We start from the raw sequence: 54,002 nt of genomic DNA, 5'->3' as shown, positions 1-54,002 counted from the left end.
CCCGCGGCATCGCCATCCCCGGCCGGTTGGCGATTTTCGGCTATAACGGCCTGGACGTCGCACGCGCGGCGCCACAACCGCTTTCCACCATCCGGACGCCACGCGTCGCGGTCGGAGAGACCGGTGCTCGGCTGGTCTGCTCCGACGGGCCGCCGACGAAGATCGATCTCGGGTTCGAACTGATCGAGGGAGCCACAACATGAGCGAGGCAAAACTTCGCGAAGACATATGCCGCTTTGGCCGTTCCCTATTCGAGCGCGGGCTGACACCGGGATCATCGGGCAATATCAGTCTGCGGCTCGATGACGGCGGCTGGCTTGTGACGCCGACAAACGCATCGCTGGGCTTTCTCGATCCGGCTCGCCTTGCCAGGCTCGACGCGCAAGGGCAACTCGTCGCGGGCGATGCGCCGACAAAGGAAATCCCCCTGCATACCGCCCTCTACGAGACGCGGGCAGCAGCGGGTGCGATTGTGCACCTGCACTCCACCCATGCGGTGGCCGTCACCATGCTTCCCGAGATCGATCCCAAGTCGGTGCTGCCGCCAATGACGCCGTACTATCTCATGCGCGCCGGACAGACGGCTTTGGTGCCATATTTCCGTCCCGGAGACCCTGCGGTAGCCGATGCAATAAAAGGCCTCGCCGGACGCTACTCTTCGGTGCTGCTCGCCAACCATGGTCCCGTTGTCGCGGGCGAGACGCTTGAGGCGGCGGTATTCGCTACCGAAGAGCTGGAGGAAACGGCAAAGCTCTATCTGCTTCTGCGCGGCCTCAACCCCCGCTATCTGTCACCGGAGCAGGTCAGCGACCTGGTGCGGACTTTTGGGCTTTCGCTGCAGGAGCATGGTGCGCACGACCACTGAGACCCGATTTCGACCTTCGTGAGGCGCTCCTGGATTGCATAGGTTGGGGGTATTACCTGAGCATGTTGCTAAGTTTCAAAAGCTGCAGCTCAGCAGAATTCCTGCCGTCGAGATAGAAATCGGCAGCGTTCCCAAATGGGTCACCACGACGATGCCCAAGCCAGCCTGAATGCCCGCTCGTGAGCATTCGCAGCCCGAAGGTCTCCCAGCTTCCGAAGTCCAAAGCATTCCTTACCAGTGCGACGGCGCCTCGCCGTGTCTGCGGCCACGCCAGTTCAACCCAAGCGCGCTTGAATGCTTAGCCGGACTGCGCGATTGTTGCCCCAGGAAAAGGGGGGATGCGCAATGGAAAAGGCATCGCCTTGTGTGCCAGCCGAAATCCATGTCCACACGGTTGCCGATGAGGGGGGCAATCTTGGCATCCTTTCGATCCGCACGACGGAAGGCATCCTGGATATTGCCTTGGACTGCCACGCCGCCGATGCCATCGTAAGCGCAATCAGCTCCATACGACCGAAGCTGGATGCAAGCGAAAAATAAAGCCTGGCGGGAACCGGGCCAGGAGGCCTTCTGGGGGACGATCGGATCAACGTGTTCGGTTGTCCTAACGTGAAGCATGAGCATGACGGCTCGATGAAGCCACGGCAGATCATGTCTGCCATGCGCTGAGCATCAGCAGTAGCGTTGGCCAATAGCGCGTCAGCTCTGTTGAAGATCGCTATTGGTCCAGTCGCATCCGTTCACCCTCATTGCGCTGCGACAGCAACCACGCTTCATGCAATGCGGGCCGTTCGACCGCGCCGCGCCAGGAGATTGGCGATCACCAGAAGCACGATTGACAGCGCCATCATCAGCGTCGCTGCGGCGGTGATCGCCGGGCTCAATTTTTCTCGCAAGCCGATGAACATTTCGAGCGGCATAGTGCGCTGGCTGGCGCTGGCCAGGAACTGCACGACGACAACTTCGTCGAAAGAAGTGACGAAGGCGAAGGCCGCACCCGAAAGCACCCCGGGCAGGATCAGCGGCAGCATGACGCGGAAGAACGATGTCAGGGGTTTTGCGCCGGAGATCGCCGCGGCCCGCATCAGATTGCGGTCGAAACCGGTGAGGCTGGCGCCCACCGTCACCACCACGAAGGGGCTGGCCAGAGCGGTGTGCGCCAGGATGATGCCGGCATAGGTGCTGGCCAGACCGACGCGCGCGTAAAACAGGTATGAGCCGACGGCAGTGATCACAACCGGCACGATCAGCGGCGACAGCAGCAGCGGCATGATAATGCGCCGGCCGGGGAACTTCTCGTCGGACAGCGCAATCGCCGTCAGCGTGCCGAGCGTCGTCGCGATCACTGTCGTGCCCAAGGCGACGATCAGGCTGTTGCCGATTGCCGCCTGCCAGCGCTGCGTGCCAAGCACCACCTCGTACCAGCGCGTCGAAAGGCCTTCGAGCGGGAAGATGAAGAAGGAGCCGCTGTTGAAGGAAAGCGGCACCGGGATCAGGATCGGCACCAGCAGGAAAAGGATTACAAGCCCGCACCACAGCCAGAGCAGGACGATGCGGATGCGTTCGCCGGTCGTGGGGTAGGGGGACAAAAGCATGGTTACACCAGCTTAAGGCGGTCGAGGCCGAGGATACGGGCAAAGATGCCGAACAGCGCCAGCGTGAAGACGAGAAGGATGAAGGACAGCGCCGCCGCCATCTCCCAGTTCAGTTCGACATTGACGTAGTTGGCTATGAAATTGCTGATCAGCTGATCGCTCGCCCCGCCGATCAGCGCCGGAGTTATGTAATAGCCGAGGCACAGGATGAAGGTGAGCATGCATCCGGCCATCACGCCCGGGAACACCTGCGGAATGTAGATGCGGCGGAAGGCGGTGAACGGCCTGGCGCCCAGCGAATAGGCGGCCTTCATCTGCGACGGCGGGATGGTGCGCATGACGCTGTAGATCGGCAGCAACGTGAACGGCAGCTGGATATGAGTCATGGCGATGATCAGGCCGATGCGGCTGTACATCAGGTCGAGCCGGTCGCTGGTGACGCCGATAAAAAGCAGGAAATCATTGACGAGCCCGAATTTCTGCAACAGCACCGTCCAGGCTGCGGTGCGCACCAGGATCGAGGTCCAGAAAGGCAGAAGCACGGCGACGATCAGGATGGCCGCCAATCCCTTCGGCACGTTGGCGATGAGATAGGCGAGCGGAAAGCCGAGGATCAGCGTTGCCAGCGTCACTGACGCCGCGACGAAGAAGGTGCGCAGGAACACCTGGATGAAGATCGCCTGCTCCGGCGGCACCCGTTCGATGCCGCCAGCGGCGTTCCAGCGCAGGTCGAGCGCGCTGAGCAGATAGAACGAAGTGAGGCTGTTTGTGCCGCTCCGGATCGTCGGCCATGTCGACGGCGCCGACCAGAACGGCACCGATTTCATGGCCTCGAGCGCGGCTTGGCCGTCGGCGCTTTCGAGCTTGCGCACCGTCTTCAGCACCTGGCTGCGCGCGCCGGGCAAGCGGGCGTTCAGGCTCTTGGCAAGTTCATAGGCCGTGCCCTTGGCCTGGTTGTCCTTGAGGTCCGCCGCGAGCGCCGCGAACGCATCGTCGCCCGGAAGGCCCTGGCCGCTCCAGCCGGCCAGGGCCACGGTCGTCTTGGGCAAGGCATCCGCGATGGTGGGATCATAGACGGCGCGTGACAGCAGCAGCACGATCGGGATGCCGAAGCTCAGCGCCAGCAGCACGAGCAGCGGCGCCGCCAGCAGCAGCGAACGCATCCGATCGCCGAATTCGGCGCGCCGGAGCGCCGCCGACACTGATTTGAGATCCGCGTCGGCGGCTGACCGGTCGCGGGCCAGCGTCGGCCGGTCGAGTTCGCTGGGCTGGAGCGCCGACATCTCGCCTTCCTACTGGGCCAGCCAGGCGTTGAAGCGCTTGACGAGGTCCTCGCCATAGTCGCCCCAGAACTCGGTGTCGGCGACCAGATAGGCGCCTGCTAGATGGTCGGGAGCGTTGGGCAGTTTGGGCAAGGCGTCAGCCGCTACGAAGGACGCCGCGTCGGTGCGCACCGGCCCGTAGGTGATGTAGCTGGCGAGCTTGGCGTTGTTCTCGGGCTGGCTGATATAGGCGAGGTATTTGTAGGCCAACTCCGGATTGCGCGCGCCCTTCGGAATGGCGATCATGTCATATTCGAGGATCTGGTTGTTCCAGACGATCTTGAATGGCTTCTTGTCGGTGTCGATGGCGTTCTGGATGCGGCCGTTCCAGGCGGTGGTCATCACCACTTCCTTGGAGGCGAGAAGCTGCGCCGGCTGCGCGCCGGCATCCCACCAGACGATGTCCTTCTTGATCGTGTCGAGCTTCTTGAAGGCCCGGTCGACGCCTTCCGGCGTTGCCAGCACCTTGTAGACGTCCGCCGGCGCCACGCCGTCGGCCATCAGCGCCCATTCGAGGTTCTGCGCCGGGAACTTGCGCATGGCGCGCTTGCCCGGGAATTTCTTCGTGTCAAAGAGGTCGAGAACCGAGGTCGGCGCTTCCTTGAGCACGGTCGGATCATAGGCGAGGATGTCGCCGTAAGCGTCGAGACCGACACCGCAATCCAGCGCCGAGCCCTCGATGAACTTGTCGCGCGGCCCGATCTTGGCATAGTCGAGCCGTTCGAGGATGCCTGCGTCGCAACCCTGCAGCACGGTCGCCGTTTCCACTGTCACCAGGTCGATCGGCACGTTGCCCGTCTCGACCATGGCTTTGACCTTGCCGAGATCGCCGAGATATTCCTGCTCGAGGATCTTGGCGCCGGTTTCCTTGGCGAAGGGCTCAAACCAGGCCTTGCGCTGAGCGTCCTGCCAGGCGCCGCCGCTCGCCATAATCGAGAGCTCCTCGGCGAAGGCGGCGCCGGCGATGGTCATGCACGCCGTGGCGGCCGCGAGGGCGATCAGACGTGTTCTCAGATGTTTCATGTCGTTTTCCCCTGTTTTGGAATGGTACCACCCGTTCCGGCATCGGCCGGAAAGGCGCGGCAATCGTTGGGCGCGCAGGAGACCGTCACGGTCTCACCATTCGCCATCGTTGCTTCGGGGCCGAGCTTGACGGTCAGCACCTGGTCGTTGGCGAGCCTGGCCAGAAGCCGCAGGTGGTCGCCGAGATAGATGCGCCCATCGACAGTTGCCGCCAGTGCGTTGCCGCCATCGGCGGCGGCCGACAGGCTGAGCCGCTCGGGCCTGATGGCGACGTGGCAGGGACTGCCTTGCGTCACGCCGACCGCCAGCGCGGCGATCTCGCCGCCGCCGTTCAACTGGACGCGGCATTGCTCCCCCCAAACGCGGTCGACCACGCCTTCCAGCGTGTTGTTCTCGCCAATGAAGCTCGCCACAAATGAGCTTTGCGGGGTGTTGTAGAGATCGTCAGGCGAGCCGACCTGGGCGATGCCGCCCTGATTGAAGACCGCGACGCGATCGGACATCGTCAGCGCCTCGCTCTGGTCATGCGTAACATAGACGATGGTGACACCGAGCATCGTATGGATCTGCTTGATCTCGAGCTGCATGTGCTCGCGCAACTTCTTGTCGAGCGCGCCGAGCGGCTCGTCCATCAGCACCAAGCTCGGCTGGAACACCAGCGCCCGGGCCAGCGCCACGCGCTGCTGCTGGCCGCCGGAAAGCTGCGCCGGGCGGCGGTCGCCGAATTGCTTCAGCCGCACCATGTCGAGCACGCGGCCGACGCGGGCCGCGATGTCCGCCTTGCTCACCTGGCGGACGGACAGCGGAAAGCCGACATTCTCCTCGACCGTCATATGCGGGAACAATGCATAGTTCTGGAACACCATGCCGATGTTGCGCTGATAGGGCGGCAATCGGTCCACCGGCTGGCCCTCCAGCGTGATCGTGCCATGCGTCGGCCGCTCGAAGCCGGCGAGCATGTTGAGCGTAGTCGTCTTGCCGGAACCGGACGGCCCGAGCAGCGTCAAGAACTCGCCGCGCGCGACGCTGAGGTTCATCCGCGTCACCGCGAAGGTCCGCCCGTCATAGGATTTCTCGACCTCGGCGAATTCGACGAAGCCTGGCCCGGCGCTCGCCAGCACGGGACGCGCGGTGGCAACTCCGTGGGCCGGCGCAACGGCTTGGCTGGCGCTCATCGCCTTCAACCCCGGCTGCCAGCGGGCGATTGATTAAATGGCTTGCGGTCCATGCCTCGTCCTCCCGGTACCGGCCCGCCGAACTACGCGCGCCGTCCGACTTGTATGGTCACACAATTAGGCTGGAACTGACCATAGATGCGGACAAGTTTGCCCGTCAAGCCGTAAAATGCTGCATTGTGTGATAATTTTCCGAAGTTGAGTGTAGGACAACTTCTATTGTCGGGATCGTTGTCTTATGCTAAATGCCCGACAACTCAGTATCAGCCGCAGTTCGAAATCCGCATGCTCGAAAATCTTCGCCTCACCGAGGATGAAAGCCCTGTCTATCGCCGCCTTGCCGACGCGATCGCCGAACGCATCGCAACCGGCACGCTTGCCGTCGGCGACCGGCTGCCGCCGCAACGCGAGATCGCGCGCGCCCTGGGCATCAATGTCACGACCGTGACACGGGCGTTGTCCACCCTGCAGGAGCAAGGCCTTCTTGAGGCGCGTCCCGGACGCGGCACAACGGTTGCCGCCCGCGACATCGCCGAGCGGCCGGGCTTCGTGTCAGCGCCGAGCGACCAGAGCGGCGTCATCGACCTCTCGGTCAACCGGCCGCCTACGTCAGCCTATCTCGACGCCGTTGCGGCGCTGATGCCGCGTCTTTCCAAGGATCGCCACTACGCCTCGTTGCAGGATTATCATCCGCCGGAGGGACCGCTTTGGGGCCGTGTCGCGGTCGCCGATTGGTTCAAAACCGTCGCCGGTGAAGGGGACCCGGGCCGCGTCGTGCTCGCCGCCGGCGCCCAGCATGGCCTGGACTGCGTTCTTGGCGCCGTCACCCGGCAGGGCGAGGTGGTGCTGGCCGACGAGGTGACCTACCAGGGCATCAATGCGCTCTGCCGCGTGCACGGGCTTGATCTCAGGGGCGTTGCCATGGATCGCGGTGGGATGCGGCCGGACGCCTTCGAGGCAGCTTGCGCGCAGCTTCGCCCGCGCGCGGTATTCCTCGTGCCGACGCTGCACAATCCGACGACAATCACGTTGAGCCAGGAGCGTCGGCGCGAACTCGCCGCGGTCGCCCGGAGCCACAACGTGCTGATCATCGAGGACGACGTCTACCGGCCGCTGGCCGACGATCCGCCGCCGTCCTTCGCCAGCCTCGAGCCGGAGCTGACGATCCATCTCGGCGCGCTGTCAAAATGCGTCGCGCCCGGCCTGCGCCTCGGCTTCGTCATCGCCCCGCGCCCGATCGCCGGCCAGGTCGCCGCGGCGCTGCGCATCAACTGCTGGAGCATCAGCCCTTTAACCGCGCTGATCGGCGCCAGGCTGCTCGAGGAAGGCGCAGCCGCCCGCATCATCGACATCCAAAAACAGGAACTGCGCCAGCGTCAGGCTATCCTGAGCGACATCCTAGGCCGCTTCGACATCCAGAGCCACCCGACCTCGACCCATGCCTGGCTGCGCCTGCCCGAGCCGTGGCGCGGCGCGGGCTTTGCCCGCACCTGCCTGGAGCGCGGTGTCGCCGTCCTGCCAGGCGATGCCTTCGCCGTCGGCCGCGAGCCGGTCCAGCACGGCGTGCGTATCAATGTCGGCGCGGCGCGATCGCAAGAGGATCTGCGCTCGGCGCTCACCACCATGGCCGAGCTGCTCGCCGCCGGCCATCTGCAACTGCCTGGCTTTGTCTAAGACCATGGCCTCCGCGCCGAAATCAGTCGACATCGCCATCATCGGCGCCGGCGTCGTCGGCCTGGCGACCGCTTTGCGCCTTGCCGGCGAGGGTCGCGAGGTCCTGCTCATCGACCCGCACGAGCCCGGCTCGGGCGCTTCGTTCGGCAATGCCGGCACGATCGCCGAATATGCCTGCATGCCGGTCGGCAATCCCGGCGTGCTGCGCGCGTTGCCGAAGCTGCTGCTCGATCCCGAAAGCCCGTTCTCGCTGCGCTGGGCAGCGCTTTTCCAGCTCGCGCCATGGCTCATCCGCTTTGTCCGCCAGTCGCTGCCGGCGGCAACCCGCGCCAATGCACTGGCGCTTGCCGGCTTGCTCGCCGAAGCGCTGCCGGCCTGGGGCGAAATGGTGCAGGAGGCCGGACTTCAGGATCTTATGCGCCGCAATGGCTGCCTCTATGTTTATCGCCGCGACAGCGATTTTGCCGCCTCCGAGAGTGGACGGGCTTTGCGCGCCGAGCTCGGCGTTCATCAGCAGGTTCTGACCGCCGATCAGGTGGGCGCGCTGGAGCCGCGGCTGGCGGCGTTCGAGACCCAGGGGCTCTATTTCCCGGATTCGATCAATGTCAGCGATCCCAAGGCGGTGATGGCGCGGCTGGCGGCAGCCGCTACCGCCAGGGGTGCTCAACTCATGCGCGCGAGCGTCACCGGCCTCGCAACGGGGGCAGGCGGCGTGCGGCTGAGCGGCCCGGGCCTCGCCGTCACGGCGCAAAAAGTAGTGATTGCGGCGGGCGCGCGGTCACGGCCGCTCGCTGCCCAGGCCGGCGACCGGATCCCGTTGGAGACCGAGCGCGGCTATCATCTCGAGTTTCCGACCACGACACCTTTGCTCAACCGGCCGGTCTGCCCGGTCGATCTCGGTTTCTACATGACGCCGATGGACGGCAGGCTGAGAGTTGCCGGCACCGTCGAGCTGGGTGGGCTCGAAGCACCGGCCAATCCGCGCCGGCTGGCGCTGCTCGATCGCGGCGTGCGGCAGTTCTTCCCCGATCTCGGCCAGCCATCGTCGCAATGGCTAGGCTTCCGGCCGTCCCTGCCGGACTCGCGCCCTGTGATCGGACCCTCGAGGAAATCGCCGGACGTGATCTACGCCTTCGGCCACGGTCACCTCGGACTCACCCTCGCACCAATTACTGCCCGATTAGTCGCCGGCGTGATTGACGGAAAGGACAGCACATTGCTGTCCGCCTTCAGCTCGGCCCGGTTCTAAACAGGCGAATCCCACGTTTGACCGCGAGGCGGTGATGCCCCGCATCTCGGCGGTTAAGATCAACGTTGCCGGCACCTGAAAGCAAGCGTTGCGACAACAGAACCTCGCGCTGACGCATGGCCGTACCGCGTTGCCAGAGTGCGCTTGTTGAAGATGTCCTGACCGCCGGCAGCCTTACGAGATACAGGGCTGGCCGCTATTGACTTGCGGTCGAGATTGCTTCTCTCTCGCGCCGTTCGGCATTAGAGGTTCCGGCGGCGGGCGGAAACTCGCCCCGGACCGTCGCCGTCTATCGGTCGCGTTGCGGTCAGGCCGGCTTCGATGGATCTGAGAAGCTCAAGCGCGGCATTGAGCTTGCGTGTGTCGCCGCCGGCGGCCTCGGATACGGCAGTTGCCCACTCCTTGCGCACCAAGGCGTAATTGTGGGCGCCCCGCCGGGTGCGGTGGACGCTGACGCCCCGGCGATCTTGCGGGTCGACATGGCGCTCGATCAGCCCCTTGCCTTCCAGGTCGCGCAGCACGGTGGAAACATTGGTGCGCTGCAGCCCGGTCGCCGTCGCGATCTGGCTGGGCGTTGCGGAAGCGTGCGCAACCAGGTGGCGCATCACCATGCCCTCCGATTGCGACAGCGACAGCGCTTTCTCGTCCCTGTAACCGCGAAACTGAATCTCACGGGCAATGATGAGGATGAGGTCGGCCAGGTCCGCCCAGCGAACAGCCGGGGGAGCTTTGCGTGCGGACGATTCCGGGTCGGTTTCCATAGGGCGCAGTTTACAGACTTCGAACGGCTATGTATACGAGCATAATCATTATGACAACATAACTATGATTTCATACACATCTGGAGGTTCGGATGACCAACTCGACAATCGCCGCCGGGCAAGCTTGGCACACACCTCGTTCCATGGCCCGCGCCGGCGGGCTGCACGGGATTGGCGTGTACGTTCTGCTCGCCGGCGCCTTCCTGCCGATCGCCGACTTTTTCATCGTCAACGTGGCGCTGCCGACCATCGCCACCTCGCTGCAGGCTACGCCGGCCGCACTTGAGCTGGTGGTTTCAGTCTATGGTGTGGCTTACGCCGCCATGCTCGTTCTCGGCGGCAGGCTGGGCGATCGTTTTGGACGCCATAGCCTGTTCTTGGTCGGGCTCTCCGGGTTTATCCTCGCCTCTCTCGCCTGCGGTCTGGCACCCACCATCGATCTCCTTATCGCCGCCCGCCTGGTCCAGGGCGCAATGGCGGCGATGCTCGTGCCGCAGGTGCTTGCGACCTTCCAGGCCACGCTGGAAGGCGAACGCAAGACCCGGGCCATCGCGCTTTACGGCGCGACCTCGGGCATCGCCGCGGTTGTCGGTCAACTCGCCGGCGGACTGCTGGTCAGCGCCAATCTGTTCGGCACCTCCTGGCGGCCGATCTTCCTGATCAACATTCCGCTCGGCGTCATCGTGTTCTTCGCCTCGCGGGCGGTCGTGCCAGCCAACCGCTCGCCGCACCCCGCGGGCATCGACGTCGCCGGCACTGTACTTTTCGCCGCCACGCTGACGGCTCTGCTGGTGCCGCTGACCGAAGGCCACTCGCTCGGCTGGCCGGCATGGACGTGGGCAATGCTGGCTGCAGCCGTCTTGCTTGCCGTCGCGACGGTGGTCGTCGAAAGGGCCGCCGAAGCGCGCGGCGAGATGCCATTGCTGCCGCCGTCGCTGCTCAAGCTGCCCTCGATGTCGCGCGGCCTGGCCATGATCACGCTGTTTAGCGTCGGCTTCGGCGCCTTCATGTTCGTCTTCGCGCTCACCGTCCAGAACGGGCTCGGCGCCAACCCGCTCGAAAGCGGCCTCGCTATCCTGCCGATGGCGGCGATGTTCTTCATCGGTTCAGTGGTCAGCCCGCGCATCATCGGCCGCTTCGGCCGCGGGGCGCTCGCGACCGGCGGTCTCCTGCAGGCGCTTGGACTGGTCACGTTGATCGCAGTCACCGTGTCCAGTTGGCCAAGGGTAAGCCTCATCGAATTTGCCGTGCCGCTGGTCGTGATCGGGGCCGGACAATCGATGTTGTTTTCGGGCTTGTTCCGGGCCGTGCTTGCCGATGTCCCCAAGCATCTGGCGGGCGTCTCCAGCGGCGTCCTCATCACCCTACAGCAGTCGGGCCTGGCGCTCGGGGTCGCAACCCTGGGCACGCTCTACCTGGCACTGGAGCCGGCGAGCATTTCGCACGCCTTCGGCACAGTCATCGCATGTCAGTTCGTCATTGTCGTCATGCTGGTCCTGTGCACCGGGCTGCTGCCGCGGTTCAACAAGGATCAGGCCGACGCCCAGCCCGTGGAGATGTGATTTCAAATGCCGGAACAGCGCGACCGCTCCGAGCCGCGAGGCTGAAGGAACGGACCGATCGCGAGCTTTAGGTGGATGATGATCATCAGTCGTTATTCAACCGGGTGATGATGCAGACGGCGAACTCTGAATTGGACGGCGGAACCCATCTCGGGAACGCTGTGCGCGCAAACCGGCCTCGGCGCAGGTGGGTCGCGGCCTCGACGAAAAGCACATGGAGCTCTGGGATGACCGCCCCTCGCAAGATTCTCGATCACCTGTTCGACGCCACCGGAGGTGCCGAGCCCCGGCTGACCAGCGGCGACATCGTCAATCCGAGCCGCCGCGCATTTTTGGCCGCCGGCTGCTTTTGTCTGGCCTGCGGCCTGGCGACGCCGTTGTTCGCTGGCGCGCCCATGGCCAAAAGCCAGGCACCTGGGTTCCATCGTTTGACGCTCGGCGATTTTGAGATAACGGCGCTGTCCGATGGCAGCAATATGCTCCCCGCGACGAAGTTGCTGCAGGGCGACCCGGCGCGGATCGAGGAAGCACTCAAACGCAACTATCTCACCGAGGTCGTCGAGACGTCGCACAATTCCTTTCTCGTCAATACCGGAGCCAGGCTGGCGCTGATCGACGCTGGTGCCGGGTCCCTGTTAGGCCCAGGCACCGGCCACCTGCTAAGCAATCTCAGCGCATCAGGCTATCGGCCGGAGCAGATCGATGAGATCTACCTCACGCACCTGCACACCGACCACGTCGGCGGTCTCATGGTCGACGGCCAGAGAGCCTTCCCCAACGCGGTCGTGCGTGTCGAAAAGCGCGACACCGACTACTGGCTGAGCGAGGCAAACATGCACGCGGCTCCCGCTGAAGCGAAGCGGTTTTTTCAGGCCGCCATGGCATCGATCGGGCCATATCTGCAAGCCGGCAAGCTCGCCGTATTCGACGGCAACACCGATCTTGTGCCTGGCGTGCGCGCACAAACCGCCTATGGCCACACACCCGGACATACAATGTATGTGGTCGAGAGCAAGGGCGAGAAGATCGTCCTGTGGGGCGACGTCGTGCATGTCGCCGCGGTACAATTCAAGGACCCGTCCATCACGATCCAGTATGACGCCGACGCATCGGAAGCCGAGCGCGTGCACGAGCGCGCGTTCGCCGATGCGGCTGACAGCGGCTATATCGTAGGCGGCGCCCACATATCGTTTCCTGGGCTTGGCCGTGTCCGGCGCGACGCCGCGAACGTCTACTCATATGTGCCCCTGAACGGTTAGAACTGGTGCCGCGAGGAAGCCGGATCCATCTGCGCCAGTGACATCCTGGATGTCGCTTCCGCCGTAAGATCATGTCGTTCCCACGAGCGGCGCTTCTCCAACCAGCTAGCCATCGAAGGACGAACCGCAGGCGTCCGTCACGAGCGCGCGAAACCATTGGTGGGCGGGGTGCTGCTGCAGTCGTTCGTGCCAGATCAGCTTGTAGAGCAGCTTCTCGGTTTCGAACGGCAACTCGCACACCACCAGGTCACGTCCATCCGCAATCGTTCGCCACGGTCCATTGAAGAAGCCGAGCGGCACGCAGGTGATGAGGTCGCTACGCGAGACAATCTTCAGCGCGTCGGCAAAGTGATTGACCACAACGGCGATCGTCCTTGTCCGTCCCGTCAGGCTGAGCCAGCCATCCACCAAGCCGCGTTCCAGACCGGACGGGGTCGCCAAGACGTGCGCCGCGGCGGTGAATCGATCGAGCGTCAGGCAATCGGCCAGGTCATGTCCGCCGCGCATGACGCAAACGTAGCGATCTGTCCGCAGGCTCCGCACATGCATTTCTCTTGGCAGCGAGGCAAACATGCCCACGGCGCAGTCAAGGGTGCCGCGATCGATTCCTTCCAGGGAGCCTTCATGGGTATGCACCGCGAAGGAAACGCGGGCGCGCGGCGACGCGGCCTGCAATTTCAGCGTAATTTCGCTGACGCCTTCCATCGCGAGACTGTCGGTGACGGCAATGCGAAAACTGGTCGCATCCGACGCGGGATCGAACTCGTCGGGCGCGAAAGAAGCGCGAATTGCCGTGAGCGAGCGATGAAGGTCGGGCCACATCGCGACCATGCGAGCGGTGGGCTGGACCCCCGTTGCCGTCTTGAGGAAAAGTTGATCTTTAGTGAGGCGGCGGGCTCGACGCAACGCATTGCTGACCGCCGGCTGGCTCATCGCCAGGCTCGAGGCCGCACGTGTCACATTCCTCTCCAGCATGATGGCCTCAAGGACCGCAATCAGGTTCAGATCAAGGCGCACGTTATTCACCCAGCAAATGATGCATTGGTCGATTCTAAATTGGACGCATTGATGGCGGCAAGCCATCCTGATGCCGCTGATCGGAGGATAAGGCATGAATGATATAGCTCTCGCGGATGTGCTGCCGAAGCTCACCGGCAAGATCAGTCGCGACCGCATTCGACTGATGCGGGTACCGCGCCCGCCGAAGGATCTGATCGACGGCTTCAAGCGGATCGGCGACGCCACCAGCGTCATCTCGGACATCATGGATGAGCTCGGTATCACCGGCGCGGTTGGCGCATCGGTTCTGAAGCCGACCCTGCCTTCGGTGTCGATCGTCGGTCCGGCGCTTACGGTGCGCAACATCCTGCAACGCGAGCATGTCTACGAAACGGCGAAAAACCACGTCAACCGGATGGCGGAGTTCGAGGCCCACAACCTGGCGCTGCCGGGCGACGTTGTGGTGATCGAGGGCGTTGCCGGCGTTTCGAACATGGGCGGAATTTCGGCCCAAACCGGAAAACGGCAGGGCGAGGCCGGAGCAATCGTGGACGGAGGCGTTCGCGACCTCGGGCATTCGCGGCGGGTCGGATATCCGCTTTGGGCCACCGAGATAACGCCTGTCACCGGCAAATGGCGCATCGAGACCGTGGAGATCAACGGCGAAATCCAAGTCGCCAGCGTGCGCGTTGCTCCAGGCGATATCGTCGTTGCGGACGAAACCGGCGTCTGCTTCATCCCGATTGCCCGGGCCGCCGAAGTTCTGGCAAAGGCGCTGAGGAAGTCGGCGCTTGAAGAGGCCAAGTGCGAAGCAATCGACGCCGGTACCTCCGTTGCGGATTTGCCGGGCAATGCATGAGGCGATAGGTCACCCCGTGAGAAAGCTTCGCGTCGCCATCATCAACGACTACCAGGACGTGGTCCGCACGCTGGACTGCTTCTCCAGGCTGGACGGCCACGACGTCACGATCTGGACCGATATCATCGAGGATGTCGACATTCTGGCAGATCGCCTGGCGGAGGCGGACGTCCTGGTGCTGATGCGCGAGCGCACCAAGATCGACGAAGCTTTGCTGAGCCGCCTTCCCAAGCTGAAGCTCATAAGCCAGAACGGCCACATTCCCCACATCGATCTGGCGGCCTGCGACAGGCACGGTGTCGTCGTTTCGTCCGCTCTGACGTCGCGTCCGTCCTATTCGACGGTCGAACTCACCTGGGGGCTGATTCTTGCGGCGATGCGCAACATTCCTTTCGAGAGCGCGTCGCTGCGGCAAGGCCGTTGGCAGACCACCATAGGCCTCGGCCTGCGCGGCCGCGTCCTCGGCATCTATGGTTTCGGCCGGTTGGGCTCGATGGTGGCGCGGATCGGCAAGGCTTTCGGCATGGAAGTGCTGGTCTGGGGACGCCAAGGTTCGTTGGATCGCGCTAAGGCCGAGGGTTTCAGCGTGGCACAAGACAAGCCGTCCCTGTTCAGGCTGTCGGATGTTCTCAGCTTGCATCTGCGGCTGAATGCCGAGACCACCGGCGCGATTGGGCCTGACGACCTGGCCTTGATGAAGCCGACGGCTTTGCTTGTGAACACCAGCCGTGCCGAGCTGATCCAGCCGGGCGCTTTGGTGGCGGCGCTGAAGAGCGGTCGCCCCGGCAAGGCGGCAGTCGACGTGTTCGAACGCGAGCCGCTCACCAATCCGGACGACGCCCTGCTCAGGCTTCCAAACGCCCTGTGCACGCCGCATCTCGGCTATGTCGAGCGCGACAACTATGAGTTCGCGTACGGCAATGCGTTCGACCAGATCGTAGCCTTCGCGGGCGGAACCCCGATCAATGTCCACTCCGCTGGCGGCCAGAAACAGGATCACTGAAATGAACCTCGAGCTCGACGGGAAAATTGTCCTCATAACCGGGGGCAGCAAGGGAATAGGGCTGGCCTGCGCACGCGCCTTTGCCAGGGAAGGGGCCCGCGTGGTGATTGTGTCACGCAGCCAGGAGAACCTCGACAACGCCAAGAAAAAGCTGGCCGCCGAGGGGCTGTCGGCAACGAGTTTCGCCGCCGATCTGTCGGACGGGCTTGCGGCAAAGCAAATGGTCGCCGCGCTCGAGGAGCAGGTGGGGCCGATCGCGTCCCTGGTCAATTCGGCCGGCGGCGCCAGGAGAGTTGCCCCCGACGAACTGACGCCGGACAAATGGCGTGTCGCGATGGACGCGAAGTTCTTCACCTACATGAACGTCACCGACTACGTCCTGCCGCTGATGGTGGCGCGGGGCGCCGGCACGATCGTCAACATAGTCGGCACCGGCGGGAAGATCGCGTCACCCATGCATTTGCCGGGAGGCGCCGCCAACGCGGCGCTGATGCTCGCCTCGGCGGGGCTGGCAGCGGCGTGGGGGCATGCAGGCGTAAGGGTGAACGTGATCAATCCGGCCGCCACCATGACCGAACGCCTGCAATTGTCGCTTGAAGTCGAATCCAGGGTGACTGGCAAGACGCCGGAAGAACTGCTGCGGCTGAACGAGCAGCGAATTCCGCTGCGGCGCTACGCAAATCCTGAAGAGGTGGCCGATGCCGCGCTTTTCCTCGCCAGCGCAAGATCCTCCTACGTGACGGGCGCTTCGCTGACCATGGACGGAGGACTTACGCCACTGGTTGTCTAGCCAGCGTCGCATCGACAAAACGGGAGGAAAAGATGTTCACTTGGTACAGGGAGTTGACGTCGCGCGAGCGGAACACCTTCTGGGGCTGTTTCGCCGGCTGGGCCGTCGATGCGATGGATGCGCAGCTCTTCAGCTTCGTGCTGCCGATCCTCATCGCGGCCTGGGGAATGACGACGGCGCAGGCCGGCTATCTGGCCACCGCGACGCTGCTCTCCGCGGCGATCGGAGGGTGGCTCTGCGGCTATCTCGCCGACCGTTTCGGCCGTGCCCGCATCATGCAGTTCACGATCCTTTGGTTCTGCGCCTTCACTTTCCTTGCCGGGTTCGCCCAGGACTTCCAGCAACTGATGGTCTTGCGCATCATGCAGGGGCTGGGCTTCGGCGGCGAGTGGGCGGCCGGTGCGGTCCTGATGGGCGAGATCATCCGCGCCGAACATCGCGGCAAGGCCGTAGGCACCGTCCAGAGCGGATTCGGCATCGGCTGGAGCGCCGCCGCCATATTGGCTGGCGTGGTCCTGGCGCATTTGCCCCAGGATTACGGATGGCGCGTGCTGCTGATGATCGGTGTGCTCCCCGGCGTGCTGGTGCTCTATCTGCGCCGCAAGATCGAGGAGCCGGAGATCTTCGTCAAAACGCGCGAGCTCGTCGAGAAGAGCGGCGTTCGGCCCGGGCTGGGTGCGATATTTCAGCCTGACGCCCTGCGCGTGACGATCCTTTCTTCATTGCTGGCATTCGGCGTGATCGGAGTCGGCGGTGCGATCGTCAACTGGCTGCCGACCTTCATGAAGACGGTGCGCGAACTGTCGCCGAGCGCATCTGGATATTACCTGTTCGTGGTGACCGGCGGCTCGTTTTTCGGATTTCTGGCCAGCGCATACCTGGCCGATCGTCTCGGGCGGCGGCGGACGTTTCAGCTTTTTCTGGTATGTTCATGGCTGATCACCATCGCCTATATGTTCCTGCCGCTCTCCGGCTGGTCGCTGATTATCCTGGGTGCGCCGTTCGGCTTCTTCACCATCGGAAACTATGCCGCGCTCGGCCCGTTCTTCACCGAGCTTTTCCCCTCCGCCATCCGCGCCAGCGGTCAGAGCTTCGCCTACAATTTCGGTAAGGCGGCCGGTGCGGCCGCCGTATCCAGCATCGGAATACTGGCGCAACATATCAGCCTGGCGGAGGCGATCGGCCTTGTCGCGCTGTTGGGCTACAGCATCGCATTCGCCGCGACCCTGATGCTGCCCGAGACGCGGGGAATTCAGCTGACGTCCGGCTATGAACCGCCCGCGCCGCATCTCGACACCGGCGCTTCCTCGCCACCCGCGCAAGCCTCGGTTTTGCGCGCGAGACGATAGGTCCTTCCAGCCGCACTCGTGCGCCAGGCATTCAGACCAGCCGTTCACGAATTTCCCGCTACGGATCGCGAAGGATCAGCAGAACCATGCGCAAAAGTATTTCGGTGAAAGGGCTGAGCCACAGGCATCCAGTTCCCAATGCCTGCCGGATCGGCAACATGGTGTTCTCGGGGGCGATTCATGGCGTCAGTCCGACGACGCAGGAATTGCCGGCCGGAATGGCGGCTCAGTCGGCCAATGTGTTCGCCAACATGCGCGCCGTCATCGAGGCCGCCGGCGGCAGCGCGGAGGACATCATCAAGGTGGATATCTATCTCCGCGACAGCAGCGACAGGGTCGCCGTCAATGAAGAATGGCTGCGGATGTTTCCAGATTCCGAGTCGCGTCCGGCCAGGCACATTAGGCCGTTGACACCGGACAGCGCTTCCCTGGTGCAATGCGAATTCGTCGCAGTTGTCGAGCTCTAGATTTGCATCTGCTGTACTCAGCGCTCGCAATTTCTGCGTGAGATCAGTTCAGGTCGATGCATGCCGGCGCCTGCCGGTGAAGTGGTCACCTAAGACGCCGATCCACACAGCTTTCAATCGTGCGTGCGCTGCTGCCAGAAGGTGACGGCAAGCTGCTCGAGATGCGTGCGCATGGCCTGCTCGGCGCGATCGGGATCACGGGCCGCGATGCCGTCATAGATCGCCTTGTGCGCCTCGAACGCCGTCTTTTCCTGCCCCTTTGCCGCAAGGGTCACCGTGCGCTGTTCCTTCAGCCACTCCGAGATCTGGTCGTGCAGCGCGATGAAGACTGGATTGCGCGCCATCTTCGCCAGTTCGAAGTGGAAGGCGATGTCGGTTGAGGTGAAGCGCTCGCGGTCGCCGATCGCTTTCCGGTTGGCTTCGAGCGCAGTCGCCAGCGCCTCGAGGTCCGTGGCCGTCGCGTGCCGGGCGGCCTCGCGCGCCAGCCCAACTTCGAAGAACAGGCGCGCGCCCTGGAAGTAGCGATGTCCCTCCTCGGTCGAAAGCATCTGGCGCACGGCCGGCGCCATGCCAGTGAAGATGTGCGAGGCGGTCGGCATCAGCACCTTGGCCCGCGCGCCGTTGGTGAGTTCGACCAGCCCGGCCTTCTGCAGCGAGATCAGCGCCTCGCGGATGGCGGGCCGGCCGACGCCGAAGCGCGTCTGCAGGTCGCGCTCCGGCGGCAGCTGGTCTCCGGGCTTCAGCTTGCCCGACAGGATCTGCGCCTCGAGATGCGAGGCCACGTGCTCGAAGAGCTTCTTGCGTTCTATAACGAGAGGATCGACCATAGACCTTTCATACCATCATACTTGACAACCATGCAACTGCTTGCAAGGATGACCGCAACATAACCAGACAAGGCCGGATCGGCTAGCGGCTTCGCTCGCCGAAAGCGCGTTTCCACAAGATCCCGGAAACGGCGCCCCGGCTTTGCCGAAAACAACCCGTCGTGGGACAGGGAGCGAAAGACATGCGGATCGCCATTCTGGGCGGCGGCGGTGCCATGGGCGGCATTTTCGGCGGCTATCTTGCCCGAGCAGGCAATGACGTGACGCTGATCGACGTCTCGAAGCCGGCCGTGCAAGCGATCAACGACAACGGCCTCACGATCGAGGAGAAGGACGGCTCCCGGCCGGTTATCCGCGTTCCGGCAACAACGGAGCCGTCGAAGGTCGACCGGTCGACCTGATCATCAACTTCGTCAAATGCTATCACACCGATGCTGCGGTCGCGCGGCGGCCCCGATGATCGCGGGGGAAACGGCGGTGCTCAGCCTGCAGAACGGCTGGGGTAACGCGCCGCGCATCGCCGGCATTGTGGGCGAAGACAAGGTTCTGGTCGGTCTGACTTACCACGGCGGCACGTTGCTCGGCCCCGGCAGGGTGAAGCATCCCGGCGTCGGGATGACCTATATCGGCGAACTGAGCGGCAAGGCGACACCTCGCCTGGACAAGGTGGTCGAGACCTTCCGTGCCGCGCAGATCGAAACCACCAGGTCCGAGCGCATCCTGGACGAGGTATGGAAGAAGCTGGCGCTGAACGCCTGCACGCTGCCGGTCGCCGGCCTACTGCATCTCATGTCGCACGAACTGGTCGCCTTCGACGGCGCCAAGTCGCTGATGGCGGCAATCCTGAAGGAAGTCGTGGCGGTTGCCAAAGCGCAGGGCATTTCGCTCGATTATGACGAGCGCTGGGCCGCCATAACGGGGTTGCTGGAGAAGGCCGTGGGCGGCAAGGCCTCCATGCTCCAGGACGTCGAGGCGCGGCGCCAGACGGAGATCGAGGTCATCAACGGCGCCATCGTCGACGCCGGCAAGCGCACCGGCGTGGCCACGCCGGTGAATGAAACCATGGTCTGGATGATCCAGGCCAAGCAAGCTCACTACCTTCAGGCCAAGGCATAGCCATGCCGGCCGCACTTGTCAGCGCTTGAGGTCGACATGGCGCCGCGCCTCCACATCTCGCAGCTTTGCAAGACGTTCCCCGGCGTTCGGGCACTCGACGACGTGTCGATATCGGTCGAGCCCGGTGAAATCCGGGCACTGCTTGGCGAGAACGGTGCCGGCAAGTCCACGCTGGGAAAAATCGTTGCCGGCGTCTACAGCCGCACCAGCGGCGAGGTGCGGCTCGACGACGCCGTACTCGGCGACCTCGACGAGAAGGCGACGGGCGAGCTGGGCATCGGCATCGTCCATCAGGAAGGCTCGCTGGTGCCGCAGCTGTCGGTCGCGGAAAACATCTTTGCCGGCCGTCAGCCGACAAAATGGTTCGGCCAGGTCGATATCCGGCTGATGCGCGAAAGAGCGCACGCTCTCATCGCCCAGCTCGGCGTCGCCATCGATCCGGCAATGAAAGTGGCATTCCTGTCGCCAGCCCAGGCGCAGATCGTCGAGATCGCCAAGGCATTGTCGCGCGAACTGAGGCTGCTGATCCTCGACGAGCCGACGGCGGCGCTGACGCTGACCGAAACCGAAAAGCTCTTCGAGATCGTGCGCCGGCTGGCCAGGGACGGCGTTTCGGTCATATATGTCTCCCACCGCCTAGCCGAGATCTTCGCGCTCTGCGATTCCGTCACGGTGCTCAAGGACGGGCGGCTCGCCGGTACGCGCAAGGTCGCCGAGACGACGACGGACGAGTTGATACGGCTGATGGTCGGGCGCGAGGTTCATCTCACCCGCGCGGCTTCGGCGCGGCAAGCGGGACCGATCGTTTTTGAAGCCCACGGGGTCTCCGCGCCGCCGCTTGTGCGCTCGGCTTCGATCACCGTGCGCGCCGGTGAGGTTGTTTGTCTTGCCGGATTGATCGGTTCCGGGCGGAGCGAATTCTGCGAGGCCATTTTTGGCGCCAGGCGCCGCACGGCCGGCGACATCCGGATCGGAGGCGCACCGGTCGACCCTCACGGCCCGTGGGACGCCAAGCACGCCGGCATCGGCATGGTTCCGGAGGATCGCAAGACGTCGGGTCTCTTCCTCGGGATGGACCTCGTCAACAACATCGCCGCCACTGTGCTTTCGAAGGTCTCGTCCGGCGCCAACTTCTCCAACAGCAAGGCCGAACGACTCGCAGGCGGTTTCGTCAAAGAGCTGCGCATCGCCACCCCCAGCGTGCGCAAGATCGTCGGCGAGCTTTCGGGGGGCAACCAGCAGAAGGTCCTGCTCGCGAAATAGCTGGCCATGGAGCCGCGCCTGCTCATCGTCGACGAGCCGACGCGCGGCGTCGATGTCGGCGCTCGTTCCGAAATTTATCGCCTGCTGCGCGGACTGGCGGAGAAGGGCGTGGCGCTGCTCGTCGTCTCGTCCGAGCTGCCCGAGGTGCTGGCGCTTGCGGACCGGATCGTCGTGATGGCCGAGGGCCGCACGGTCGGGGAACTGCCGGGCGAGGGGGCGACCGAAGAGCAGGTGTTGCGGCTGGCGACCCGGTTCACGTCCTCGGTCGCGAACGTACGCGAGGAAGCGGTTGGAGCATGAGCGTGGCACAGATATCCGAGAACGAAGCGCAGGCCCCGGTCGAACAGCGCGAGGCCCTGCCGCTGCGCATTGTGCGCCGCCTGGCCAACTCGCGTGAGCTGACATTGTTCGTGCTCGTCGTGCTGCTCGCGCTGGCGATGACCATCGTCTATCCGCACAACTTTCCTACCGGGCCCAACATGCGCGCCGTGCTGCTCAATCTGGCACCCGTCGGCATTCTCGTCTGCGGCATGATGCTGCTGATGATCGCCGGCACATTCGACCTGTCCGTCGGATCGACGCTCGCGCTTTCCGGGGTCTGGGCAGGTGTAGTTGCCGGCTGGTGGGGCTGGCCGGCAGAGGCAGCTCTTCTCGTCGGCGTTCTGGTTGGTGCGGTTGCCGGCTTGATCAACGGGCTGATCGTCACGCGCATCGGCATCAACGCGCTGATCGCGACGCTCGGCACGCTCACCATCTATCGCAGCCTGACCTATGTGACGGCCGGAACGGGCGTCACGCCGATCTCCGACAGCTTCGCCGAATATGGCCGCGCCGCCGATCCGATCCTGCGCATCCAGTCGCCGTTCTGGGCGATGCTGATCCTCGTGCTGGTCGGCGGCTGGCTGGTCGCGCGCACCCGCTTCTTCCGCCAGTTCTATTTCGTCGGCGGCAACCCGCGCGCGGCCCAACTGTCCGGCATCCGCGTCGACAGGCTGATCCTCATCGGCTTCATCACAATGGGTGCGCTGGCAGGCATCGCCGGTGTGCTCGGGGCGGCGCGGCTCAACAGCGCTGTTGTCAATGCCGGCGTCGGCATCGAACTCAAGGTCATCACCGCAACGGTCCTTGGCGGCGCCAGCCTCAAGGGCGGCGAGGGCACCGTTCTGGGCGGCATTCTCGGCGTGCTTTTCATAGCGCTGATCGAGAACGCCATGATCATCAACGCGGTTGGCGTTTTCTGGCAGGGACTGGTCGTGGGGCTTGTCCTGCTGTTCGCCGTTTCGCTCGACCGCTTCAAGACCGCGGGCCGCGGCTAGGCCGGCGGGAACCGAGGGGAATCCGGCAAGGCCGGTGGACTGCAAAAAACTGGGAACAGAACCCAATCAGGAGGAAACGGGAATGCGCTTTATGATGAAATCGACATTGGTCGCCTTGGGGATAACGGCGCTCGCGGCAGCCGTAACGGCACCGGCGCGCGCGCAGGAATCGTCTTTCGGCCCAGCCGACGCGAAGGAAACCTATTACTGGATCTCCAACAAGGCCAACCTGCCGCTCTTCGTGCAATACGACTATGTCGGCATGAAGAAGATCGCCGAGGAGCTCGGCGTCAAGGTGGTTGTGGCCGGCCCGACCGATTTCGACCTGCCAGGCTTCATCGCCGCTGTCGATCAGGTCTGTGCCCAGAAGCCGAACGGCGTGTCCGTGGTGGGCGGCTGGGATCCGTCGCTGACGGAATCGGTCAAGAAGTGCCTGGAGCAGGGCGTCCCCACCGTCGTCGATGACGGCGACCTGCCGGACTCCGGACGTCTCGCCTACATCGGCACGAACTGGACGCAGGTCGGTGTCGCTCAGGCCAAGAAGATGATGGAGAAGCTGCCCAATGGCGGCAAGCTGGCCATGATGTCGATCATCAACGCCGGTAACATGCGGGAGGCAGTCGCCGGCTTCAAGGCCTATATCGAGGCCAATGGCGGCGGCAAATACAACATCGTCTCCAACGAGGACGACGGCGGCGATGCGCAGAAGGCGGCGCAGGTGACGGCCGCGATCCTCGCTGCCCATCCCGACATCGCCGGCTTAGCGGGCTTCGATTCGGAGTCGGGCGCCGGCATCGTGACCGCGTTGCGTGAGGCCGGCAAGAATCCGGGCGACATCAAGGTGACGGCGATGGAGCAGACGCCGGACTTCTTCAAGACCGCCAAGGAAGGCTGGGTCGACGGCATAGTGGTGCAGAACCGCGAACTGTTCATCTACTACGCGGTCAAGATCCTGCACGACTACAACCACAACGGACTGAAGTCCGCCGGCCTCGGCGCCAGCGACGGTGGCCGCCCGGTTCCGGACACGCTCGACACCGGCGTGCTGCTCGTCACCAAGGACAATGTCGACAAGGTGACGGCCGCGCTCGGCGTCAAGTAGTCGACCACCACACTGAGGGCTCTGCCCTCTTGCCTCCGGCGTTTCACTCCCCGGCCGTCGGAGGCAACATCGAAGCCAGCCAACCCAGAAGTCGCGCCCATGGCCGCAATGGTGACAACGGACGAACCGAACATCCCGGACGAGGTGGACATCCACGATCCGGCGTTCGTTGCCGATCCATTCTCGGCTTTCGAGCATTTGCGCCGGAAATGTCCGGTAGCACGCTCGAACAAATACGGGGGCTTTTGGTTGCTGAGCCGCTACGACGATGTACGGAGCGCCGCAATCAATTGGCGCGACTACACGTCCAGCGTTCCCGGCGTGACGGCCATTCCCGTGATCACGCCGCGGACCGAACCCCAACTGCCGATCGAAATCGATCCGCCCCGGCATTCGCGTTATCGCGCCCTGGTCAACCCGGTCTTCGCGCCGCAGCGAATTGCCGCGATCACACCTCGCGTAAAAATGCTGGCCCGGTCGCTCTTCGAAAAGATGATCGCTGCGGGAAAGGCCGAGGCCGTTGCCGAATTCTGCGTGCCGGTTGCGATCACGTCGCTCGCGGCCTTCACCGACGTGCCGCTGCAAGACTCGGACAAGTGGGTCGGCTGGATCACCAGCATGTTCAACGTGAGGGACCCGAGCGCTGGAGCGACGGCAAGCCGCGAACTCAACACCTATATCGAGACCCTCATTGCCGCGCGACGCGCCAAGCCGACGGGCGATTTCGTCAGCATGCTGATAGCGGCCGAGATTGACGGCGAAAGGCTCGACGACATTCAGATCCGCTCGTTCATGACGGTCGTGTTCGGCGCGGGTTTCGAGACCACGGCGGACGCCCTTTCGGTCATGCTGCTCTGGCTGGCCGAGCATCCGGAGGCGCTGGATCGGCTTGCCAGCGAACCGGAGCTTGTTCCGACCGCGGTGGAGGAGTTCCTGCGCTATTCCTCGCCGATCGAGATTTTCGGCCGCAATGCCTCGCATGATTTGTGCCTGCACGGTCGCGACATAAGGCGGGGCGACATTGTGGCCCTTGGTTTCGGCGCGGCGAACCGGGACCCGTCGGTATTCGATGCGCCGGACGAGATGCGCCTCGATCGCAGTCCCAACAAGCATCTCACCTTCGGAGCCGGCCCGCATCTGTGCGCCGGCGCCGGCGTGGCGCGCATGGAAATGGCGGTGACGCTCGAAACGCTGATCGAGACCGGCGCAAGGCTCGCACCGGGATCGGAGCAAGAGCTTCGCTGGAAGACACGCGGCGACCGGCGCGGGCTCGCTCGACTGCCGCTCACAATCGACACGAGAAAGACGAACCGAAGATGACGCTTCAACCCACCACCCGCATCCGCTTCCACGGCGTGGCCGCCTACGAGATCGTGACGAGCAACGGGCTGCGCATCCTTTGCGACCCGTTCCTCGACCAGAATCCTGGAGCCGCGACCAAATCCACCGACTTCGACCATGTCGATCTGGTGATCGTCAGCCATGCGGCGTTCGATCATCTCGGCGACACCGACAAGATCGCCGCCGCGTACGGCTGTCCGGTTGTCTGCGGCGGCGAGGTGAAGGCCTGGCTGATGGATCGCGGCATCCCGGCCAGCCAGATCCGCGCGACGACCTGGGGCATTCGGGTCAAGGTGGCCGGCATTGAGATCCAGCCGCTGGAGTGCCATCACTGGTCGCAGATCAGGCTGATGGACAACTCCTTCATCTCCGGCGTGCCGATGGCCTTCATCGTCTATGCCGACGGGCTGCGCTTCTATCACTATGGCGATACCGCCATTTTCTCCGACCTGAAACTGCAGGGCGAACTCTATAAACCCAATGTCGGCTGCATCGGCATCGCCAATCCGCAGGAGATCCTGCATCTCAATCCGATGCCGGGAGAAATGCTGACGGGCGAGATGAGTCCCTATGAAGGTGTGCTGGCGACCCAGTGGCTCGGACTCGAGACTGTCCTGCCATGCCACTACATCACGCTCGATGGCGACAAGGACGTCGCCGACTACATGGAACATCACGGCGCGGCCAGGGCTCGCGGCGAGGCCATTGCCGATCCCTATCTGCTGCGGGCCGGCGACTGGATCGAATTCGATGCCGATGGCAGGGTCGTGCGCCCCGCGAAGGCGGCATGATGCGGGCCGCCATTTTCGACCAACCGCAGTCGATCCGCATCACCGATGCGCCGAAGCCCGTTCCTGGGCCGGGCGAAGTGCTGGTACGCGTCAGGGCCGCGGGCCTTTGCGCCGGTGATCTCTATATCTATACCGGCAAGAACCCCTATGTGACCTATCCTCGGATCGGCTGTCACGAAATCGCCGGCAGGGTCGAGGCTTACGGGCCAGGAGCGGCCGGTCCGAAGGTCGGGACGCGGGTCGTCGTCGACCCCTTCATCGGTTGCGGCCATTGCTATCCCTGTCGGATCGGCAAACGCAATTGCTGCGCCAATCTCACCATCATCGGGGTGCATCGCGAAGGCGGCTTCGCTGAATTCGTCACCGCGCCCGCGGGCAATCTGAACGTCGTGCCGGAAGGGCTCTCCGACTTCGAGGCGGCGTTCGCCGAGCCCGTCGCCATCGGCGTGCAGGGCTGCCGGCGCGGCATGGTCACGGACGAGGACACGGTCCTCGTCCTTGGCGCGGGTCCGATCGGGCTGGCGATCGTCGAGGTCGCGCGGGCCCATGGCGCGAAGGTCTATGCCACGGATCTGTCGGCGGAGCGGCTGTCCACCGCCGCCGATCTGGGCGCAATCCCTGTGGCCGGCGGTGAAGGGCTGCTTGAACGGGTGACGGAGATCACGAAAGGCGAAGGCATGCCCGTGGTGATGGAGGCTACGGGGGCGGCGCCGGCGATGGAGCAGACCATCGATCTGGTTGCCGCCGGCGGCCGCGTCGTCATTCTCGGTCTCGTCAAGAAAGGACAAGGCGTCACGCTGCCCGGGCTGGATTTCACCCGCAAGGAGGTCACCATCCTCGGTTCGCGCGCCTCCGTCGATTGCTTTCCCGAGGCGCTCGACCTGCTTGCGTCGGGCAAGATTCATTACCCCAAAATCGCCAGCAGCTTTGCGCTGTCCGAGGCGCCCACCGTCTTCAAAACACTCGCTGACAATCCGATGGCCCTGCACAAGGCCGTCTTCATCCCGGAGGCCGCATGAAATTCGTCACTTTCTCTCACAGGCAGGCCGGGCATCGCCAGCACGCCGGCATTCTGGACGGCGAGCAGGTCGCCTGCCTGGCCGAAGCAGGACTGGCAGCGTCGGTGCTCGAGGTCGTGCAAGGCGGCGGGGCGGCGCTGGAGAAAGTCCGCGCGGGACTTGCCAAGGCGCCGCGCTATGCGCTTGCCGATACTATCCTCGAAGCGCCCATTCGCCCCGGCAAAGTGCTCTGCTCCGGCATCAACTACAAAGGTCATGCCGAGGAAAACCCGAATGCCAAAATGCCGACCGAGCCGTTCTTCTTCGCCAAGCTGCCGTCATCGGTGGTCGGGCCCGATGTGCGGGTCGAAAAGCCGGTCCGGACGGAGCAGATGGATTATGAGGTCGAATTCACGGCCGTGATCGGCAAACATCTGCACAAGGCTTCCGAAGCCGACGTGATGCCGGCGATCTTCGGCTATACGCTGCTCAACGACATCTCGGCCCGCGACGTCCAATTCAAGGACAACCAGATCACCATCGGCAAGAATTTCGCGGGCTTCGCACCGATCGGCCCATGCATCGTCACCGCTGATGAACTGACCAGGCCGGACGACGTGGCGCTCAAGACAAGGCTGAACGGCAAGCTTTTGCAGAACGGCAGCACGTCGGACTGGCTGTTCTCGCTGCCGCGGCTGATATCCTTCCTTTCGCACTACGTGCCGCTGGAACCAGGCGACCTCGTCTCGACCGGAACGCCGGCGGGCGTCGGCGCCTTCCAGAAGCCGCAGATATTCATGAAGGCTGGCGACGTCGTGGAAATCGAGGCCGCCGGCATCGGTGTGCTTAGAACCCCCATCGTGGCCGGATAGAGGGCATGGACCGGTCCCTGCGCATCGGCGTGATCGGCTGCGGCTTCTTCGCGCAGAACCATTTGCATTCCTGGAGCGACCTCGCCGAAAAGGGCGCCCAGCTTGCCGCCGTCTGCGACGTGGATGCCGCCAAGGCGCGCGCGGCCGGCGAGACATTCCGTGTGCCGTATTATTCGGACGCCACAAAGATGCTCGAGGCCGAGCGCCTCGATGTGGCCGATATCGTGACTCGCCACGACACGCACAGGCCGTTGGCGGAAATGGCGCTCGCGCGCGGCCTGGCCACGATCGTGCAGAAGCCCTTCGCATCGACATGGGAAGATTGCATCGCGATCGTCGAAGCAGCGCACAAGGCAAATGCGTGGCTTGCCGTGCATGAGAACTTTCGGTTTCAGGCGCCGATGCGCGCCGTCCGCAAGGTAATCGACAGCGGCGCGATCGGAACACCGAGCTGGGCAAGGATACGCTTCAGGACCGGCTTCAACGTCTACAAGACCCAGCCCTATTTCTATGACGAGGAGCGGCTCGCGATTGCCGATGTCGGTATCCACATGCTGGACCTGTCCCGCTTCTTCCTCGGCGAGGTCGAGCACATCTCCTGCGAAACACAGAAGCGCAATCCACGCATCCGCGCCGAGGACACGGCGACCATGCTGCTCAGGCATCAAAGCGGCGCGGTGTCGGTCGTGGAATGCACCTACGAGTCGCGCCGATTGCCGGATCATTTCCCTGAAACGCTGCTCGTCATCGAAGGTCCGAGGGGAGCCATTTCGCTCGAAGCCGGTTGCAGCATGACGGTGACCAGCGATGGCGCGACGTGGACCGAAGACGCAAGCTCGCCGCTCCTGTCCTGGACCGCTTATCCCTGGCATGTCGCCCAGCAAGGCGTGATCGGTGCATGCGGCCATTTCCTCGACAGCCTGCAGCGCGGCGTTCCGCCCGAAACCAGCGGTGAGGACAATCTCAAGACATACGCGTTGGTCGATGCCGCCTATCGCGCCGCCAGCGAACGGCGCGCGGTCGAACCTAAGCGTTGGAACCCTGGCTTAGCCAATGGCGGAGAGCGGCCATGAGCATTTCGCCTGCCGAAGCGGCCTTTGCCCTCACCGTCGTTTTCGATCTTGTCGAAGGGACCTTTCCCGAATTCTACCGGCTCGTTTCGCAGAACGCGTCTCTGTCGGTGGAACTCGAGCCGGGATGTCTGCGCTTCGATGTGCTGACGCCGTTAGGCACGCAAAAGCCGTCCCAGATATTCCTGTACGAGATCTATCGCGATCGGGCTGCCTTCGACCTGCACCTCGCTTCGGCTCACTATCTGAGCTTCGATGCCAGCACGCGTGACATGGTGAGCCGCAAGACTGTCGTCACCTACAGGGTGGACGAGAATTCCAAGCAGGCGGTGGCATGACCGCCAATGCCGATCTCCTTGCGCTTTACGGCACCGACGAGCCGCTTCCGCAACGGAAGCTTCTTGCCGCCGGACCGCTGACCGCCGTTCTCGAGGACGGCAATCTGCGGACGATCTGTTTTGCCGGCGTGGAGGTGGTTCGGGCGATCAACTATCTCGCGCGCGATGCGTCCTGGGGGACTTACAAGGCCGAGCTTTCCAACATGCGAATTTCCGAGGACGGCACGTCGTTCGAGCTTCGCTATGACGGACTCTGCGCCGGCCCGCAGGGACGTTTCGCCTATCGCATGAAGATTCGTGGCGACGCGTCGGGCGAGCTGACCTTGCAAGCGGATGGCGTGGCGCTCACCGATTTTCCCACCAACCGCACCGGTTTCGTGGTGCTTCATCCTTCAGAGGCGGCGGGCAAAAGGCTGACCATCCGGCATAGCGACGGAAGCATCGAGGAGACGACATTTCCCAAATTGATCAGCCCGGACCAGCCTGCCTTCGACATTTCAGCGCTGACGCACGAGCCAGCACCCGGCTTGGTCTGCGCCGTCGCCATGGAAGGCGATGCCTTCGAGATGGAGGACCAGCGCAACTGGACGGACGCCTCGTTCAAGACTTATGTGCGGCCGCTCTCAAAGCCCCGACCTTATGTCATCGGCAAAGGTGTAAAGGACATACAGCGCGTCACGGTTTCCGTGCACGCCGAAACATCGGCGCCTGGACCGGCTATCAGCAATACAGCAACCCTGACCCTTGGCGGACCTGCCGGGCGGATCCCGTCGATAGCGCTGTTCGTCGATCCCGACCAACTGCCGGCAGCCATCGCCGGCGCGGCTTCGCTTGGCCCGGTGCCGGAGATCATACTGCGCTTCGACAGCGCGCGCGGGCATGATCGGCGCGTGCTGGAAAAGGCAGCCGAGCTTGCGAGCGCGCTTGGCGCCCGGCTGGCGCTCGAGGCGATCTTTGATGCGATCCACCCCGGGGCCGAGGCCCAGACCCTTGCAGCTATGGTTCGCTTGGCGCGCGTCGAACCGAGCGCCATTCTGGTTTCACCACGGCGCGAATTCAAGACACGCCCCTCGAACCATTTGCCGAACGGTGAGCGATCGATTGACGAGATCGTGCAGGCATTGCGGGCTGTCGGTCTCGCTTGCCCGATAGGGGCTGGTACGCCCTCCCTATTCACCGAATTCAACCGCAACCCGCCGACCGGCAATGCGGATTTCGTCTTCTTCGGCAACAGCGCCATCGTGCATGCCGCCGATGAGCAGTCGGTCATGGAAACCCTGACCGTTTATCCTGCAGTCATGGAGACAGCACGGCAATTGTGTCCCGGAAAGCCGATCTGGCTTGGGCCTTGCACGATCGGCTTGCGGCACAATCCCTATGGTGAGGCGGTCGCAGCCAATCCCGGAAATAACCGGGTGCCCGCCGCCGGCACCGACCCGCGTCAGCGGGCATTGTTCGGTGCCGCCTTTGCCGTCGGCGTCGCGGCCCGGGCCGCTGAGACAGCCGCCGAGCGGTTGATATTGGCAGAACCGACTGGCCCCTTCGGTCTCTTGAACGAGGACGGCTCCCGACGACCTTTGCAAGCCGTCCATGCCCAAATCGCTGAGGCCGCCGGCGTCGAACGCTATGGGATTTCGAGTGATTGGCCAGGCGTGGCAGCGATTGCCTTTCGCCTCGGCAACACGATCCGCGTGCTGGCGGCCAACCTGACTCCAGTGCCGATCGACATAGCGCTATCCTCGGATGCTAAACTGCTCTGCGTTGCAAATGAGGACACGAAGCCGGCGAAGTCCCCGCTGACCACCCACTCATTGGGGCCGTACAACTCTGTCGCTCTTCAGTTTGTCCAGACACCAAGTCGACCAGACGGCAGGCCCAGGAAAAGCTGAACGTCAAGATACGCAATCGAAAGCGTCTCGTCTCCCAGCTATTTGCGCGGGCGGGATGATGGCGCCCGGCAGGAGCATGGAGTGCGCGGACAGGCCTCAAGATCAGCAGCTTCTGCAGGCGAGCGGGGCCTCTGAAGCGCTGAACCTTCGATTTTTGCGTCGGCGTCGAACCGCCAAAGACGTGTGCGGTCAACCGCCTCCGTACATGAGCTTCGGCAGCCAAATGACGATCGAGGGGAACACGATGCACAACCCTACTCCGATCGCCTGCAGGCATAAGAAGGGAACGGCGGATCGGAAGATCGTCGCCATCGATATCTCCGGTGGCGCGACACTCTTCAAGTAAAACAGTGAATAGCCGAACGGTGGGCTCAGGAACGCCATCTGCATGTTGACCATGAAAATGACGCCATACCACAGCGGCACGTCTTCAGGAGCCACACCGGCTAAGCCGAACGTACCGCCGAATTCGAGGGACTTAAGGATGGGCAGAAATATCGGTACGGTGAGAAGGAGAATGCCCACCCAGTCCAGAAACATGCCAAGGACGAACAGGATGATCATCATCAGAACAAGAATGCCGTAAGGCGCGAATCCAGTTCCGAGAATGGATTCGGCGACGAAGCTCTGCCCGCCCTTCAGGATGAAGAAGCCGACGAACATGGTGGCTCCGAAGAATATCCACATCACCATCGCAGTCGCCTTGAGGGTCGCCACGCCGGCTTCCCGGATCGTGTCCCAAGTCAGGCGGCGATGGGCGGCGCATACGATGAAAGCACCGAATGTGCCGATGCCGGCGGCTTCAACAGGCGTTGCTATGCCAAGGAAGATGACCCCGAGCACAAGCAGGATGAGCAGAATGGGCATGAACGTGCGGCGCAGAAGCCTCAGCTTCTCCCCAAAGCCGATGCGCTCGCTCGGCGGCAAAGCCGGGCCGAGCTTGGGGTTGATGTAGCAGCGCGCCGTGACGTAGACGACATACATCCCCGACAGCAGCAGCCCTGGGAATACCGACCCGATCAAAAGCTCGCCTAACGACTGTTGCGCGACGACGGCGTAGACGATCGCCATCACCGAAGGCGGTATGAGGATGCCAAGCGTTCCTCCGGCGAGCAGCGAGCCGCAGGCGAGCTTTGCGTCGTAGTTGCGGCGGAGCATCGCTGGCAGAGCGATCATGCCCATTGTCACTTCCGTCGCACCGACGACCCCAACCATTGCTGCGAGCAGGGTGCACGAGATTATGGTGGCCGAGGCAAGTCCGCCTTTCAGCCCACCCAGCCATTTATAGACGACGTCAAACAGCTCCTCGATGATCCCCGCTTTCTGAAGGATCGCGGCCATGAAGATAAACAGCGGCACCGCCGAGAGCTGATAATCCGTCATGAAGGGAAAAATCCGCGACGGCAGCATGTTCAGCATGGCCGCATTACCGAATAAGAAGAGGAAGAGAACGGCGAGGCTGCCCGTGCAGAAGGCCATTGGTAGCCCGAGCAATAAAAGAACGCCCAGTCCGCCGAACATCAGGATGCTCAGCCACAGGATTGGAAGCTCGAGACCCATGGCTTAGCGGAGCCTTCTTGTTGCGGTCGCGATGTCACGCATCAGGCGAGACACGCCTTGAAGCAGCAGCAGCGCGGCGCCAACAGGAATCGCCAGCTTCACCGGCCAATATTGAATACCCCACTCGGTGAAAGAACTCTCGCCCACCGCCATCGCGTCGCTGGCAAAACGCCAGCCGGCAACGAGCATTGTACCCACGAACAGGAAAAAGAACGCCGAGGTGATGATATCGCAGATCGCCCGGCCACGCTCGGAGAGGTGGCTGTACACGATGTCGACCCTGACATGGGTCTCATCGCGATAGGCATAGGCCCCAGCCAGCATGTATTGCATGCCGAACATCAGAAACATGCTCTCGTGCACCCAGTTGGTCGGGGAGTTGAAAACGAAGCGGGCGACCACCTCGTAATAGTACGCCATGACCGCGAGGACCGACCAATAGGCGACGAACTCGCCTGTCACTCTTACAAGCCAGTCGACCGGCCTAAATGGCGCAAGAGGCTGTTTGACGGGCGTCGCGGGCACATCGACGACGATCTCATGGTGGGTTGCGGCGCGCCCAGTCTCACGGGCGCGAGCGCGCCGCACAAGACCGGGTATGAGAAGGGCGTCGCCGACGACAATGAGACCGAGCAGAAGTCCCGCAATCCGGCTGATGCTGCTGTCCCACTCGAGCCCGTGAACGGCCGCCGTCAGATTGTTGCGCGCCGCCGCGGCCTCAGCCTCAGCTTTTGCAAGTCGATCGGCAGCCCCCTGCTTGTTGGCTGCCATATCTGCCTTGGCACGCGGCAACAGTCTCTCGGCGTGCTCGCTCTGGGATCGCGCGAGTGAAACTGCCTCGCGTCCATCGCGCACCTGGGTGCTTGTCCAAAGTACCGCGATGAAGAACGGGATAAAAATGAATCCCCACCTGCTCTTCAGATAGAAGCGGTGCATGCCGAGGAAGCCGGCTGTGACCAGGAACAGATAGGCAAGAAATAGGTTTGGACGGCCCGGATCACGCTGTGCCCGTTCTCGATGGATAAAATGAACGGCGGCCAGCGGAAAGACCGCGAGGGTTAACCAGTAGAGCCAGTGCGGCAGCACAAATGTTAGGGAAGGCATCGGCGAACGCCTGCTGCAGGAGCGAGCGCCCGTCCGGCTCAGGACGGGCGAAAGAGGATTCACAGGTTGATGGTCAGCCCCTGGTACATGTCCGGAGTGACATAACCGACTGTCGGGTTCTCCATGACCTCGAGCTGCAACTTGAAGATGCGCGCTGCGTCCTTGTCCTTGTTGGCCCACTCGAACCAGATGGGCACCGCGATTTCCTGGAACTTCTGGAGGTCCTCCGGTCCAAGCCGATTGATTTCAATGCCGGCATCAAGGAATTTTTGCCAAGCCTCCATGTCGGCCTTCTGGATCGAGCCGAAATGGGCATTGGAATAGACTTGGATCTCGTCTTCCACGAACTTCTTGAGGTTGTCCGGGAGTTGGTTCCAGACATTCATGTTGACGGCAAAGTCCATCAGGTCGACGGGCTGGTATACGGACATCAGACCGGCTGGACCCATGGAAATGTACTTGGTCACCTGCTGGAAACCGAGGGCCCAATTTACGGCCGGACCGGTGTAGTCGGCGGCATCGATCGTGCCCTTTTCCAGCGCGGAGAACACCTCGCCGCCCGGCAGCAACGTCGTCTTGGCACCGGCTTTCGCGAAGGTTTCGGCGATCATGCCGCCCGGTACGCGCAGTTTCAGATCCCTAAAATCCTCGATTGAGCGGATCGGTGTCTTTGAGTGGATGATGTTCGGGCCGTGATGAATGCGGTTGACGTAGTAAAGGCCTTGTTTCGCATAAAGGTCGCGCGCGGCCTGCAGACCACCTTTTGAATAGAAAAAGATATCCCATTCGTGCGGATAGCGTAGCCCCAACGTGTAAGAGGACAGGAACGCCGTAGCGGGAAGCTTGCCGGCCCAATAAAGTGAAAACGAGTTCATCGCTTCCAGAACGCCGTTCTTCACCCCGTCGAGGAGTTCGAAGTCACCAACGATATCCTTTGCCTTGAACGGCTGAAATTCGAGTTGGCCTCCGGTTTTTTCCTTGATGGTGCCACACCAGTTTTGGAAGGTTTCAAGTCCGACACCCGCCGGCCACGAGGTTTGGATTTTCCAGGTGATTGCGTCTGCGGCTCCGGCCCTTCGAACCCAGGGCGCGGTGACCGCCGTCGCCGTTAGCCCAGCGACAAGTCCACTCGTCTTCAGAAATCTTCGCCTTGATTGGGAACGCGATTCTCCGTCCATTGCTTTCCTCCCTGTTCGGCAAGCGGGCAAATGATGGGCCCGTCGCCGGTCTCAAATCGCAAAATCAATGACGCAAAGGATGTCCCGTTCTTGTGGGACCAGAGCTGCCTCCTTTTTCGCAGTCGTTTCCAGCCGGATGCCAACGCCACAAACGATAGCGACAGGGACCGGCGCAGCCTGTAAATAACATAACGCGGCGCAATCATTTTCAACCACTGCGCGCCCGATCCATAGTATGCCTGTGCGGCTGTAATAAATCCATTGGTGAGTCACGCCCAATGACGCGCTCGGGGCGTCGATCTGATGCTTCAGAATTGGGATTGGGGTAAGAGCCATCGGCTCGTACTGAGCGAGTCCTTGCGGGCCCGCAAGGTCAGTCAGATGTAGGACGCGCGAGTTGCTGGTGATGAGCTGTTCGACACGCAATGCTGAATTGCGCGATTGAGATGGGGCACACTCAGTCCGAGCGCGTCCGCCATGACTTCCCCATGCGGTATAAACCAGCTCTTGCAAATGGCGTTCGGGCGTCTCCCAGCTATTTGCGCAGGCGGGATGATGGCGGCGCCCGGCGGGAGCATGGAGTGCGCGACAGGCCTTAAGCAGCTTCTGCGGGCGTCCCCTGGATACGGATTGGTCAGCCGACCGTCGCTTGACCCGTTGCCTCCTTAATCTTGTCCAAGACCGCTTCAGGCGCCACGTCGCGCTTCAGCTCCTTCAACTCATTGTCTGCTTCCGTCGGAACATCCAGGCGCTTCGCGATCTCCTCGACCAGTTTGATGAGCTTGGTCGTCTCATGCTCGTTGAGCAGGCTCACCTGCAGATCGAGGTCTGCCCGCGCATCATCCTGGGCGGCCATGCGGTTCTGGTTGATCAGTACGAACGTTGAGAGAAAGATCGCCTCGACCGAGGCGAACATGGCCAGGATAACCAGAGAAGGATCCCAGGGTTTTATAAAGTTCACGATCCCGAAATTTAGGCCGATCCAGGCGCCAAAGAAGACGAGGTGGATGTAGACGAACATCATGCTGCCGGCAAACCTGCTGATTGCCGCCGCCGCGCGCTGCTCCACCGATGCTGCCTTGGCATCGCGCTTTCGCCTCTCGACCAGTGCCTCGATGTTCCGCGCCAGGGCAGGGGCGAGGCCTTCCGCCGCCGGCGTGGTCGGAGTGGCGTAGCCCTGGTCCTCTGGAGCGGCTGTGGGATTCATTGTTGTCTCTCCCGTCTAGGCAGCCTAACTCGCTATTTGGCAATTCGCTCCATTTCACCGCTGTCCAGAGTGCCGAACGAGCGTCTTGTCCGGCGATCCTGCCCGATGCAACAGCGGTTGCTGCAGACCGGTGCAGGCTCGCTTCGCGTTGAGTTCGCAGGGCAGGACTCCTACTTAAGGGGATGCCCGCGAGCAGAAAAATCGATTCGACTGCACGGCTGGTTGCAGAGTGGCCGCTATCCCCGGCGGCGACGCTTGGATCGTCGGTGCGGGCGAGGGGCATTTTTCTTGAAATGCGCGCTCGCCTTCCGACGGACTTGAGAAGCCTGCTCCATAGCGAGTCCCGGGTTCTTACCTTGCGTCTGCCGGAGGGCTCCCATGCCAATGTTGAGGCCGCATCGGCGATCGTGTCCAAAGCCATGCAGGACATCGAAGACTTGCCCGTCATGCCTCGCGAGGTCGAGGACATTCTGACGATCTCGGCGGGCGAGCGTCAGCGCTGGCTCAAGGCCGGCCGCTTGCAGAGCGCCGGGACGCGGACCGTGAAACTGCGTGGGCGCGCGAGGAAAATCACCTTCCACGTTTTTGATCCGCGCCTGATCGAGGATGTGCTCGACCGTGATCTTGTAGCTGTCTGGCGCGAGGAAGACGCTGCGAGAGCCGCCGAGAACCGACGCCGAGCCGCTGCAAAGGCGGCGCTCAAGCGCTCGCAAAAGAGCCGCGGCGCGGCCGCAACCGACGACAGCCAAAGCGAGGCAGTCCACTCCAAGTTGCGCGGCTGGGAAGACTTCGAGAGCGACGGGCTCCTCCGCTGAGGCGGGGACGCCGTGTCATCTTGTGGGCGGACCTCAGCGCCCTTTGGGACAGCGATGTCGGCCTCGCGGTCCCCACCGGGCGGCGAGAGACCGGCGCGCCGACGAGAAACGCGCTAAGCGCGTCACCCGGCGACATATTCACGATACTCTTCGGTGGTGACACTCGGAGTCGGCCTCGCGTCTCGAAGAAGGCTGCAAAGATAATTGGCGGCAGTGTGGGAAAGAGCGTGACCATAGAGACATGACAAAGCAGAGAATTCTTTTTGATACCGATCCCGGCGTAGATGATGCCCTTGCGCTGCTTTACCTGCACCGTCATCCCAACATCGAACTGCTCGGCATCACAACCGTCTTCGGCAACGCATCGATATCGGTTACAACGCGCAATGCCAGGTTCCTCGCCGAGGCTTGGGGGATCAAAGCGCCCGTTCACGCCGGTGCTTCCGTTCCGCTAAACTGGTCCGGGGCGCCGCACCCCTATCCTGTCCATGTTCATGGCGCGAACGGGCTGGGGGATTATCCTATTGCCCAGGAAGCGCGGGAGGAGAAGGACACTGCCGCGCGATTCATCGTCGATACCGTCCGGCAGAATCCGCGTCAGGTGCGGTTGCTTGCTGTCGGAGGCCTGACCAACTTGGCGCGGGCACTGGAGGTTGATCCGGCGATAACAGATCTGGTGCAGGACGTCGTCGTCATGGGCGGCGCGTTCGAAGTCCCTGGCAATGTGTCGCCCGTTGCCGAGGCCAATATCTACGCAGATCCGAAGGCAGCCGATCGAGTGTTTGCAGCCTCGTGGAAAGTGACCGCGGTTCCGCTCAATCTCACAAATCAAACGGTGATGACGCGACAGGATCTCGCCGCGGTCTCGGAAGGTGCCGATGCCGCCATGCAAATGGTAGCCGCACTGTCGCAAGGCTACATCGACTTCTACTTGCAATGGGGCGAAGCGGGTATGCTCGTGCACGACTGCAGCGCCGCCGTCTACCTGACCGACCCGCACTTATTCGCCACCCGATCCGGTTCGATCGTCGTATTGGAGGACGGCCCGGCGGCAGGTATGACCGTGCAGAGACTGGGCGCCGCCAGTTATTCACCGAACGAATGGGATCAGCGTCCAGTCCAGTCGGTGTGCGTTGGTGGCGATGCTGCAGGAATCTTGGCGAGGATTTACGCTGTCTGCAGGGGAAGTTTCGCGGAGCCATCCCCAAAAAGCTAAAAAGGCTCCCTCCGGCGAGAGAGCCGCGATAGCGCGGCCGAGCCTGTGGCGCGGCTTCTACCCGCAGCCATCCAACAGGTCGGGCTCGAATGGTTCACCAGGCCCGACGCGAATGTTCCTCGAACGCGATTCTTGCAAATCGATCCGGTCTGTTCAGATCAGGACTTGTTCGTTGTCGACGGTTCGGTATCGGACAGCCTCCGGTGCACCGCCTCATCGGCTTTGTCGGCGGCGGACTTGACGACATCGCTGACCTTGTCAGCGAGCGTACCTTCGCTCGACGCCTGCCGTCCTGCTTCGTCGCTGGCCGCCTGGTAGGCTTCGGCTGCAACCTGCTTCACCTGGTCGACGCCCTTCTCGAGCGCGTCCTCGGCCCTTTCGCGAAGCTGTTCGCGATAGCCGCCGAGCCGCTCGTCTTCGAGTTGCGTGTGGGGCAGCATCGCGCCGATCGCCGCTCCGATCGCGAGACCGACAGCAGCAACTGCCAGAGGCTGCTCCTCCATCAACTGCTGCGCGGAACGAGTGGCCCTCGTCGCCATGTCGGCCGTGGCTGTCGCCGAGTTCGTCAGCGTCTCCGCCGCGCCGCTTGCCATGCCAGATACGCTGCTGGCCATGTCAGACATGGTGCCGGCCGCACTGCTGGCCATTCCCGAGACAGTGCCGGCCGCACCGCTGGCCATGTCGCCGACAGAGGCATAGGTGTCCGAAGTCATGGCTCCGGTTCCCGCCGTGGATGTGCCGTCATGCCCGTCGGAACCGCTACGGGTCGCGTAGCCGGGCGCGGGGGTTGCGGCGGAAGCGCCGCTGCCCAGCATCAGCCAGGCCAGACCGGCGCCGATTACGGTTAGTGGCAGAGGATTGTCTCGCACCTGAGTCTTCAGGTTGTGGAGCATGTCGGAGCCTGCACCGCCGCTGAAAATACCGGTGAACTCATCGAAGAGCTGGCCGGGCGTCATCTTGCCTCGAATGGACTCGGCGGTCGCCACCACCCTTGCTCGCGTGGCCTCGGCTTCGCGTTCGAGTTCGGCTGCGGATTTGTCGCTCATCTCGCTTGTTCCTTGATTACGTTCGCGTCACGCTTTAGTTGCTCCTGCGTACGGTCCGGCGCCAGCTCGGAGGGCGACATGCTTGCCATGCCGGTGCGCAAGAGGATGACACCCAGCACGGCAACGACCACTCCGACGAGCAAGGCGGACCAGCCGGCGCCCAGGCCGAGGCGGGTCAGGGCAATGACGAGCGCTTGCAGCAGCACTATCAGTGCGGCGAGGAGACATACCGCGCCGCCCAGAACCCCGACGGCGCCGGCCTCCGCTTTAGTCACGCTCTCGGACAGCTCCGCGCGCAGGAGTCTGGCCTCCGTTTGCACCAGCGTGCTCACCTGCTGTGCCAGATCGGCGACCAGAGTGCCGAGGCTTTGGTTGTCTTGAGTGTTCATTTCTTTAGCTCCGCTGCCTTCCTGGGAGCGCCGCCGTCGACGCCCCAATTGGTCGTCGCGTCATCCCATGGCTCGCTCGCCTGCGCACCAGTCTGCCTGCTCGTTTCCCTACCAGTCTTCCCAGTCTTCCGTGGCGTCGCTGCGCTCTGCCCCGCGCGGCGCGTTTCGGGGGGAGAAGCCTTCATGAACCGTCCGAGCGCCAGTCCTGCCAGCACCGAACCAGCGATCAGAGTGCCGGGATTTTGGCGGCCGAAGTTCTGAATTTCCTCAAGCACCTCGCCGAAGGGCTTCTGCTTCAACGAGGAGGACAGCCTCTCCAGTCCGCCTGCCGCATCCCGCATGAAATTCGACGCCGAGCTCTGGTCGCTGTTGGCCAGATGGTCGCTTGCGGCACGCAGAGCGCCGCCGAATGCCGCCAGGCTCGATCCGATGTCGCGCTGCGTTTCCTCGGCCCTCTCCGACAGGACCTCCTGTGCTTCCGACGCATAGTCGACTGCCCTGCGAGCGACCTCGTCGCGGGCATCGTGGAGCGCTTCGCCGGCGCTTTGGGTTTCTTTCTTAACTCGATCGGAAACTTCGTTCTTCGCCTTGCCGAAGTCGGCCGGCTCGCGGCCCTGATTATTTTCGCGCTGCATGACGCCTCCTAGTGAAAGCCGAAAAAGGAGAGTATCGCGAGCACAACCACGATGAGACCGATAAGATAGATGACACTGTTCATGGCGCAGGCTCCTCCTTGCCTGTTCCAACTTCGCGCCGGCCGCGATGTTCCCTTCCGTGACCAGGATTTTTTGTAAGTAGCTACTTACCCCGATCGGCGCCTCCGAAGCCGGTAAGCTCGTCATCCGAACAGAGCAGCCGCGGCTGCGCCGGATCGGAGATATCGAGCTTGTCCCAAGGTATGCGATAGAGGCCCTCGCGGCGGCGCAGCGCGAAGAGGTCGAGCAATGCGGTGCCGATGGCCGAGGCCGACAGGCGTTCAAAAGCTGCGAAGATGCCGACATGGAATTCGGTGACGACGAGGTCGTCGCCGTCCTGCTCGGCGATGACCTCCTCGATATGGCCGATGCTCCTGCCGCCCTGCGTGAGAACGCGCCGACCAGCCAGAAGCTCGAGATTCACATTCGCCATCCTCAGGCTCCCGGGATTCGGCCGACGATGCGATCGCGCAGCCACCTCTGCCAGGCCAAGATCTTGGTCCTGCGCACGTCGATATCGAATTCGATGTCGACGCCGATGTCGCGCACCTTGTTCCAGGCGATGCGATGCGGCCGTGCCTGCTGCTTCCCGCTCAGCCTTGCCGCCAGCCGCGCCGTTAATCGCCCAGGCCGAGCGCCAAGCCGTCGGGCCAGCGCAATCGCGCCAAGCTCGACCGCAACGACCCTCGGCGGCTTGCCCTGCCTCAGCTCGGCGACCAGTCCATCCACCTTGCCGATCTTGACCTGCTCGCGGTCGACGACCTGCTTGTCCAGGATATCGCGCAGCAGCTGCATCAGGTGCCTCCGAATATCTGCAGGGGAATAGTCACCACCGCCAGCACGAAGCCGAGCGCGATGACGAAGATCACGGCGGCATTAGAGATGACGCCGTTGCGGTGCTGGCCGACATAGCGCTCGTCATTCAGCAGGAAGAGGAACGGCACGACCGTCAGCGGCAGACTGGCGGCGGTCAACGCCATTGAGAAGATGGTGAGCCTCAGCGGGTCGAGACCAAGCGCTATCGGAACGGCTGCAAGAAAAAGCGTGAGCGTGTAGACGAGGCTGAAGCCGGGATCGTCGCGCGGCTTGAGATCCTCGCCCCAGGTCCAGCCGAACCCTTGCGCGACGAGATAAGCCTGCTGCAGCGCCACTTCCAGAGCGGCTCCGAAACAGGCGATGCCGAGCGATGCGACGAAAAGGACGAAGCCCCAGAAGCCGAACGCCGAGATCAGCATCAGCGGGAGCTGGTTGTAGTCGTCCACCTGGTTCACGCCGTGGGCGCCGAGCACAAGCGCGGCCACGATCAGCACGGCCACGGAGATCGTTCCTCCGAAGCTCATGCCGAGACCGGCAATCGCCCGATTGGTGCCGAGATAGCTCTTGTCCCATTGATCCTCGACCGCGCCCGAGGAATAGAACATGAAAAGGTAGGGCGAGATGGAAGCACCGAGGATGCTGACGGCCATGAACCAGTAGTTCGCCGTATCGTGTTGCGGCAGGCTGGGCACGGCACCGGCAGCCACCTGTTTCCATTCGGGCTTCAGCATCACCGCTGCGACGACGAAGCAGAGCGTGATCAAGCCAAGCATCGATACGCCTTTCTCGATGAGGCCGAACGTGCCTTTCCACAGCAGCAGCCACGCGAGGAAAGCCGCTGGCAATGCCCACCATTGAAAGCTGATCCCGGTGGCAAACTCGGCAGCGATGGCAACCCCGCCTATTTCTGCGGAGAGGACCAGGAAATTGACCAGAAGGACTGCAAGCAGCGGCCAAAGGAAAGCATTGAAGCCGAAGCGTTCGCGGATGCCGTCGGCGATGGTGTGATGGCTCACGGCGGCGAAGCGACCGGCCATCTCGACCAGGAAGATGATGCAGATGGTGCCGAGCACGATCGCCCAGATGAGTTGGAAGCCGAACAGGGCGCCGGCCTGCGCCGCCGTCGCCATCGAACCGACCTCCAGGAAGCCCCCGACGCTGGTCACGACGCCAAGCGAAATTTCCAGCAGCTTCTTCATCGTTGCGGCGCGAAATAGCCGCGATAGGCCGTGGCAAGATCCGCCTGCGCGGCGCGAAGCTCATTGCGTGCCTGGCTGGCCTGCGCCCGCTGTTCGGCCTCGACCGCGCTCTCCACCCCGCTTGCGGCAGTGGACAGCCGGCTGACCGCCGCCTTCAGCGTGTCTCGCTTCGCAGGATCGGAGGGCGAGGCCGATTCCACTTGCCGGCCGGCATCGGCGAGTGTCCCGGCGAAGGATTGCAAAGCAGAGGACGCGTAGTGGGACGGCGCCGCGCCCGAAAGCCACGCATCGGTCACCAGCACCGCCGCTTGCGCGATCGAGGCGGCACGCTTCGATTGCTGTTCGACGGTTTCAGACGAGGAGCAGGAAGCAAGTGTCAGTGCAAGCACCTGCAGTAAAGGCAGTTTCCGCCGAGCAATGCTGCGCAATGCTTCCTCTCACTGCTGCTGCTTCGAACATGGAGATAAAGCGGCGCAGATCGGAAGGTTCCCCGTCGAAGGCCGGTTGCACGGCACTGCCGCTTATCGGTCGCTCAGCTGCGCGTCCTCGGTGGTCGAAAGAGCGGCGATCTTGTCTATCATGGCGAGCACCGCCTGCGGGGCTGTCAGGTGCACCATATGCCCCGCATCGGGGACGACGTCGACTACCGAGTTGCCGAGATCCGCGTGCAGCCGAAACGCCTCGGCCGGCGCGTCGAAAAGCTGATCGCCGGCGCCGGCGATTATCCCAACGGGAACGGAAATGTCGTGGTGCCGAGGCGTTGCAAACGCCGCTGCGATCCACATCAGGAAGGACTCCGCCGCGATGGACCGCAGTTGCGAGGGGCGGCTCGCCAACTCCCTCGTCGTTGCGGTGAATGCCGCCGAGATCGGCGCCGGGCCAAATATCTTTCGCATTGACCAAGCCCAGCCAAGCCTGACCAGCGGCGGCAGCAAGGTGTGGCGGAAGGCCGTTCCGATCAAAGGCAAGATCGGCAACCCCGACAAGGCGAGTTCGAACCTTGGCGATGGATAGTGGTAGCCGGAGACAAGTACGACCCCGGCAACGCGCCCTGGGCGCCGTCGCGCCATCTCGAGCGCAACCGCGGCACCCCAAGAGTGGCCAAGAACAATATAGCGTCCAATTCCGAGTTTCGCGGCCGCGGCATCGATCAGATCGGCCTGGGCGGCGGCCGACCAGATCCTGCCGATCGGGCGCGAGCTCCTGCCGAAGCCTGGTCTGTCGAAAGCCAGAACACGATAGTCTGCGGCCGCTTTGTCGACGATGCCGCTTGTCGTGAAATCCTCGGCCGAAGAGCCGTTGCCATGCAGCAACAACAGCGGCATGCCCTGGCCGTCCTCGATCAGGTGCAGCCGCGCTCCGTCGACTTCGACGAAGCGTCCAAAACGTCGGCCTCGTAACGCCCGCCGCGCTCGCAGGCCATTGTAGAGGGCAAGCCCGACCGCTGCCGCGGCAAGGAGGAGGACCACGTCGTTGAACGTGGCGATGTCAGGCATGATCCCGTGCTGCTACGGAGCCATGGCACAAGCCGCTGTTGAGAGAAGCGGCGGATGTACCCAGGCGCTGGCTTCCAACGAAGGAGCTTTCAGGCCGAGCCCTTCTGAGGCAGCTTCGTCTCCTCATCGACCTGTTCCTGGAGAGCCCTGCGTTCGCGCTCTCTTCCCTCAGCGTCGACCGGTCGATCTTGCCGTTCAAGCTCGCGTTCCACCGTGTCACGCGCGCCCTCGACAGGATCTTCCTGCGGCAGACGCTTATCTGTTCGCTTTGTGCCTTGCTCGCTCGCCCGGTCACTGTCCGATCCCAGTTTGGACGGATCGGCCTTTGCAGAATGCTTCGTCATTGGCTTACTTACCTATCTGGCTGCCACGTCGGCGGATCACCGTGCCGATCTGTTCAGAAGCAGCCCAACAGGCGAGCTGTCTCTTTGTTCCGGCTATCCCGTGCGGCAGTTGGTCAGTCCCGATCCTCATGGTCTTCCGCCTGTGCCGGTTCCGACTCCTCGAGAGCTTCAATGACCGGGGCAAGCGAGGTCTCTTTCCGCGGATTTGATTCTGTCGGGTCCTCCTGCTCGGCGGTCATGTCGAGCGCCCGTTCGATTGCATCTTCGATATTGCCGATTTCCTCCTCGCGAACCTCGTGCCCGTAGCCCGCGGCGTCGGCGTCCTGCTCGAACTGTCGCACAAGCACCGGAACGCTGACTTGCGTGTCGGCAGGCAAGTTCCCGAGGTTCTCCTCGAGCCAGCTTCGAAAGAACTCCTTGGTTGCACTCATGAGCCGCCTCCTTCGAGCTGAGAACGGCCGCCGTCTGCCAATGTTCCTCTGGCGGAGCTTGCGTTGGCGCGTCTTTCGTCTGAGCGGTTACAACGAGGATCAGACGGGTCGCTCTTGCGCATGTTCGGAACGATCGAGCCCAACTGCCGTTACCGACGAAAGAACAGGAGGAACCGATGAGCGGACGCAGAACCCATGACCAGCAAGTGCGCATCCTGGAAGAACGTGAGAACACGAAGAACGCGCCCGAGGAATTCGACGCCAAGGCGGAGCTGAAGCAGCCGGCCGCGGAGCGCGAAGCGCGGCGGAAAGGTTCGGACCTCAGGAGCGACACGCCCGACCTCGTCGACCCCGATGATCGCAACATGCTTCGCGGCAAGAATCAGGAAAGCGGCCACAACAAGCATCGTGGCGACTAAAGCGCGTCACGCATGTTTTGGTCCCGAAGCCGGTTTCCACTTTCGGAAGACATGTTTTAGGCAGGGCGGCTTTCGGCGTGAGATGCGATCGTCCCCTTGCTGGCGGTCTTGGTTTGGGCACACCTGGTTCTGAATTCTTGGGCCTCCGCTTCCGTGAGATGCTCGATGCCGATGAAGTCGTTTTTTGCGCGGCCTGAGCGAATGAGCTCATCGAGCTTCGCCTGAATGGCCACGCCGTCGCGGTTCTGGGTGTTTTGAATCAGGAAAACCATCAGGAAAGTAACGATCGTCGTCGCGGTGTTGATGATCAGCTGCCAAGTCTCGGAATAATGAAAGGCCGGGCCGGCAATGGCCCAGAGGACCACCGAAACCACGCACAAGACGAAGGCCCATGCACGGCCCGCGGCATGGGCGACATTCTCCGCGAGCCGATTGAATGCTTGTTCCAATGTTGAACTCCGGACTTTCACCCTGACGAAATTTCCCGCCAAGCGAGCCTGACGATATCGTACCGGATGAACTGCACCGTGGTGGAGCGGTCTATCCTGTCGGTCGGCGCTGGGTACCGGCAAGAAGTCAACTGAAGGCGGCGCGACGCCAAGAAGGCGACCGCTCCGCTGAAAAAAACTTGCAGCGTTTCGCGAGGAGGCGGGCCCCGTCATTAATCGCGGCCCCGGTCAAAGAGACCGGGGCCGCGTCGCCAAGTCGACTTTTGGCATGCGAATAAGCGTTTATCGGGCGCCTTACGCGGCCGCCTGCATGGCCCGCTTGTTCGCACCGCTTTCGCCGAGCTTGCTAAGTGTCTCGTCGGTAGCGGATTCTTCCTTGAGGGTGTCGCGCAGCAAGGGGAGGGCGTCTTTCAGGCCCAGTTGCTCCGCCCAGGCAATCAGCGTGCCGTAGCGCGCTATTTCATAATGCTCGACCGCCTGGGCGGCAGCCACAAGGCCCGCGTCGAGCGCCGGCTCGTCCTTGTATTCCTCGAGGATCTCCGAACCCTCTTCAATGATGCCATCGATCGCGGGACACGTCTTGCCGCGCGCCGGCTTGCCCAGCATTTCGAAAACCTGCTCGAGCCGGTCGACCTGAGCTTCAGTCTCGGTGCGATGCTTTTCGAAGGCCGCGCCCACTTCCTGTGACTGCGCCGCCTTGGCCATCTTAGGCAGCGTCTTCAGGATCTTTTTCTCTGCATAATAAAGGTCTTTCAGGCCATCCACGAACAGGCTTTCCAAGCCGTTCGCCGCGCCGGACGAACTTTTCTTTGCCATCGACGTCTCCTTCGTTCGACTTTCTTGACCAAACAAAACCGGTGGGATCGACCGATGTTCCCACGAAATATTTTTTGAAGCTGGGACGACGAGCCGAGGTGCGCGAGCGTTACTTCGGCGTGCCCTTGCCGTTGCGAGACGAAAGTTGGTCGAGCATGCTGAGCGCTGCACTGGGACCCGCATGCTCCAGCAGACCCTGCTCGGCGGCCGCCTTCTTGAAGGCGGCAAAGGCGATTGCCGGCCGGCAAATCCCATTGGTCGCGTCTTCCACCAGCCGGACCGCCTTGCGATAGGCTGGTGAGTCCTTGCTCTTCCATTTCCGGCCAAGCGCCTTCTTGGCGTCAGCGATCGACGACACCATCATCGTGCCGCCGTTGACGAAGTGGATGGTGAGGGGCAGGAATCTGCTCAAGGCTCTTTCACCGTCCTAGCCATTCGCACACAGGCCGGGCGGCCCCGACGAAGAGGTCCGGGGTCGGCGCCGCCGCCAAGGGATTATCGGTCCGAAAGGATTTCATGGTGCTACCGCCTGTTTGAGATCGCATAAAACGAAGCTGCCGCCGGGTAGTTGCATTCAGCCGGCCCGTGGCGGTCAAAAAACCTGCTCCTACTGATCGCTGTCCCGGCGAGCGGCGCCGGAGGTTGTGGCGGCCGTGATTGAGGTCCCGACGGATGTCGCGACCGATGTCCGGATTGAGAGCCGGCAGCTTCGGAGCGAGGCCAACCTTTTCTGTTCGCGTGCGTTGTCCCTCGAAAGCGAAGGAGACACCGATGCCGACGAAATCCGCCAGGATGACCGACTCCGCCACACCGATGAAATCGGCCCCGCGGACCAAATCCACCTCCGAGCAGGCGGCCAGCAAGCAGCGGAGCGTGCAACGCAAGGTCGACGCGACCGATCGCGCCAAGTCGAACGGCAAATCCAAATCACAAGGCGCCATGCAGGCCGGCGCACGGGAATACCCAGTGCCGCCTTTCCCGAAGCAGCATCATCCCAAACCCGGCGAGGAATGGGCGATCGAGCCCGCGCCGCTCTACGACGCGCCGTTCTGGCAGGGGTCGAACAAATTGGGAGGCAAGGTGGCGCTGATCACCGGCGGCGATTCCGGCATCGGCCGCGCAGTTGCCGTGTTGTTCGCCCGGGAAGGGGCGGATATCGCCATCGCCTATCTCAGCGAGGATCGCGACGCGAAGACGACAAAGCAGGCAGTCGAGGCCGAAGGCAGGCGCTGCATCATCATGCGCGGCGACGTGGCCAGGCGGACCTTCTGCCACAAGGCGGTGGAGCGGACGCTGAAGGCCTTCGGCAGGCTCGACGTGCTCGTCAACAACGCTGCCTTCCAGGTGCATTCGACCGATTTCGCCGACCTCACCGAGCAACACTTCGACACCACGCTGAAGACCAATCTCTACGGCTACTTCCACATGGCCCAGGAAGCCGTTCCGCATATGAAGCCGGGTTCGGCCATCATCAACACCGGGTCGGTCACCGGCATCGAAGGCTCGAAGGAACTCATCGATTATTCCATGACCAAGGGCGGCATTCACGCCTTCACCCGGGCGCTCTCTGGTAACCTGATCAGCAAGGGCATTCGCGTCAATGCCGTGGCGCCGGGGCCGGTTTGGACGCCGCTTAACCCGTCGGAGAAGGAAGCGGAGAAGGTCTCGCAGTTTGGCGCAAAGACCCCGATGAAACGGCCAGCCCAGCCGGAAGAGATCGCGCCTGCCTATGTATTTCTCGCTTCGCCGCAATGCTCCAGCTACATCACCGGCGAGATCCTGCCGATCATTGGGGGCTATTGACCGCGGCCGCCTATGTGAAGGTCTTCATGAAGAAGGCGGTTCTCGATCCGCCGGCCGTCTTGGTAATCCGGCCTGACGGCTGCCCGGACAACCTGACTAGCCAAACGGCCGGCCAGGCAGTCGCAGACGCCGGGAAGAGTCCGAAGGAATTCAGGATTTTTCGGTACAGCCTGAACCTGTCGGCCTTTCGACAGTTTCAAGGCTAGGAGGTTTCCATGAACGAGCACACCGACAAAGGCGACTCGCATGATGGTGCCGTTGAGATCCTGGCCGGCCGATTGGCCAGGGAGGCAGACATTACCGAACAGCAAGCCCGCGAGCTCATCGAGTTGATCGGGACCGATTGGAATTCCCTGCTTCGAGAGGCTCATTTTCTGAAGGCGCGGCATCGCCTATGAGCGAACGCGGGGCCGAATTCTTTGGCGAATGGATTACCAACAACGTGATGCGCGGCAGCGTCGGCGCTGACATCATTTCCGTCGCGGAATTGACGACCAAGCTCTTTGCAGATGCGAAGGCCGCAGGTGTTTCCGAGCATGAGATTGAAGAGGAGATCGGGAGCGCTTACGATGCCATACTGGCTGCAATCGTCGGACTTGAAGACTCGGGCAAATCCGATTGAAAGCCAAGGCAGCCAGCAATTAACCCGGATAGGGGCGCGTTCAGCCCGCCTTGCGCGGAACGATGTAGCCCGTCCCTTTCGCGCCGCGGGATCGGCTGACAGACCGATGCTGCCTCTGGGCTGCAGGCTCGATCGCCGGCGCTGTTTCCATCTGCGATCGCTCAGCCTCATCCGACATGACAAAGGAGAGCGCGATCAGATCGTCGGCGTCGATGCCGCCGCGACCGTTGTCCATAAGGTCGGCGACCTTTTGGAATGCCTGCATGTCATCCATGCTCACGTTGGCCGCCAGCAGCCTCTCTTGGAGACCCGTCAACTTGGTGGTCAAGGCGTTGGAAGTTTCGATCATAATTGCCTCCGTGGTTCCAATCTTAAGTGCCAGACCGAGGATAAGAGCCTCGAACAGTGCGGGGCCGATGAACAGACTGATTTGCCATTACCTGCTATCGCCCAGCCGCTCGGCCTGCCTGGCAACCTTTGCGAACTCTCCGTCTGTTGGAATGACCTCGAGGGTGGCAGGGGCTCATCCTCGCCAGTCGCGACCCAATGAAATTTCTGGCAAGATGTTTCCTGCCCCCGACTTTTGAGTTGGCCCGTACGACATTTGTCCCGCATTCGCTGGGACCGGTGGCCGAGGTCCAGAATTTTAGGGAACGGTCGCTGTCGGATTTTGTTGATTGGATGCCTGCTGCGCACGTTGCCAGGTTTGCGCACTCAGGTACCAACCTCCAGAATACTCAGCCCGCAGGCTCCGGTCTGCGGGCTTTTTCGATGCCATGGAATGCGGCACTCGCGCTGCCGCTGCCCGTCCGCATCTGGGACGGCGGCGTCGGCTGCGAGACTTGGCTCTCATTCACTAGCTTCGGAAACAAAAGGCCGGCCGGATCGTTCGCTCTATGCCAGATCACCGGGTGCCGTGCCATGCCATCCACCTCGATCAAGAAAACAGAATATGATCCGGCCAAAGGGATTCTTTCCGTATGGTTTGTGACCAGCGGGAAACGCTACGAGTTCGAGGGGGTGCCGCCGGAGACGTTCGCGGCATTCCGATCAGCCTTTGCCAAGGGCCGCTTTTTCAACGCGCACATCCGCAATCGCTTCCGATATCGTCGCGTAACAAGCGATGACGATGATTGACCGGCTATTCAGCGTCCAGTTCAAGCGGCTCGTGCTGCGCTGCTCATGATTTGGCGTGGATCCCGGCGATCGCCGCTGCGTTGGAGCTCTTGGTCATCCGCGAAGCCTTTCGGCCTCGCGTTCCAAGGTCTTCCGGTCGTTGCCGTGCTGTTTGATGAGATCGCGAACCTGTTGCGCCGTCAGCCCGACCTTGTTGGCGAAATGCCGGACTTCGTAGTCATCGTCCGCTGATACCCGGTTGCGGTCACTACCACCACGCTTGCTCTTGTCGTCTGCCATCGCTTGTTCCTCCGGCAGGGAATAACAGCGGCCGCGCAGGAATGTTCCAGGCGTGGCAAGCGGCAATTTTAGGCGGGACTAACAAAAGTTATCGAAAACGGACTGCTCGCTCGTGCAGGATTAACGTCACTCCGCCCGCCACGGCGGAGGATGGGAGGACCGGCCTCAACAAAGCCGAAGGCCGGGTTACTTGGCCCGTTGCGCGGATCCCTTGGGCGCTGCGACGGGCCAAGGTCGCTTGCGTCAGTCTTTCCTCCAGCGGCGCCTTTCTCGCCAAGCCAGTAGTGTACCATTAACATTTGTTACTGCGGACCTGCTAATGAACTGCGTAGATGACTGGGCGGGCGTTGCCCTGGGCTTTGGAGTTGGGTTCGGTTTGCGGCGACAGTGTCACCGACTTGAGAAGCGAACCGATAGCTAGGCCCGTTGTCTAACCTTGGCGGGTCACGGCAACGGGTCTAGCGTTCCTCCGCTTGGGAATGGATTTCCGGCCGAAGATGAATGTGCCGTCTCTGACGGCGTTCACACTGCCCCCGATACGAGCCCGAAACACCTTCGCGGCATGAGGAGACAGCCCGCCAGCGCTCACAAGGAACTTTAGCGGCATCTAAAAGTTCTCCTCGGGCAATCCCGCACTCCTTGGGTCGAACGATGGCCGAGCTGGCATCAACTTTCGCATATTCATCAGGGCTGACCGGCGATGATATGCTAAGCGCAGTCGTGTCGTTACTGGCCGGCCTGCTGCTCTATAATGTCATGCGCGAACCAAGCCGATAGGGCTCCTGCCGAGACGAAATTCACAGACCGCGCAGTGACGCCGGCAGAAGTTCGGTGGGCGGCCGTTGCTCGGTAGCGCAGCATGGAGGCAATCGGCTATTTGCCCGGGACCTCAGTCCGATCCAATTGACTCGTAGCTGACTTTTTTTGGGTGTATCCTTTCCCCGTTGTGGCGTATCGGGGTGAGGTAAACGATGCGTGGAAGCAATCGCAATGCTGTCCCGCCCAAAAGTGCGGGATGCGGTATAGTTGAACCTGCAGAGGTCAACATTCTGGCCAAGACGGTGAGTGACTACTGCTCCAGTCACAAAATCGAACGCAAGGACGAGCGCGAAAACGTCGCGGTCAAAGTCATGAGCCTTTTTGGACGCGGTGTAACTGACGCTGACCAGCTGTTGGAAGAACTCGAGAAGGTTCGCTAAAGCGAGCCTGGTGCCCTCGGCTGGAACAAGTCCACTAAAGCCGAAGTTTGCGTAGACGGGTTCTGAGCAAAATGAGCGCGTTCGGAAGAGCTTGTGTGAAATGATCCTCAGGCGATGCAGCACTGGGAGAGCGCTCTAGCCGAGAGACGCAACAGATGCCCGTCATTCCAGGAATGGCGGGCATCTATTTCACTGCTGCCGACGAAGAAGGTGACGCATTTCCTCGCCGGTCCTACCAAATGATGCATCGGGCAAGTTGTTTCTAGCATAACGACCAATGCGCCGGCCTGTCTAACCTCAGTAGAGCGGGAAGAGGTCGTTCCTCGACGGCACTAGTTGGGATCGCCGGACCTCGAGCCCCCATGGGCTCCGCCGCCATAGCTGTCCCCCCGCGACCTTCCGTTGCCGGATCTAAGAAACTTTGGCTTGGGACCGACGTGACCGTGGTTCTTGTCACCCCATCCATTGCCCGGACGTGTTCCTCCCGATTTGGCAATCGCCTTGGAGTTCAAGCTTGTGCCGAGCAGCAATGTAATGGCCGGAGGCGTCACCGCAGCAAAGCGTCCAGCCTGCTTGAGAAAATCGCGGCGCGCGTTGGCCTCTGAAACAAGCTTTTCGGAATTCTTTTCAATAAGCCTTTTGCTCTCATTCGGCATTTTAGCACTCCTTTCCTGCAAGATACTTTAATTGCTGTCTGCAAAGAAAGTAGTTCTCCAAAAGGCGTACACCGCGCCGGTGTCCGGAGCGGCCCGGCTCTCTGGCCGAAAAAGGCCAGAATTGAGCCGGGCCTGACCGGCGGGGGCTCGGAATCGCAACACGGCGCCGGCTGACCAATGAGCATATACCCCTGATTGTATAGCCGGAACGCATTCATAAGGATAAAGCCGAGCCGGATCAGTGCAGCCAATATTACGGCTTCAAGCTGGCGCTAATATTCGAGCAGGCTGATGGAACCCGAACGGTGCGGTCGGGTTGGTAACATGCGACCGCACTCGTTTTCTCCCATTCAGGGTGCGGCCGCTCTACTCCGTAAGCAACAGAAGCCCGTCGCGCTTGCGCCATTGCGCGACGGGCTTTTCTGGTCCACTGAACTTGTAGGTCGATACCCTTCATGTGCGAAGCAGCACCGCGAAGGCGGCTTGACGGCTGAAAACCCAAACAGGTACCCGCCACCCGGGGGAGTGTATGGCGGGTACCTGACCTCTCTCCGCCGACGACTGAAGGATTCCGCCGGCTCTACCAACCGGGCTTAATGTTTCAGTACTGGGACCAATGCGTTTGGATGTCCGACTTCCGTCCGGAGCGACAATGCTTTCAAATCATTGGTTCAACCAACCCGCACTAGACCTGGGAAGTGCTCGGACTGGTCTATGTTTTCATCAGCGCAATTCGATAGGCGCCTTTGTTCGCCACGCCATCCCAGATGAAGAACGCGGCAAGGGCGGCGACGATCAGCAGGATCGGTCGCATGGCTGGAATTCCCTCAAAGCTCCTCGTACGCGCGTGGCCTGATTATCCGCCCGTTCATCTATGTCTACAAGCAGTTGCTAATGTATTTGAGAACTCGCCGGGCTCGCCGCCCCATAGCCCAGCCCCAAGCCCGACGAGTGCCGACCCGGGAGGGTACCGGCATCATCCTATTTGCAAGGCTGATGCCAGCATATTCCGTCCTGAAATGAAACAGAGGGTGTGTCAGCGTGCGCAGGCTTGAACGATGGCAAAGCCTATGCCGATGACAACCGGTACGGAAACACTCCTCCTGCCCGAGACAAACGGATCACCAAGAAAATGTTCCGCCATCGCGGAACACGTCGCATTCGAAGAGGTTTGGGGCGCGGCGGCGCAATTCCCTCCCGATCTGTGCACAGCCGCCGGGCGGAGCCTCCCATTCTCCGCAGGCCCGCTCCCTGGCTCCCATCAGGGGCGGGCCTTTCTTTTAGATCTCGCGCTAAGGGAACGCTCACGGGAGTTCCATATTGAATCAAATTCGAGTTTCCCCATTGGGGTTCGCATGCGCACGCCTGCCGGCAGAGCCAGGCACGAATAGGAGTTCACCGCCATGGCGATCCGCCAAAGAGCACTGGAAGCGGAAATTTTCGATCCGGAAGAGCTGGAATTTCTGGCCCGCGTCTTCGACCGGTTGAAATATGATGGCCAAACTACGGAGCAGCGCGAGGCGCTGGCCTCTCGCATCATCGCCAACTTCATGGCGGGTATTGTGGACGAGAATGAACTGGTTTCGCTATCCAGGCTACCTTTAGGGAGGTAACGGTCTGAACGGACTGGACTGCCTGCCGCCCGCCCCTTGTGAATATTCGTCATTGTTGCCGCTGGGCTACAGCCCTTTGGGGGCGACTGTATTAGGAAACGCTTGTGCGGGGTTCCCGGAATCGGGCGGACCATCTGGGAAAGGGGCGCACAGTTTTGAGGGAAGATGGCCCGTCGGCTTTGGTCGGCGGGCTTTTCTTTTCTATGGCCTTGTCGTCGAGCAGCGCCGCTTTCCTCGTGCTTCGGCGCTTTCGTCGCTACTTCCGGACCTACATCTTTTTTAAATGACGGTCGGGTGCTGCCTCAGCCAGATCGGCGAGCCAACTTCAGCAAGGGGGATTCGCCATGAAGCGCACTTATGAAAAGCCCGTCCTAGTCAAGCGTGACCGCCTGTCCGCCGTTACGGCCGTGATCGTCGTCTCGCTCGTGAACGGCGCAGCGTCCCGATAAGGACGATGCCCGTCACTCCAGGCAGGAAATGGCGGGCATCTATCTAGCTGCTACCGACCAGGAAGGTGACGCACTTCCTCACCGGCTCTCTCAAATGATGCAGCGAGGCTTAAGTTTCAGCATGGGGACCAAAGCGTCAGCCTCTCGGACTTCTGTCGCATCGGCGGAAGGGAACATTCTGCCAATCGT

Annotated in this window: 61 protein-coding genes (1 of these 61 only partly in view); 34 read left to right on the top strand and 27 right to left on the bottom strand. The window is 62.4% G+C overall.

Annotation, left to right across the window (positions count from 1 at the left end; all coding sequences use genetic code 11):
• The 3 genes from CK221_RS24305 to CK221_RS24295 form a co-directional block, all read left to right on the top strand.
• A protein-coding gene (locus tag CK221_RS24305; RefSeq protein WP_245430731.1) for a LacI family DNA-binding transcriptional regulator crosses the window boundary here: on the top strand, positions 1 to 203 show its final stretch. It extends 811 nt beyond the left edge of the window; only the last 203 of its 1,014 coding nucleotides appear in the window; its start codon lies off the left edge, out of view; the stop codon is at positions 201 to 203.
• Positions 200 to 865 (top strand): aldolase, encoded by a 666-nt coding sequence (locus CK221_RS24300; protein WP_095779537.1) that lies wholly within the window; start codon positions 200 to 202, stop codon positions 863 to 865. Before CK221_RS24305 ends, CK221_RS24300 begins: the two co-directional genes overlap by 4 nt.
• Positions 866 to 1,210: 345 nt before the next feature.
• Complete coding sequence (locus CK221_RS24295) at positions 1,211 to 1,405, top strand: hypothetical protein (protein WP_095779536.1); 195 nt, start codon at positions 1,211 to 1,213, stop codon at positions 1,403 to 1,405.
• Between the two features lie 233 nt (positions 1,406 to 1,638).
• On the opposite strand, the gene CK221_RS24290 is transcribed toward CK221_RS24295, so the two are convergent.
• From CK221_RS24290 to CK221_RS24275, 4 genes are read right to left on the bottom strand one after another with little or no spacing between them, the layout of a single operon-like run.
• On the bottom strand, positions 1,639 to 2,460 hold the full coding sequence (locus CK221_RS24290) for an ABC transporter permease (protein WP_066994704.1): 822 nt from the start codon (positions 2,458 to 2,460) through the stop codon (positions 1,639 to 1,641).
• Positions 2,461 to 2,462: 2 nt separating this feature from the next.
• The gene (locus CK221_RS24285; RefSeq protein WP_095779535.1) at positions 2,463 to 3,743 is read right to left on the bottom strand and encodes an ABC transporter permease; all 1,281 of its coding nucleotides are present in this window, start codon (positions 3,741 to 3,743) and stop codon (positions 2,463 to 2,465) included.
• Between the two features lie 9 nt (positions 3,744 to 3,752).
• The gene (locus CK221_RS24280) at positions 3,753 to 4,805 is read right to left on the bottom strand and encodes an ABC transporter substrate-binding protein (protein WP_066994707.1); all 1,053 of its coding nucleotides are present in this window, start codon (positions 4,803 to 4,805) and stop codon (positions 3,753 to 3,755) included.
• Positions 4,802 to 5,980, bottom strand: a complete 1,179-nt coding sequence (locus CK221_RS24275; protein ID WP_095779534.1) for an ABC transporter ATP-binding protein — start codon at positions 5,978 to 5,980, stop codon at positions 4,802 to 4,804. The genes CK221_RS24280 and CK221_RS24275 overlap by 4 nt, the downstream gene beginning before the upstream one ends.
• Positions 5,981 to 6,265: 285 nt before the next feature.
• On the opposite strand from CK221_RS24275, the gene CK221_RS24270 reads away from it, so the two are divergent.
• Positions 6,266 to 7,654 (top strand): PLP-dependent aminotransferase family protein, encoded by a 1,389-nt coding sequence (locus CK221_RS24270; protein WP_095779533.1) that lies wholly within the window; start codon positions 6,266 to 6,268, stop codon positions 7,652 to 7,654.
• Between the two features lie 4 nt (positions 7,655 to 7,658).
• Positions 7,659 to 8,903 (top strand): FAD-dependent oxidoreductase, encoded by a 1,245-nt coding sequence (locus CK221_RS24265; RefSeq protein WP_095779532.1) that lies wholly within the window; start codon positions 7,659 to 7,661, stop codon positions 8,901 to 8,903.
• Between the two features lie 242 nt (positions 8,904 to 9,145).
• Here CK221_RS24265 and CK221_RS24260 read toward each other — a convergent pair whose 3' ends face one another.
• Positions 9,146 to 9,664 (bottom strand): MarR family transcriptional regulator, encoded by a 519-nt coding sequence (locus CK221_RS24260; protein WP_095779531.1) that lies wholly within the window; start codon positions 9,662 to 9,664, stop codon positions 9,146 to 9,148.
• Positions 9,665 to 9,756: 92 nt separating this feature from the next.
• Here CK221_RS24260 and CK221_RS24255 point away from each other — a divergent pair, with 92 nt between their 5' ends.
• Both CK221_RS24255 and CK221_RS24250 read left to right on the top strand, forming a co-directional pair.
• Positions 9,757 to 11,226 carry an MFS transporter gene (locus CK221_RS24255; RefSeq protein WP_245430730.1) on the top strand — a complete coding sequence of 490 codons (1,470 nt, stop codon included), beginning with the start codon at positions 9,757 to 9,759 and terminating at the stop codon, positions 11,224 to 11,226.
• A 227-nt stretch (positions 11,227 to 11,453) separates the two neighbouring features.
• Positions 11,454 to 12,485, top strand: coding sequence for an MBL fold metallo-hydrolase (locus tag CK221_RS24250; protein WP_082980455.1), 1,032 nt, complete (start codon positions 11,454 to 11,456; stop codon positions 12,483 to 12,485).
• Between the two features lie 105 nt (positions 12,486 to 12,590).
• Here CK221_RS24250 and CK221_RS24245 read toward each other — a convergent pair whose 3' ends face one another.
• Positions 12,591 to 13,502, bottom strand: a complete 912-nt coding sequence (locus tag CK221_RS24245; RefSeq protein WP_245430729.1) for a LysR family transcriptional regulator — start codon at positions 13,500 to 13,502, stop codon at positions 12,591 to 12,593.
• Positions 13,503 to 13,596: 94 nt separating this feature from the next.
• On the opposite strand from CK221_RS24245, the gene CK221_RS24240 reads away from it, so the two are divergent.
• From CK221_RS24240 to CK221_RS24220, 5 genes are all read left to right on the top strand, one after another.
• Positions 13,597 to 14,343, top strand: a complete 747-nt coding sequence (locus CK221_RS24240) for an RraA family protein (RefSeq protein ID WP_095779529.1) — start codon at positions 13,597 to 13,599, stop codon at positions 14,341 to 14,343.
• A 16-nt stretch (positions 14,344 to 14,359) separates the two neighbouring features.
• Entirely contained in the window at positions 14,360 to 15,346 is a 987-nt protein-coding gene (locus tag CK221_RS24235) for a D-2-hydroxyacid dehydrogenase family protein (protein WP_245430728.1), read from the top strand.
• Position 15,347: 1 nt separating this feature from the next.
• On the top strand, positions 15,348 to 16,136 hold the full coding sequence (locus tag CK221_RS24230) for an SDR family oxidoreductase (protein ID WP_095779527.1): 789 nt from the start codon (positions 15,348 to 15,350) through the stop codon (positions 16,134 to 16,136).
• 32 nt (positions 16,137 to 16,168) lie between these two features.
• Positions 16,169 to 17,485 carry an MFS transporter gene (locus CK221_RS24225; protein WP_095779526.1) on the top strand — a complete coding sequence of 439 codons (1,317 nt, stop codon included), beginning with the start codon at positions 16,169 to 16,171 and terminating at the stop codon, positions 17,483 to 17,485.
• Between the two features lie 86 nt (positions 17,486 to 17,571).
• Complete coding sequence (locus CK221_RS24220) at positions 17,572 to 17,952, top strand: RidA family protein (protein ID WP_095779525.1); 381 nt, start codon at positions 17,572 to 17,574, stop codon at positions 17,950 to 17,952.
• Between the two features lie 113 nt (positions 17,953 to 18,065).
• On the opposite strand, the gene nanR is transcribed toward CK221_RS24220, so the two are convergent.
• Complete coding sequence (gene nanR / locus CK221_RS24215; RefSeq protein WP_095779524.1) at positions 18,066 to 18,779, bottom strand: transcriptional regulator NanR; 714 nt, start codon at positions 18,777 to 18,779, stop codon at positions 18,066 to 18,068.
• 182 nt (positions 18,780 to 18,961) lie between these two features.
• On the opposite strand from nanR, the gene CK221_RS31115 reads away from it, so the two are divergent.
• The 13 genes from CK221_RS31115 to CK221_RS24160 all read left to right on the top strand — a co-directional run bounded on the left by CK221_RS31115 (position 18,962) and on the right by CK221_RS24160 (position 30,875).
• A complete protein-coding gene (locus CK221_RS31115) occupies positions 18,962 to 19,180 on the top strand; it encodes a 2-dehydropantoate 2-reductase N-terminal domain-containing protein (RefSeq protein WP_280952192.1) in 219 nt (72 codons plus the stop codon).
• Between the two features lie 55 nt (positions 19,181 to 19,235).
• On the top strand, positions 19,236 to 19,895 hold the full coding sequence (locus CK221_RS24210; RefSeq protein WP_280952191.1) for a 2-dehydropantoate 2-reductase: 660 nt from the start codon (positions 19,236 to 19,238) through the stop codon (positions 19,893 to 19,895).
• A 36-nt stretch (positions 19,896 to 19,931) separates the two neighbouring features.
• A complete protein-coding gene (locus tag CK221_RS24205; RefSeq protein WP_245430727.1) occupies positions 19,932 to 21,158 on the top strand; it encodes a sugar ABC transporter ATP-binding protein in 1,227 nt (408 codons plus the stop codon).
• A 6-nt stretch (positions 21,159 to 21,164) separates the two neighbouring features.
• Positions 21,165 to 21,458: a hypothetical protein gene (locus CK221_RS30860; RefSeq protein ID WP_245430726.1), complete on the top strand. Its 294-nt coding sequence runs from the start codon at positions 21,165 to 21,167 to the stop codon at positions 21,456 to 21,458.
• Between the two features lie 2 nt (positions 21,459 to 21,460).
• A complete protein-coding gene (locus CK221_RS24200; RefSeq protein ID WP_245418707.1) occupies positions 21,461 to 22,474 on the top strand; it encodes an ABC transporter permease in 1,014 nt (337 codons plus the stop codon).
• 82 nt (positions 22,475 to 22,556) lie between these two features.
• The gene (locus tag CK221_RS24195) at positions 22,557 to 23,576 is read left to right on the top strand and encodes a substrate-binding domain-containing protein (protein ID WP_095779522.1); all 1,020 of its coding nucleotides are present in this window, start codon (positions 22,557 to 22,559) and stop codon (positions 23,574 to 23,576) included.
• A 99-nt stretch (positions 23,577 to 23,675) separates the two neighbouring features.
• Complete coding sequence (locus tag CK221_RS24190; protein ID WP_095779521.1) at positions 23,676 to 24,896, top strand: cytochrome P450; 1,221 nt, start codon at positions 23,676 to 23,678, stop codon at positions 24,894 to 24,896.
• Complete coding sequence (locus CK221_RS24185; RefSeq protein ID WP_095779520.1) at positions 24,893 to 25,708, top strand: MBL fold metallo-hydrolase; 816 nt, start codon at positions 24,893 to 24,895, stop codon at positions 25,706 to 25,708. The genes CK221_RS24190 and CK221_RS24185 overlap by 4 nt, the downstream gene beginning before the upstream one ends.
• On the top strand, positions 25,705 to 26,727 hold the full coding sequence (locus CK221_RS24180; RefSeq protein WP_245430725.1) for a zinc-binding alcohol dehydrogenase family protein: 1,023 nt from the start codon (positions 25,705 to 25,707) through the stop codon (positions 26,725 to 26,727). Before CK221_RS24185 ends, CK221_RS24180 begins: the two co-directional genes overlap by 4 nt.
• Positions 26,724 to 27,578 carry a fumarylacetoacetate hydrolase family protein gene (locus CK221_RS24175; RefSeq protein WP_095779519.1) on the top strand — a complete coding sequence of 285 codons (855 nt, stop codon included), beginning with the start codon at positions 26,724 to 26,726 and terminating at the stop codon, positions 27,576 to 27,578. Before CK221_RS24180 ends, CK221_RS24175 begins: the two co-directional genes overlap by 4 nt.
• Before the next feature lie 5 nt (positions 27,579 to 27,583).
• Positions 27,584 to 28,651 carry a Gfo/Idh/MocA family oxidoreductase gene (locus CK221_RS24170; protein WP_095779518.1) on the top strand — a complete coding sequence of 356 codons (1,068 nt, stop codon included), beginning with the start codon at positions 27,584 to 27,586 and terminating at the stop codon, positions 28,649 to 28,651.
• Positions 28,648 to 28,986, top strand: a complete 339-nt coding sequence (locus tag CK221_RS24165; RefSeq protein ID WP_066994764.1) for an antibiotic biosynthesis monooxygenase — start codon at positions 28,648 to 28,650, stop codon at positions 28,984 to 28,986. The genes CK221_RS24170 and CK221_RS24165 overlap by 4 nt, the downstream gene beginning before the upstream one ends.
• Positions 28,983 to 30,875, top strand: a complete 1,893-nt coding sequence (locus CK221_RS24160) for a hypothetical protein (protein WP_179295195.1) — start codon at positions 28,983 to 28,985, stop codon at positions 30,873 to 30,875. Before CK221_RS24165 ends, CK221_RS24160 begins: the two co-directional genes overlap by 4 nt.
• Before the next feature lie 189 nt (positions 30,876 to 31,064).
• On the opposite strand, the gene CK221_RS24155 is transcribed toward CK221_RS24160, so the two are convergent.
• The 4 genes from CK221_RS24155 to CK221_RS24135 all read right to left on the bottom strand — a co-directional run bounded on the left by CK221_RS24155 (position 31,065) and on the right by CK221_RS24135 (position 35,924).
• Positions 31,065 to 32,435, bottom strand: a complete 1,371-nt coding sequence (locus CK221_RS24155) for a TRAP transporter large permease subunit (protein ID WP_095779517.1) — start codon at positions 32,433 to 32,435, stop codon at positions 31,065 to 31,067.
• 3 nt (positions 32,436 to 32,438) lie between these two features.
• Positions 32,439 to 33,539 (bottom strand): TRAP transporter small permease subunit, encoded by a 1,101-nt coding sequence (locus tag CK221_RS24150; RefSeq protein WP_095779516.1) that lies wholly within the window; start codon positions 33,537 to 33,539, stop codon positions 32,439 to 32,441.
• A 59-nt stretch (positions 33,540 to 33,598) separates the two neighbouring features.
• Positions 33,599 to 34,717, bottom strand: coding sequence for a TRAP transporter substrate-binding protein DctP (gene dctP, locus CK221_RS24145; RefSeq protein WP_095779515.1), 1,119 nt, complete (start codon positions 34,715 to 34,717; stop codon positions 33,599 to 33,601).
• Positions 34,718 to 35,351: 634 nt separating this feature from the next.
• Positions 35,352 to 35,924, bottom strand: a complete 573-nt coding sequence (locus CK221_RS24135; RefSeq protein WP_095779513.1) for a DUF1003 domain-containing protein — start codon at positions 35,922 to 35,924, stop codon at positions 35,352 to 35,354.
• Between the two features lie 182 nt (positions 35,925 to 36,106).
• Between CK221_RS24135 and CK221_RS24130 the strand changes: the two genes are divergently transcribed.
• The gene (locus CK221_RS24130; RefSeq protein WP_066994784.1) at positions 36,107 to 36,739 is read left to right on the top strand and encodes a hypothetical protein; all 633 of its coding nucleotides are present in this window, start codon (positions 36,107 to 36,109) and stop codon (positions 36,737 to 36,739) included.
• A gap of 241 nt (positions 36,740 to 36,980) precedes the next feature.
• Positions 36,981 to 37,955, top strand: coding sequence for a nucleoside hydrolase (locus CK221_RS24125; RefSeq protein WP_095779512.1), 975 nt, complete (start codon positions 36,981 to 36,983; stop codon positions 37,953 to 37,955).
• A gap of 158 nt (positions 37,956 to 38,113) precedes the next feature.
• Here the strand turns inward: CK221_RS24125 and CK221_RS24120 are convergent, their stop codons facing one another.
• The 10 genes from CK221_RS24120 to CK221_RS24075 all read right to left on the bottom strand — a co-directional run bounded on the left by CK221_RS24120 (position 38,114) and on the right by CK221_RS24075 (position 44,371).
• On the bottom strand, positions 38,114 to 39,001 hold the full coding sequence (locus CK221_RS24120; RefSeq protein WP_095779511.1) for a DUF3618 domain-containing protein: 888 nt from the start codon (positions 38,999 to 39,001) through the stop codon (positions 38,114 to 38,116).
• Positions 38,998 to 39,390, bottom strand: a complete 393-nt coding sequence (locus tag CK221_RS24115) for a phage holin family protein (RefSeq protein WP_066994794.1) — start codon at positions 39,388 to 39,390, stop codon at positions 38,998 to 39,000. The genes CK221_RS24120 and CK221_RS24115 overlap by 4 nt, the downstream gene beginning before the upstream one ends.
• Positions 39,387 to 40,232, bottom strand: a complete 846-nt coding sequence (locus CK221_RS24110; RefSeq protein WP_245430724.1) for a hypothetical protein — start codon at positions 40,230 to 40,232, stop codon at positions 39,387 to 39,389. Before CK221_RS24110 ends, CK221_RS24115 begins: the two co-directional genes overlap by 4 nt.
• A complete protein-coding gene (locus CK221_RS24105; protein WP_095779509.1) occupies positions 40,189 to 40,518 on the bottom strand; it encodes a hypothetical protein in 330 nt (109 codons plus the stop codon). Before CK221_RS24105 ends, CK221_RS24110 begins: the two co-directional genes overlap by 44 nt.
• A 2-nt stretch (positions 40,519 to 40,520) precedes the next feature.
• A complete protein-coding gene (locus CK221_RS24100) occupies positions 40,521 to 40,880 on the bottom strand; it encodes a hypothetical protein (protein ID WP_095779508.1) in 360 nt (119 codons plus the stop codon).
• Positions 40,880 to 42,100 (bottom strand): divalent metal cation transporter, encoded by a 1,221-nt coding sequence (locus CK221_RS24095; protein ID WP_095779507.1) that lies wholly within the window; start codon positions 42,098 to 42,100, stop codon positions 40,880 to 40,882. The genes CK221_RS24100 and CK221_RS24095 overlap by 1 nt, the downstream gene beginning before the upstream one ends.
• A complete protein-coding gene (locus CK221_RS24090; RefSeq protein ID WP_143749093.1) occupies positions 42,097 to 42,528 on the bottom strand; it encodes a hypothetical protein in 432 nt (143 codons plus the stop codon). The genes CK221_RS24095 and CK221_RS24090 overlap by 4 nt, the downstream gene beginning before the upstream one ends.
• A 93-nt stretch (positions 42,529 to 42,621) precedes the next feature.
• Positions 42,622 to 43,596: an alpha/beta hydrolase gene (locus CK221_RS24085; protein WP_095779505.1), complete on the bottom strand. Its 975-nt coding sequence runs from the start codon at positions 43,594 to 43,596 to the stop codon at positions 42,622 to 42,624.
• Positions 43,597 to 43,685: 89 nt separating this feature from the next.
• A complete protein-coding gene (locus CK221_RS24080; protein WP_095779504.1) occupies positions 43,686 to 43,940 on the bottom strand; it encodes a hypothetical protein in 255 nt (84 codons plus the stop codon).
• Between the two features lie 113 nt (positions 43,941 to 44,053).
• Complete coding sequence (locus CK221_RS24075; protein ID WP_095779503.1) at positions 44,054 to 44,371, bottom strand: hypothetical protein; 318 nt, start codon at positions 44,369 to 44,371, stop codon at positions 44,054 to 44,056.
• A 176-nt stretch (positions 44,372 to 44,547) separates the two neighbouring features.
• Here CK221_RS24075 and CK221_RS24070 point away from each other — a divergent pair, with 176 nt between their 5' ends.
• Entirely contained in the window at positions 44,548 to 44,790 is a 243-nt protein-coding gene (locus tag CK221_RS24070) for a hypothetical protein (protein WP_095779502.1), read from the top strand.
• 56 nt (positions 44,791 to 44,846) lie between these two features.
• Here CK221_RS24070 and CK221_RS30855 read toward each other — a convergent pair whose 3' ends face one another.
• From CK221_RS30855 to CK221_RS24055, 3 genes are all read right to left on the bottom strand, one after another.
• A complete protein-coding gene (locus CK221_RS30855) occupies positions 44,847 to 45,239 on the bottom strand; it encodes a low affinity iron permease family protein (RefSeq protein WP_128370977.1) in 393 nt (130 codons plus the stop codon).
• A 294-nt stretch (positions 45,240 to 45,533) separates the two neighbouring features.
• A complete protein-coding gene (locus tag CK221_RS24060) occupies positions 45,534 to 46,055 on the bottom strand; it encodes a ferritin-like domain-containing protein (RefSeq protein WP_066994822.1) in 522 nt (173 codons plus the stop codon).
• 109 nt (positions 46,056 to 46,164) lie between these two features.
• The gene (locus CK221_RS24055; RefSeq protein ID WP_066994825.1) at positions 46,165 to 46,467 is read right to left on the bottom strand and encodes a DUF982 domain-containing protein; all 303 of its coding nucleotides are present in this window, start codon (positions 46,465 to 46,467) and stop codon (positions 46,165 to 46,167) included.
• 401 nt (positions 46,468 to 46,868) lie between these two features.
• On the opposite strand from CK221_RS24055, the gene CK221_RS24050 reads away from it, so the two are divergent.
• The 3 genes from CK221_RS24050 (at position 46,869) to CK221_RS24035 (ending at position 48,480) form a co-directional block, all read left to right on the top strand.
• A complete protein-coding gene (locus CK221_RS24050; RefSeq protein WP_095779566.1) occupies positions 46,869 to 47,858 on the top strand; it encodes an SDR family oxidoreductase in 990 nt (329 codons plus the stop codon).
• 215 nt (positions 47,859 to 48,073) lie between these two features.
• Complete coding sequence (locus CK221_RS24040; RefSeq protein ID WP_095779499.1) at positions 48,074 to 48,256, top strand: hypothetical protein; 183 nt, start codon at positions 48,074 to 48,076, stop codon at positions 48,254 to 48,256.
• Positions 48,253 to 48,480, top strand: coding sequence for a DUF768 domain-containing protein (locus CK221_RS24035; RefSeq protein WP_095779498.1), 228 nt, complete (start codon positions 48,253 to 48,255; stop codon positions 48,478 to 48,480). The genes CK221_RS24040 and CK221_RS24035 overlap by 4 nt, the downstream gene beginning before the upstream one ends.
• A gap of 40 nt (positions 48,481 to 48,520) precedes the next feature.
• Here the strand turns inward: CK221_RS24035 and CK221_RS29940 are convergent, their stop codons facing one another.
• Positions 48,521 to 48,829 (bottom strand): hypothetical protein, encoded by a 309-nt coding sequence (locus CK221_RS29940; protein ID WP_143749092.1) that lies wholly within the window; start codon positions 48,827 to 48,829, stop codon positions 48,521 to 48,523.
• A gap of 197 nt (positions 48,830 to 49,026) precedes the next feature.
• On the opposite strand from CK221_RS29940, the gene CK221_RS30850 reads away from it, so the two are divergent.
• Complete coding sequence (locus CK221_RS30850; protein WP_245430723.1) at positions 49,027 to 49,617, top strand: KTSC domain-containing protein; 591 nt, start codon at positions 49,027 to 49,029, stop codon at positions 49,615 to 49,617.
• Positions 49,618 to 49,710: 93 nt separating this feature from the next.
• Here CK221_RS30850 and CK221_RS24020 read toward each other — a convergent pair whose 3' ends face one another.
• The gene (locus tag CK221_RS24020) at positions 49,711 to 49,896 is read right to left on the bottom strand and encodes a DUF3606 domain-containing protein (RefSeq protein WP_095779497.1); all 186 of its coding nucleotides are present in this window, start codon (positions 49,894 to 49,896) and stop codon (positions 49,711 to 49,713) included.
• 971 nt (positions 49,897 to 50,867) lie between these two features.
• Between CK221_RS24020 and CK221_RS24015 the strand changes: the two genes are divergently transcribed.
• A complete protein-coding gene (locus CK221_RS24015; RefSeq protein ID WP_095779496.1) occupies positions 50,868 to 51,095 on the top strand; it encodes a hypothetical protein in 228 nt (75 codons plus the stop codon).
• A 332-nt stretch (positions 51,096 to 51,427) separates the two neighbouring features.
• Here CK221_RS24015 and CK221_RS24010 read toward each other — a convergent pair whose 3' ends face one another.
• Entirely contained in the window at positions 51,428 to 51,751 is a 324-nt protein-coding gene (locus tag CK221_RS24010; protein ID WP_082953717.1) for a hypothetical protein, read from the bottom strand.
• A gap of 1,403 nt (positions 51,752 to 53,154) precedes the next feature.
• Between CK221_RS24010 and CK221_RS24005 the strand changes: the two genes are divergently transcribed.
• Positions 53,155 to 53,364: a hypothetical protein gene (locus tag CK221_RS24005; protein WP_066994857.1), complete on the top strand. Its 210-nt coding sequence runs from the start codon at positions 53,155 to 53,157 to the stop codon at positions 53,362 to 53,364.
• The last annotated feature ends 638 nt before the right edge of the window (positions 53,365 to 54,002 follow it).

It is taken from the genome of Mesorhizobium sp. WSM3868, assembly GCF_002294785.1.
Lineage (GTDB): Bacteria > Pseudomonadota > Alphaproteobacteria > Rhizobiales > Rhizobiaceae > Mesorhizobium.
Note: the sequence above shows the minus strand (reverse complement) of the source record. Positions and strands in the feature narration are given on the sequence as shown.

Bases quoted from the DNA above. Each gene is read 5' to 3' on its own strand.
- CK221_RS24255 (WP_245430730.1), top strand. From the start codon at position 9,757: ATGACCAACTCGACAATCGCCGCCGGGCAAGCTTGGCACACACCTCGT.
- CK221_RS24225 (WP_095779526.1), top strand. From the start codon at position 16,169: ATGTTCACTTGGTACAGGGAGTTGACGTCGCGCGAGCGGAACACCTTC.
- CK221_RS24050 (WP_095779566.1), top strand. From the start codon at position 46,869: ATGAAATCGGCCCCGCGGACCAAATCCACCTCCGAGCAGGCGGCCAGC.
- CK221_RS24165 (WP_066994764.1), top strand. From the start codon at position 28,648: ATGAGCATTTCGCCTGCCGAAGCGGCCTTTGCCCTCACCGTCGTTTTC.
- CK221_RS24170 (WP_095779518.1), top strand. From the start codon at position 27,584: ATGGACCGGTCCCTGCGCATCGGCGTGATCGGCTGCGGCTTCTTCGCG.
- CK221_RS24275 (WP_095779534.1), bottom strand. From the start codon at position 5,980: ATGAGCGCCAGCCAAGCCGTTGCGCCGGCCCACGGAGTTGCCACCGCG.
- CK221_RS24175 (WP_095779519.1), top strand. From the start codon at position 26,724: ATGAAATTCGTCACTTTCTCTCACAGGCAGGCCGGGCATCGCCAGCAC.
- CK221_RS29940 (WP_143749092.1), bottom strand. From the start codon at position 48,829: ATGATCGAAACTTCCAACGCCTTGACCACCAAGTTGACGGGTCTCCAA.
- CK221_RS24040 (WP_095779499.1), top strand. From the start codon at position 48,074: ATGAACGAGCACACCGACAAAGGCGACTCGCATGATGGTGCCGTTGAG.
- CK221_RS24230 (WP_095779527.1), top strand. From the start codon at position 15,348: ATGAACCTCGAGCTCGACGGGAAAATTGTCCTCATAACCGGGGGCAGC.
- CK221_RS24075 (WP_095779503.1), bottom strand. From the start codon at position 44,371: ATGAGTGCAACCAAGGAGTTCTTTCGAAGCTGGCTCGAGGAGAACCTC.
- CK221_RS24100 (WP_095779508.1), bottom strand. From the start codon at position 40,880: ATGCAGCTGCTGCGCGATATCCTGGACAAGCAGGTCGTCGACCGCGAG.
- CK221_RS24155 (WP_095779517.1), bottom strand. From the start codon at position 32,435: ATGGGTCTCGAGCTTCCAATCCTGTGGCTGAGCATCCTGATGTTCGGC.
- CK221_RS24095 (WP_095779507.1), bottom strand. From the start codon at position 42,100: ATGAAGAAGCTGCTGGAAATTTCGCTTGGCGTCGTGACCAGCGTCGGG.
- CK221_RS24285 (WP_095779535.1), bottom strand. From the start codon at position 3,743: ATGTCGGCGCTCCAGCCCAGCGAACTCGACCGGCCGACGCTGGCCCGC.
- CK221_RS24180 (WP_245430725.1), top strand. From the start codon at position 25,705: ATGATGCGGGCCGCCATTTTCGACCAACCGCAGTCGATCCGCATCACC.
- CK221_RS24105 (WP_095779509.1), bottom strand. From the start codon at position 40,518: ATGGCGAATGTGAATCTCGAGCTTCTGGCTGGTCGGCGCGTTCTCACG.
- nanR (WP_095779524.1), bottom strand. From the start codon at position 18,779: ATGGTCGATCCTCTCGTTATAGAACGCAAGAAGCTCTTCGAGCACGTG.
- CK221_RS24110 (WP_245430724.1), bottom strand. From the start codon at position 40,232: ATGACGAGCTTACCGGCTTCGGAGGCGCCGATCGGGGTAAGTAGCTAC.
- CK221_RS24265 (WP_095779532.1), top strand. From the start codon at position 7,659: ATGGCCTCCGCGCCGAAATCAGTCGACATCGCCATCATCGGCGCCGGC.
- CK221_RS24160 (WP_179295195.1), top strand. From the start codon at position 28,983: ATGACCGCCAATGCCGATCTCCTTGCGCTTTACGGCACCGACGAGCCG.
- CK221_RS24185 (WP_095779520.1), top strand. From the start codon at position 24,893: ATGACGCTTCAACCCACCACCCGCATCCGCTTCCACGGCGTGGCCGCC.
- CK221_RS24035 (WP_095779498.1), top strand. From the start codon at position 48,253: ATGAGCGAACGCGGGGCCGAATTCTTTGGCGAATGGATTACCAACAAC.
- CK221_RS24195 (WP_095779522.1), top strand. From the start codon at position 22,557: ATGCGCTTTATGATGAAATCGACATTGGTCGCCTTGGGGATAACGGCG.
- CK221_RS24205 (WP_245430727.1), top strand. From the start codon at position 19,932: ATGGCGCCGCGCCTCCACATCTCGCAGCTTTGCAAGACGTTCCCCGGC.
- CK221_RS24010 (WP_082953717.1), bottom strand. From the start codon at position 51,751: ATGCCGAATGAGAGCAAAAGGCTTATTGAAAAGAATTCCGAAAAGCTT.
- CK221_RS24290 (WP_066994704.1), bottom strand. From the start codon at position 2,460: ATGCTTTTGTCCCCCTACCCCACGACCGGCGAACGCATCCGCATCGTC.
- CK221_RS24130 (WP_066994784.1), top strand. From the start codon at position 36,107: ATGCCCGCGAGCAGAAAAATCGATTCGACTGCACGGCTGGTTGCAGAG.
- CK221_RS30850 (WP_245430723.1), top strand. From the start codon at position 49,027: ATGAAATTTCTGGCAAGATGTTTCCTGCCCCCGACTTTTGAGTTGGCC.
- CK221_RS30860 (WP_245430726.1), top strand. From the start codon at position 21,165: ATGGAGCCGCGCCTGCTCATCGTCGACGAGCCGACGCGCGGCGTCGAT.
- CK221_RS24240 (WP_095779529.1), top strand. From the start codon at position 13,597: ATGAATGATATAGCTCTCGCGGATGTGCTGCCGAAGCTCACCGGCAAG.
- CK221_RS24115 (WP_066994794.1), bottom strand. From the start codon at position 39,390: ATGAACACTCAAGACAACCAAAGCCTCGGCACTCTGGTCGCCGATCTG.
- dctP (WP_095779515.1), bottom strand. From the start codon at position 34,717: ATGGACGGAGAATCGCGTTCCCAATCAAGGCGAAGATTTCTGAAGACG.
- CK221_RS24280 (WP_066994707.1), bottom strand. From the start codon at position 4,805: ATGAAACATCTGAGAACACGTCTGATCGCCCTCGCGGCCGCCACGGCG.
- CK221_RS24125 (WP_095779512.1), top strand. From the start codon at position 36,981: ATGACAAAGCAGAGAATTCTTTTTGATACCGATCCCGGCGTAGATGAT.
- CK221_RS24210 (WP_280952191.1), top strand. From the start codon at position 19,236: ATGATCGCGGGGGAAACGGCGGTGCTCAGCCTGCAGAACGGCTGGGGT.
- CK221_RS24020 (WP_095779497.1), bottom strand. From the start codon at position 49,896: ATGGCAGACGACAAGAGCAAGCGTGGTGGTAGTGACCGCAACCGGGTA.
- CK221_RS24005 (WP_066994857.1), top strand. From the start codon at position 53,155: ATGGCGATCCGCCAAAGAGCACTGGAAGCGGAAATTTTCGATCCGGAA.
- CK221_RS24015 (WP_095779496.1), top strand. From the start codon at position 50,868: ATGCGTGGAAGCAATCGCAATGCTGTCCCGCCCAAAAGTGCGGGATGC.
- CK221_RS24190 (WP_095779521.1), top strand. From the start codon at position 23,676: ATGGCCGCAATGGTGACAACGGACGAACCGAACATCCCGGACGAGGTG.
- CK221_RS24250 (WP_082980455.1), top strand. From the start codon at position 11,454: ATGACCGCCCCTCGCAAGATTCTCGATCACCTGTTCGACGCCACCGGA.
- CK221_RS24150 (WP_095779516.1), bottom strand. From the start codon at position 33,539: ATGCCTTCCCTAACATTTGTGCTGCCGCACTGGCTCTACTGGTTAACC.
- CK221_RS24120 (WP_095779511.1), bottom strand. From the start codon at position 39,001: ATGAGCGACAAATCCGCAGCCGAACTCGAACGCGAAGCCGAGGCCACG.
- CK221_RS24300 (WP_095779537.1), top strand. From the start codon at position 200: ATGAGCGAGGCAAAACTTCGCGAAGACATATGCCGCTTTGGCCGTTCC.
- CK221_RS24260 (WP_095779531.1), bottom strand. From the start codon at position 9,664: ATGGAAACCGACCCGGAATCGTCCGCACGCAAAGCTCCCCCGGCTGTT.
- CK221_RS24270 (WP_095779533.1), top strand. From the start codon at position 6,266: ATGCTCGAAAATCTTCGCCTCACCGAGGATGAAAGCCCTGTCTATCGC.
- CK221_RS24135 (WP_095779513.1), bottom strand. From the start codon at position 35,924: ATGAATCCCACAGCCGCTCCAGAGGACCAGGGCTACGCCACTCCGACC.
- CK221_RS31115 (WP_280952192.1), top strand. From the start codon at position 18,962: ATGCGGATCGCCATTCTGGGCGGCGGCGGTGCCATGGGCGGCATTTTC.
- CK221_RS24295 (WP_095779536.1), top strand. From the start codon at position 1,211: ATGGAAAAGGCATCGCCTTGTGTGCCAGCCGAAATCCATGTCCACACG.
- CK221_RS24080 (WP_095779504.1), bottom strand. From the start codon at position 43,940: ATGACGAAGCATTCTGCAAAGGCCGATCCGTCCAAACTGGGATCGGAC.
- CK221_RS24085 (WP_095779505.1), bottom strand. From the start codon at position 43,596: ATGCCTGACATCGCCACGTTCAACGACGTGGTCCTCCTCCTTGCCGCG.
- CK221_RS24070 (WP_095779502.1), top strand. From the start codon at position 44,548: ATGAGCGGACGCAGAACCCATGACCAGCAAGTGCGCATCCTGGAAGAA.
- CK221_RS24060 (WP_066994822.1), bottom strand. From the start codon at position 46,055: ATGGCAAAGAAAAGTTCGTCCGGCGCGGCGAACGGCTTGGAAAGCCTG.
- CK221_RS24220 (WP_095779525.1), top strand. From the start codon at position 17,572: ATGCGCAAAAGTATTTCGGTGAAAGGGCTGAGCCACAGGCATCCAGTT.